Origin of the sequence: Exiguobacterium artemiae, assembly GCF_033342815.1 — a bacterium.
GTDB classification, from domain to species: domain Bacteria; phylum Bacillota; class Bacilli; order Exiguobacteriales; family Exiguobacteriaceae; genus Exiguobacterium_A; species Exiguobacterium_A artemiae_A.
Window position 1 is genome coordinate 1 of sequence record NZ_JAWPEN010000015.1, and the last position, 55612, is coordinate 55612.

General features: G+C 49.2%; 66 protein-coding genes (1 of these 66 cut by a window edge). 22 read left to right on the plus strand and 44 right to left on the minus strand.

Features of this window, described 5'->3' with window-relative positions:
- Window positions 1-153: 153 nt before the first annotated feature.
- Entirely contained in the window at window positions 154-1458 is a 1305-nt protein-coding gene (locus tag R7V76_RS12825; protein ID WP_318092931.1) for a hemolysin family protein, read from the minus strand.
- 338 nt (window positions 1459-1796) lie between these two features.
- Between R7V76_RS12825 and R7V76_RS12830 the strand changes: the two genes are divergently transcribed.
- From R7V76_RS12830 to R7V76_RS12840, 3 genes are all read left to right on the plus strand, one after another.
- Window positions 1797-2849, plus strand: coding sequence for a hypothetical protein (locus tag R7V76_RS12830; RefSeq protein WP_251139451.1), 1053 nt, complete (start codon window positions 1797-1799; stop codon window positions 2847-2849).
- A gap of 106 nt (window positions 2850-2955) precedes the next feature.
- The gene (locus R7V76_RS12835; protein ID WP_318092935.1) at window positions 2956-3534 is read left to right on the plus strand and encodes a TetR/AcrR family transcriptional regulator; all 579 of its coding nucleotides are present in this window, start codon (window positions 2956-2958) and stop codon (window positions 3532-3534) included.
- 32 nt (window positions 3535-3566) lie between these two features.
- The gene (locus R7V76_RS12840) at window positions 3567-4751 is read left to right on the plus strand and encodes an MFS transporter (RefSeq protein ID WP_318092937.1); all 1185 of its coding nucleotides are present in this window, start codon (window positions 3567-3569) and stop codon (window positions 4749-4751) included.
- 96 nt (window positions 4752-4847) lie between these two features.
- Here the strand turns inward: R7V76_RS12840 and R7V76_RS12845 are convergent, their stop codons facing one another.
- The 7 genes from R7V76_RS12845 to R7V76_RS12875 all read right to left on the minus strand — a co-directional run bounded on the left by R7V76_RS12845 (window position 4848) and on the right by R7V76_RS12875 (window position 8892).
- On the minus strand, window positions 4848-6092 hold the full coding sequence (locus tag R7V76_RS12845) for an MDR family MFS transporter (RefSeq protein ID WP_318092939.1): 1245 nt from the start codon (window positions 6090-6092) through the stop codon (window positions 4848-4850).
- Between the two features lie 340 nt (window positions 6093-6432).
- On the minus strand, window positions 6433-6909 hold the full coding sequence (locus R7V76_RS12850; RefSeq protein ID WP_318092941.1) for an HAD-IA family hydrolase: 477 nt from the start codon (window positions 6907-6909) through the stop codon (window positions 6433-6435).
- Window positions 6906-7037, minus strand: coding sequence for a hypothetical protein (locus R7V76_RS12855; protein ID WP_318092942.1), 132 nt, complete (start codon window positions 7035-7037; stop codon window positions 6906-6908). Before R7V76_RS12855 ends, R7V76_RS12850 begins: the two co-directional genes overlap by 4 nt.
- The gene (locus R7V76_RS12860) at window positions 7022-7240 is read right to left on the minus strand and encodes a hypothetical protein (RefSeq protein ID WP_318092944.1); all 219 of its coding nucleotides are present in this window, start codon (window positions 7238-7240) and stop codon (window positions 7022-7024) included. The genes R7V76_RS12855 and R7V76_RS12860 overlap by 16 nt, the downstream gene beginning before the upstream one ends.
- Window positions 7241-7291: 51 nt before the next feature.
- Entirely contained in the window at window positions 7292-7534 is a 243-nt protein-coding gene (locus R7V76_RS12865) for an NUDIX domain-containing protein (protein ID WP_318092946.1), read from the minus strand.
- A complete protein-coding gene (locus R7V76_RS12870) occupies window positions 7531-8700 on the minus strand; it encodes a flavin monoamine oxidase family protein (protein WP_369076254.1) in 1170 nt (389 codons plus the stop codon). The genes R7V76_RS12865 and R7V76_RS12870 overlap by 4 nt, the downstream gene beginning before the upstream one ends.
- 15 nt (window positions 8701-8715) lie before the next feature.
- Entirely contained in the window at window positions 8716-8892 is a 177-nt protein-coding gene (locus tag R7V76_RS12875; RefSeq protein WP_012370320.1) for a hypothetical protein, read from the minus strand.
- Window positions 8893-9110: 218 nt separating this feature from the next.
- Between R7V76_RS12875 and R7V76_RS12880 the strand changes: the two genes are divergently transcribed.
- Both R7V76_RS12880 and R7V76_RS12885 read left to right on the plus strand, forming a co-directional pair.
- The gene (locus R7V76_RS12880; protein ID WP_318092951.1) at window positions 9111-9317 is read left to right on the plus strand and encodes a helix-turn-helix transcriptional regulator; all 207 of its coding nucleotides are present in this window, start codon (window positions 9111-9113) and stop codon (window positions 9315-9317) included.
- Entirely contained in the window at window positions 9317-9793 is a 477-nt protein-coding gene (locus R7V76_RS12885) for a hypothetical protein (protein ID WP_318092953.1), read from the plus strand. Before R7V76_RS12880 ends, R7V76_RS12885 begins: the two co-directional genes overlap by 1 nt.
- Window positions 9794-9797: 4 nt before the next feature.
- Here the strand turns inward: R7V76_RS12885 and R7V76_RS12890 are convergent, their stop codons facing one another.
- The 12 genes from R7V76_RS12890 to R7V76_RS12945 form a co-directional block, all read right to left on the minus strand.
- A complete protein-coding gene (locus tag R7V76_RS12890) occupies window positions 9798-10217 on the minus strand; it encodes a GNAT family N-acetyltransferase (protein WP_318092955.1) in 420 nt (139 codons plus the stop codon).
- Between the two features lie 103 nt (window positions 10218-10320).
- Window positions 10321-10824: a YusW family protein gene (locus R7V76_RS12895; RefSeq protein ID WP_318092957.1), complete on the minus strand. Its 504-nt coding sequence runs from the start codon at window positions 10822-10824 to the stop codon at window positions 10321-10323.
- Window positions 10825-10910: 86 nt separating this feature from the next.
- Window positions 10911-11330 carry a universal stress protein gene (locus tag R7V76_RS12900; protein WP_318092959.1) on the minus strand — a complete coding sequence of 140 codons (420 nt, stop codon included), beginning with the start codon at window positions 11328-11330 and terminating at the stop codon, window positions 10911-10913.
- A gap of 17 nt (window positions 11331-11347) precedes the next feature.
- A complete protein-coding gene (locus R7V76_RS12905; RefSeq protein WP_318092961.1) occupies window positions 11348-12811 on the minus strand; it encodes a SulP family inorganic anion transporter in 1464 nt (487 codons plus the stop codon).
- A 198-nt stretch (window positions 12812-13009) separates the two neighbouring features.
- A complete protein-coding gene (locus R7V76_RS12910; protein ID WP_318092963.1) occupies window positions 13010-14671 on the minus strand; it encodes an FAD-dependent oxidoreductase in 1662 nt (553 codons plus the stop codon).
- A 19-nt stretch (window positions 14672-14690) separates the two neighbouring features.
- On the minus strand, window positions 14691-15995 hold the full coding sequence (locus tag R7V76_RS12915; RefSeq protein ID WP_318092965.1) for an arsenic transporter: 1305 nt from the start codon (window positions 15993-15995) through the stop codon (window positions 14691-14693).
- A gap of 32 nt (window positions 15996-16027) precedes the next feature.
- Window positions 16028-16306, minus strand: a complete 279-nt coding sequence (locus tag R7V76_RS12920) for an adhesin (RefSeq protein ID WP_318092966.1) — start codon at window positions 16304-16306, stop codon at window positions 16028-16030.
- Window positions 16307-16311: 5 nt separating this feature from the next.
- Window positions 16312-18069: an arsenical pump-driving ATPase gene (arsA, locus tag R7V76_RS12925; RefSeq protein ID WP_318092968.1), complete on the minus strand. Its 1758-nt coding sequence runs from the start codon at window positions 18067-18069 to the stop codon at window positions 16312-16314.
- A 13-nt stretch (window positions 18070-18082) separates the two neighbouring features.
- Window positions 18083-18442 (minus strand): arsenite efflux transporter metallochaperone ArsD, encoded by a 360-nt coding sequence (gene arsD, locus R7V76_RS12930; RefSeq protein ID WP_318092970.1) that lies wholly within the window; start codon window positions 18440-18442, stop codon window positions 18083-18085.
- Window positions 18443-18547: 105 nt separating this feature from the next.
- A complete protein-coding gene (locus R7V76_RS12935) occupies window positions 18548-18862 on the minus strand; it encodes an ArsR/SmtB family transcription factor (RefSeq protein ID WP_318092972.1) in 315 nt (104 codons plus the stop codon).
- Window positions 18863-18882: 20 nt separating this feature from the next.
- A complete protein-coding gene (arsC, locus tag R7V76_RS12940) occupies window positions 18883-19305 on the minus strand; it encodes an arsenate reductase (thioredoxin) (protein ID WP_318092974.1) in 423 nt (140 codons plus the stop codon).
- A gap of 64 nt (window positions 19306-19369) precedes the next feature.
- Window positions 19370-19852: a GNAT family N-acetyltransferase gene (locus R7V76_RS12945; RefSeq protein ID WP_318092976.1), complete on the minus strand. Its 483-nt coding sequence runs from the start codon at window positions 19850-19852 to the stop codon at window positions 19370-19372.
- Window positions 19853-19963: 111 nt separating this feature from the next.
- Here R7V76_RS12945 and R7V76_RS12950 point away from each other — a divergent pair, with 111 nt between their 5' ends.
- Both R7V76_RS12950 and R7V76_RS12955 read left to right on the plus strand, forming a co-directional pair.
- Entirely contained in the window at window positions 19964-20410 is a 447-nt protein-coding gene (locus R7V76_RS12950) for a MarR family winged helix-turn-helix transcriptional regulator (RefSeq protein ID WP_318092978.1), read from the plus strand.
- A gap of 33 nt (window positions 20411-20443) precedes the next feature.
- Entirely contained in the window at window positions 20444-21706 is a 1263-nt protein-coding gene (locus R7V76_RS12955) for an NAD(P)-binding domain-containing protein (protein ID WP_318092980.1), read from the plus strand.
- Between the two features lie 16 nt (window positions 21707-21722).
- On the opposite strand, the gene R7V76_RS12960 is transcribed toward R7V76_RS12955, so the two are convergent.
- The 5 genes from R7V76_RS12960 to R7V76_RS12980 all read right to left on the minus strand — a co-directional run bounded on the left by R7V76_RS12960 (window position 21723) and on the right by R7V76_RS12980 (window position 24620).
- Window positions 21723-22076 carry a hypothetical protein gene (locus tag R7V76_RS12960; protein ID WP_318092982.1) on the minus strand — a complete coding sequence of 118 codons (354 nt, stop codon included), beginning with the start codon at window positions 22074-22076 and terminating at the stop codon, window positions 21723-21725.
- Window positions 22077-22088: 12 nt separating this feature from the next.
- Window positions 22089-22526: a VOC family protein gene (locus tag R7V76_RS12965; RefSeq protein WP_318092984.1), complete on the minus strand. Its 438-nt coding sequence runs from the start codon at window positions 22524-22526 to the stop codon at window positions 22089-22091.
- On the minus strand, window positions 22523-23098 hold the full coding sequence (locus R7V76_RS12970) for a GNAT family N-acetyltransferase (RefSeq protein WP_318092985.1): 576 nt from the start codon (window positions 23096-23098) through the stop codon (window positions 22523-22525). The genes R7V76_RS12965 and R7V76_RS12970 overlap by 4 nt, the downstream gene beginning before the upstream one ends.
- A gap of 43 nt (window positions 23099-23141) precedes the next feature.
- The gene (locus tag R7V76_RS12975) at window positions 23142-23579 is read right to left on the minus strand and encodes a DUF1634 domain-containing protein (RefSeq protein ID WP_318092987.1); all 438 of its coding nucleotides are present in this window, start codon (window positions 23577-23579) and stop codon (window positions 23142-23144) included.
- A gap of 156 nt (window positions 23580-23735) precedes the next feature.
- On the minus strand, window positions 23736-24620 hold the full coding sequence (locus R7V76_RS12980) for a LysR family transcriptional regulator (RefSeq protein WP_318092988.1): 885 nt from the start codon (window positions 24618-24620) through the stop codon (window positions 23736-23738).
- A 131-nt stretch (window positions 24621-24751) separates the two neighbouring features.
- On the opposite strand from R7V76_RS12980, the gene R7V76_RS12985 reads away from it, so the two are divergent.
- On the plus strand, window positions 24752-25942 hold the full coding sequence (locus R7V76_RS12985) for an MFS transporter (protein ID WP_318092989.1): 1191 nt from the start codon (window positions 24752-24754) through the stop codon (window positions 25940-25942).
- Window positions 25943-26040: 98 nt separating this feature from the next.
- On the opposite strand, the gene R7V76_RS12990 is transcribed toward R7V76_RS12985, so the two are convergent.
- Window positions 26041-27747 carry a methyl-accepting chemotaxis protein gene (locus R7V76_RS12990; protein ID WP_318092991.1) on the minus strand — a complete coding sequence of 569 codons (1707 nt, stop codon included), beginning with the start codon at window positions 27745-27747 and terminating at the stop codon, window positions 26041-26043.
- Window positions 27748-27909: 162 nt separating this feature from the next.
- Here R7V76_RS12990 and R7V76_RS12995 point away from each other — a divergent pair, with 162 nt between their 5' ends.
- Window positions 27910-28962: a C45 family peptidase gene (locus tag R7V76_RS12995; protein ID WP_318092993.1), complete on the plus strand. Its 1053-nt coding sequence runs from the start codon at window positions 27910-27912 to the stop codon at window positions 28960-28962.
- A 55-nt stretch (window positions 28963-29017) separates the two neighbouring features.
- On the opposite strand, the gene R7V76_RS13000 is transcribed toward R7V76_RS12995, so the two are convergent.
- From R7V76_RS13000 to R7V76_RS13015, 4 genes are read right to left on the minus strand one after another with little or no spacing between them, the layout of a single operon-like run.
- Entirely contained in the window at window positions 29018-29491 is a 474-nt protein-coding gene (locus R7V76_RS13000) for a GNAT family N-acetyltransferase (protein WP_318092995.1), read from the minus strand.
- Window positions 29492-29509: 18 nt separating this feature from the next.
- Complete coding sequence (locus R7V76_RS13005) at window positions 29510-30091, minus strand: GNAT family N-acetyltransferase (protein ID WP_318092996.1); 582 nt, start codon at window positions 30089-30091, stop codon at window positions 29510-29512.
- A 51-nt stretch (window positions 30092-30142) separates the two neighbouring features.
- Window positions 30143-30895 (minus strand): VLRF1 family aeRF1-type release factor, encoded by a 753-nt coding sequence (locus R7V76_RS13010; RefSeq protein ID WP_318092997.1) that lies wholly within the window; start codon window positions 30893-30895, stop codon window positions 30143-30145.
- A gap of 15 nt (window positions 30896-30910) precedes the next feature.
- Window positions 30911-32080 carry a hypothetical protein gene (locus R7V76_RS13015; protein ID WP_318092998.1) on the minus strand — a complete coding sequence of 390 codons (1170 nt, stop codon included), beginning with the start codon at window positions 32078-32080 and terminating at the stop codon, window positions 30911-30913.
- Between the two features lie 349 nt (window positions 32081-32429).
- Between R7V76_RS13015 and R7V76_RS13020 the strand changes: the two genes are divergently transcribed.
- Window positions 32430-33572, plus strand: a complete 1143-nt coding sequence (locus R7V76_RS13020; protein WP_318093000.1) for an AI-2E family transporter — start codon at window positions 32430-32432, stop codon at window positions 33570-33572.
- Here the strand turns inward: R7V76_RS13020 and R7V76_RS13025 are convergent.
- Window positions 33522-34088, minus strand: coding sequence for a DedA family protein (locus R7V76_RS13025; RefSeq protein ID WP_318093002.1), 567 nt, complete (start codon window positions 34086-34088; stop codon window positions 33522-33524). The two genes, R7V76_RS13020 and R7V76_RS13025, sit on opposite strands and share 51 nt — an antisense overlap.
- Before the next feature lie 53 nt (window positions 34089-34141).
- Here R7V76_RS13025 and cls point away from each other — a divergent pair, with 53 nt between their 5' ends.
- Both cls and R7V76_RS13035 read left to right on the plus strand, forming a co-directional pair.
- Window positions 34142-35581: a cardiolipin synthase gene (gene cls, locus R7V76_RS13030; RefSeq protein ID WP_318093004.1), complete on the plus strand. Its 1440-nt coding sequence runs from the start codon at window positions 34142-34144 to the stop codon at window positions 35579-35581.
- A 195-nt stretch (window positions 35582-35776) separates the two neighbouring features.
- Window positions 35777-36376, plus strand: coding sequence for an HAD-IIIA family hydrolase (locus R7V76_RS13035; protein ID WP_318093006.1), 600 nt, complete (start codon window positions 35777-35779; stop codon window positions 36374-36376).
- Window positions 36377-36577: 201 nt separating this feature from the next.
- Here R7V76_RS13035 and R7V76_RS13040 read toward each other — a convergent pair whose 3' ends face one another.
- Window positions 36578-37030, minus strand: a complete 453-nt coding sequence (locus R7V76_RS13040) for an NUDIX domain-containing protein (protein WP_318093008.1) — start codon at window positions 37028-37030, stop codon at window positions 36578-36580.
- Window positions 37027-37611: a YdeI/OmpD-associated family protein gene (locus R7V76_RS13045; RefSeq protein ID WP_318093010.1), complete on the minus strand. Its 585-nt coding sequence runs from the start codon at window positions 37609-37611 to the stop codon at window positions 37027-37029. The genes R7V76_RS13040 and R7V76_RS13045 overlap by 4 nt, the downstream gene beginning before the upstream one ends.
- 172 nt (window positions 37612-37783) lie before the next feature.
- Here R7V76_RS13045 and R7V76_RS13050 point away from each other — a divergent pair, with 172 nt between their 5' ends.
- From R7V76_RS13050 to R7V76_RS13060, 3 genes are read left to right on the plus strand one after another with little or no spacing between them, the layout of a single operon-like run.
- Entirely contained in the window at window positions 37784-38788 is a 1005-nt protein-coding gene (locus R7V76_RS13050) for an ROK family transcriptional regulator (protein WP_318093012.1), read from the plus strand.
- Window positions 38788-39966 (plus strand): MFS transporter, encoded by a 1179-nt coding sequence (locus R7V76_RS13055; RefSeq protein ID WP_318093014.1) that lies wholly within the window; start codon window positions 38788-38790, stop codon window positions 39964-39966. Before R7V76_RS13050 ends, R7V76_RS13055 begins: the two co-directional genes overlap by 1 nt.
- 25 nt (window positions 39967-39991) lie before the next feature.
- Window positions 39992-40372, plus strand: a complete 381-nt coding sequence (locus R7V76_RS13060; RefSeq protein ID WP_318093016.1) for a VOC family protein — start codon at window positions 39992-39994, stop codon at window positions 40370-40372.
- A 91-nt stretch (window positions 40373-40463) separates the two neighbouring features.
- On the opposite strand, the gene R7V76_RS13065 is transcribed toward R7V76_RS13060, so the two are convergent.
- From R7V76_RS13065 to R7V76_RS13085, 5 genes are all read right to left on the minus strand, one after another.
- Window positions 40464-41315: a sensor domain-containing diguanylate cyclase gene (locus tag R7V76_RS13065; RefSeq protein ID WP_318093018.1), complete on the minus strand. Its 852-nt coding sequence runs from the start codon at window positions 41313-41315 to the stop codon at window positions 40464-40466.
- A 327-nt stretch (window positions 41316-41642) separates the two neighbouring features.
- Entirely contained in the window at window positions 41643-41819 is a 177-nt protein-coding gene (locus tag R7V76_RS13070; protein WP_318093020.1) for a hypothetical protein, read from the minus strand.
- Window positions 41820-42000: 181 nt separating this feature from the next.
- The gene (locus R7V76_RS13075; protein ID WP_318093022.1) at window positions 42001-42981 is read right to left on the minus strand and encodes a FecCD family ABC transporter permease; all 981 of its coding nucleotides are present in this window, start codon (window positions 42979-42981) and stop codon (window positions 42001-42003) included.
- Complete coding sequence (locus tag R7V76_RS13080) at window positions 42982-43974, minus strand: FecCD family ABC transporter permease (protein WP_318093024.1); 993 nt, start codon at window positions 43972-43974, stop codon at window positions 42982-42984.
- Window positions 43975-44029: 55 nt separating this feature from the next.
- On the minus strand, window positions 44030-44959 hold the full coding sequence (locus tag R7V76_RS13085; protein ID WP_318093025.1) for an ABC transporter substrate-binding protein: 930 nt from the start codon (window positions 44957-44959) through the stop codon (window positions 44030-44032).
- Between the two features lie 169 nt (window positions 44960-45128).
- On the opposite strand from R7V76_RS13085, the gene R7V76_RS13090 reads away from it, so the two are divergent.
- Together R7V76_RS13090 and R7V76_RS13095 are read left to right on the plus strand one after the other, a co-directional pair.
- Window positions 45129-45890 carry an arylamine N-acetyltransferase family protein gene (locus R7V76_RS13090; protein WP_318093027.1) on the plus strand — a complete coding sequence of 254 codons (762 nt, stop codon included), beginning with the start codon at window positions 45129-45131 and terminating at the stop codon, window positions 45888-45890.
- A 14-nt stretch (window positions 45891-45904) separates the two neighbouring features.
- Window positions 45905-46384, plus strand: a complete 480-nt coding sequence (locus tag R7V76_RS13095; protein WP_318093028.1) for an NUDIX hydrolase — start codon at window positions 45905-45907, stop codon at window positions 46382-46384.
- Window positions 46385-46448: 64 nt separating this feature from the next.
- Here the strand turns inward: R7V76_RS13095 and R7V76_RS13100 are convergent, their stop codons facing one another.
- From R7V76_RS13100 to R7V76_RS13115, 4 genes are all read right to left on the minus strand, one after another.
- On the minus strand, window positions 46449-47159 hold the full coding sequence (locus tag R7V76_RS13100; protein ID WP_318093030.1) for a DUF554 domain-containing protein: 711 nt from the start codon (window positions 47157-47159) through the stop codon (window positions 46449-46451).
- A gap of 51 nt (window positions 47160-47210) precedes the next feature.
- On the minus strand, window positions 47211-48128 hold the full coding sequence (locus R7V76_RS13105) for a DMT family transporter (RefSeq protein WP_318093031.1): 918 nt from the start codon (window positions 48126-48128) through the stop codon (window positions 47211-47213).
- A complete protein-coding gene (locus R7V76_RS13110) occupies window positions 48113-48781 on the minus strand; it encodes a GntR family transcriptional regulator (protein WP_318093033.1) in 669 nt (222 codons plus the stop codon). Before R7V76_RS13110 ends, R7V76_RS13105 begins: the two co-directional genes overlap by 16 nt.
- Window positions 48782-49123: 342 nt before the next feature.
- Window positions 49124-49672, minus strand: coding sequence for a GrpB family protein (locus R7V76_RS13115; protein WP_318093035.1), 549 nt, complete (start codon window positions 49670-49672; stop codon window positions 49124-49126).
- A gap of 273 nt (window positions 49673-49945) precedes the next feature.
- Here R7V76_RS13115 and R7V76_RS13120 point away from each other — a divergent pair, with 273 nt between their 5' ends.
- Genes R7V76_RS13120 through R7V76_RS13135 form a run of 4 tightly spaced genes read left to right on the plus strand, consistent with a single transcriptional unit; the run spans window position 49946 to window position 51490 of the window.
- Window positions 49946-50269 carry a PadR family transcriptional regulator gene (locus R7V76_RS13120; protein ID WP_318093037.1) on the plus strand — a complete coding sequence of 108 codons (324 nt, stop codon included), beginning with the start codon at window positions 49946-49948 and terminating at the stop codon, window positions 50267-50269.
- On the plus strand, window positions 50270-51031 hold the full coding sequence (locus R7V76_RS13125; RefSeq protein ID WP_318093039.1) for an HAAS domain-containing protein: 762 nt from the start codon (window positions 50270-50272) through the stop codon (window positions 51029-51031). It begins immediately after the preceding gene.
- A gap of 3 nt (window positions 51032-51034) precedes the next feature.
- Window positions 51035-51208: a hypothetical protein gene (locus R7V76_RS13130; RefSeq protein WP_318093040.1), complete on the plus strand. Its 174-nt coding sequence runs from the start codon at window positions 51035-51037 to the stop codon at window positions 51206-51208.
- Window positions 51209-51247: 39 nt separating this feature from the next.
- A complete protein-coding gene (locus R7V76_RS13135) occupies window positions 51248-51490 on the plus strand; it encodes a hypothetical protein (protein ID WP_318093042.1) in 243 nt (80 codons plus the stop codon).
- Window positions 51491-51561: 71 nt separating this feature from the next.
- On the opposite strand, the gene R7V76_RS13140 is transcribed toward R7V76_RS13135, so the two are convergent.
- Both R7V76_RS13140 and iscB read right to left on the minus strand, forming a co-directional pair.
- Window positions 51562-52797: an MDR family MFS transporter gene (locus R7V76_RS13140; RefSeq protein WP_318093044.1), complete on the minus strand. Its 1236-nt coding sequence runs from the start codon at window positions 52795-52797 to the stop codon at window positions 51562-51564.
- A gap of 33 nt (window positions 52798-52830) precedes the next feature.
- The gene (gene iscB / locus R7V76_RS13145) at window positions 52831-54087 is read right to left on the minus strand and encodes an RNA-guided endonuclease IscB (protein ID WP_318093046.1); all 1257 of its coding nucleotides are present in this window, start codon (window positions 54085-54087) and stop codon (window positions 52831-52833) included.
- Window positions 54088-54413: 326 nt separating this feature from the next.
- Between iscB and R7V76_RS13150 the strand changes: the two genes are divergently transcribed.
- Window positions 54414-55612: the 5' portion of an ABC transporter substrate-binding protein gene (locus R7V76_RS13150; protein ID WP_318093047.1), read on the plus strand. It continues 427 nt past the right edge of the window; only the first 1199 of its 1626 coding nucleotides appear in the window; the start codon lies at window positions 54414-54416; the stop codon falls past the right edge of the window.

The following is a 55612-nucleotide window of genomic DNA, read 5'->3' on the forward strand; positions in this document are numbered from 1 at the left end:
ATTTCACTTCGCTTGAATATACGTTTTTGCCCATGCAAAAACACCTCCGATGCTAGTACTTTTTAAAAGTGTACCACTCCGAAGGTGTTTTATATTGTCTCAAAATTTTAGGTTAGCCCAACCGCTTCTATCCGTGAGTGCTTGCTTTTTCCGTCAAGAGACCTGTTTCAAGACCAGTTTGACCTGCTGAATTTGATAATTTTCGACGTGCAACAGTTCAAGATCATACGTCTCCGTCTCAAGTCTTTCGCCGACTTGATAGTCCGTTCCCTGCGCTTGGATGAAACCGGCAATCGTATCGATTTCATCCGCGTCAGTAAACGTCAGGTTAAACCGTTCCTGTAAATCTGCCAGCAACACGGTTCCCGACAGATGGTATTCTGTCTTCGAAACCGCCTCGATGTCGACCTGTTCATCTTCATCGAATTCATCGCGGATTTCACCGACGATTTCTTCAAGCAAATCTTCCATCGCAATCATGCCGGCCGTCCCGCCGTACTCGTCGATGACGAGCGCGATATGGGAACGCGTCACCTTCATCTTCAGCAATGTTTCCTGGAGCGGCGTCATTTCGGACACGGCCGGAATGTCTTTCATATACTTCTTTAAGTCACGTTGTTGATCGTTCGCTTGATCCGTCAGAACTTCCTTGACGTTGACATACCCGATGATTTTATCTTTATCAAAATCCTCGATGACCGGGTAACGCGTGTATTGATTGTCCGTCATGATTTGTAAAACTTCGGCCCACGTCATGCTGAGCGACAGCGTCGTCACGTTCATCCGCGGCACCATGATATCCTTCGTCACCCGCTCGTCGAAGGCAAAGACGTTTTGCATCAACGCGAGTTCCGTCTGATTGATCTCACCACTCTTAAAGCTTTGCGACATGATGATCTTCAACTCTTCTTCCGAATGGGCCTGTTCATGACCGGCCGGCTGAACGCCGAACAGACGCAGGAAAACACGGGCTGAACCGTTCATGACCCAAATGAACGGATACATGATTTTACCGAACACATACAACGCTGGTGCAAGAAGCAACGTCATCCGTTCTGCATACTGGATCGCGAGCGTCTTCGGTGCAAGCTCTCCGATGACGACGTGCAGGAACGTCACCGACACAAAAGCGATTGTATAGGAGAGAACCGTCGACAGGGCCGCTGCGACGCCAAATTCATCAAAGACCGGTCCAAGCAGCTTTTCAACGGTCGGTTTCCCGAGCGCTCCGAGTCCCAGTGCCGTGATCGTGATTCCGAGCTGACAGGCGGACAAGTAGTAGTCGAGGTCACTGGCAACCTTTTTTGCCAGGACCGCTCCCTTGTTTCCTTCCTGAATCATCTGATCAAGCCGTGACATCCGGACCTTGACGACGGCAAACTCCGATCCGACGAAAAACGCCGTCAACACAATCAACAATACAAGCAACGCCAAATTCAATACCAACAATATGTCCAATTCTTTCCCCTGAATCAGGGGGTCACCTCCGAGTAAAATAATTTGAATCGAGAAATGATTCCACAATTTAAAACCGTACAGTGAAACGTTATAGTTTCTATCATAGCGGACAGATTTCTGAATATCAACTGTTTTGCCTATGGTAATGATTCAATTATTCAGAATAATCTGATTGCAGTTTCTAAAAGGAGTACTTTTGATACTAGGTTTCTTCCCATGGTTTAGCGGCTATATAAGAGCTATGCACATCAACATCTCAAGTTAAAACAGTTTAAGACAAAGCTTCTTGAAGTCAAATGATGTACGTAAAATTGTAAGTGGAGAGGTAGTGGATTATTATGGAAAAAACAAGAAAAGGTTTCTCGTCGTACTTGCGACCGGAAGCAGATGGAGCAGGTCGTAACATCTCGTGGAGTTCAATCATCGCGGGAGTCGTATCATTTTTTGCACTTTTAATTACATTCAGCTTGATCGGTTCAGCGATCGGATTCGGTGTCACGGACGTCACATCCAACAATCCGTTTGACGGTGTCGGAATCGGCTTAGCCATCTGGGCGATCCTGTCGTTGTTAATCTCATTGTTCGTCGCCGGTTTCGTTTCCGGTGTGACATCGTCACGTGCCGGACTCGTTCATGGTTTCCTCACATGGTCGACAAGCGTCATTCTCTTGTTCGCCTTGTTGACATTCACGACAATCAACACGTTCCAAACAGTGGGTTCAGTACTGGGTACAGTTGGTGGTGCAGCAGGTCAAGGTGTCGGCGCCATCGCCAGCACAACATCAGACGCTGTCTCAAAAGGATTCAGCTCAGTAACGGATAACGTCTCAAACGTTGATACAAAAGAACTTGAAGGAAATGTCGATGAAATTCTGAAAGATACAGACATTCCGGAATTACAACCGAACTACTTGCAAGGTCAGCTCGATGCCGTCAAAGATGACGCAACAGCAGCCGGTAAAGATGTCTTAACCAAACCGGAAGACTTCGATAAAATCGTCAGTGATCTTGGTGACAAATTGACAGCACGTTCAGAAAAAATCCAAAACTCAGTCGATGAAGATAAAATCGCTGAAGCCGTTGCTCAAAACACGGATCTCTCACAAGCAGAAGCCGATAAAGCAACGAAAAACATCGTTGACGGTTTAAACCAGGCAACAAGCGAAACAAGCAAACAGATCGAAAACGCAAAACAAACACTTGATGAAACATCAGCTGATCTCAAGAAAACAGTTGAAGATGTCCGTGTTCAAACAGAACAAGCGACACAAACAGCATCTAAAGTTTCAATCTGGGGCTTCGTCGCTCTCATCTTAACGATGATCGTGACATCAATCGCCGGCATCACAGGTTCACGTGTTGCATCACGCGGCCGTATCGCCAACAAATAATTGAATGAATGCAGCCGAAGGTCCCCGCGACCTTCGGCTTTTTTTGTTTGACAATCGCTTTGAATCTGTTAGGCTGTTAACTAACGACCGTTAGGAAGGTGACGAAATGAAAGCTTCATTATTATTACAGACGGCCCTGCGGCATTTTGCCCAACACGGCTACGAAGGCGCCTCCTTGCAGGAGATTGCCCAGGACGTCGGCATCAAGAAACCATCGATTTATGCCCACTACCGTGGAAAAGACGATTTATTTCTGACAGCGATGACACATGCGCTCGCGACACAGAAAATACATCTCGCCACGTACTTCATCTCGACCCGTCATCTTTCGCTCGAAGAGAGCCTGAAAGGTTTTTTTGACTGGTTTCTCGAGGAAAGCACCCAAAATGATCAGCTGAAGTTCATTTTACGGATTGCCTATTTTCCGCCCGTCAAACTCGAGCGGGAAGTCACGGATTTGATTAATCCGTTTTTCGATTCGATGCAACGCCACTTGACCCGTTTGTTGCGGGAACGCGACCGCCAAGAACAGATTTTATACTCGGATGATTACGAAAGTGCCGCCCTCGCCTACTTGACGGTGACGGAAGGCACGATGACCGAGTTCGTGTTCAATGGCGTCGCCGCATATGAACGGCGTTTCACCGCCGTTTGGCCGATTTTTTGGCGGGGACTTGTCCGCTGACGATTTAAACTACAGAAACAGAGGAATTCATCATGCAAAACAACAAACTAATTTTAGGCACACTGTTGCTCAATCTTTTCATCGCCTTTTTAGGGATTGGTCTTGTCATTCCCGTCACACCAACGATCATGAATGAACTGAACATTTCCGGTTCGACCGTCGGTTACATGGTCTCGGCATTCGCCTTTGCCCAGCTTGTATTATCGCCGCTTGCCGGCCGGGCCGTCGACAAGTACGGTCGGAAGCCGATGATTATCATCGGTCTGTTCGTCTTCAGCATGTCGGAAGTGTTATTTGGTCTCGGACAATCGGTCGAAGTCTTGTTTGCGTCACGGATCTTGGGTGGTGTCAGTGCCGCCTTCATCATGCCGGCCGTCACGGCGTTCATCGCTGATATTACGACAAACGAAACCCGTCCGAAAGCCCTCGGCTATATGTCGGCGGCGATTTCGACCGGTTTCATCATCGGACCGGGCATCGGCGGTTTCCTGGCCGACATCGGAACGCGTATGCCGTTTTTCTTTGCCGCCGCATTTGGTTTGACCGCGATGATCTTGTCCGTCTTTACGTTAAGCGAACCGGAACGGCATTATGAACAGACAACGATCCCCCAGCAAAAAACCGGTTTCCGGAAAGTCTTTTCACCACTCTACTTCATCGCTTTTATGGTGTTGCTGATTTCTTCTTTCGGACTCGCGTCGTTTGAGTCACTGTTCGCGCTGTTCGTCGACCGGAAGTTCGGCTTTACGGCGAAAGATATCGCGCTCGCGATTTCACTTGGGGCAATCGTCGGTGTCATCGTCCAGGTCGGTTTGTTTGAACGGCTGACACGCTGGTTCGGTGAGATCCGTCTCATCCGGTACAGCCTGATCGGTTCGACCCTGCTCGTCCTCGTCATGACCTATGTGACAAGTTACCTTGCAATTATTCTCGTAACGATGGTCGTCTTCGTCGGTTTCGACTTGATGCGTCCTGCCGTTACGACGTATTTATCGAAAATCGCCGGCAATGAACAAGGTTTCGTCGGCGGGATGAACTCGATGTTTACGAGTATCGGGAATATTCTCGGACCGATCATCGGCGGGATTCTGTTTGACGTCGATCTCAACTATCCGTTTTACTTTGCGACCGTCATGCTCGCCATCGGCATCGCTCTGACTTTCGTCTGGCGGGAACAACAGCCGGCTGATCTGACGACTGAAGAAAAAACGTCATGACCTTCAGAAATAGGAGAGGAAGAACTCACGTATTTATACATATGTGAGTTTTTTTGCCGGCATTTTTACCGATTGTCAGAGAGAGTCTCTCAATAATTATGATGTTTTGGAGTTGTCCTCCATCTTTAGTCGACGAGCAGTATCGTACAGACGGAATAACCAAAGGTATAATCCGACACCGATGAAGGAAAAGAACAGGATGACGCTAAAAATACTGATTGGCGACAGGATTCCTGACAAATAGACCGTCAACGGAGCAAGCGTTTTCCCAAGTGTATTCTGCAGACTGTCAGCTGCTAAGTACTGTCCTCTCGCCTGTTTAGGAGCATAATGACTCACGAAACTCTGCGTGACGGGAGTCCGAATAATTTCCCCCAGCGTAAAGATGACAGTACAGAAAAATAAATACAAGATATTACCGCTGATACCGACTAAAAACGTTCCGATCCCTGCAAACAAGGTAGATACAATAAACAGACGTTTTTCTGACCAATGCTTCAGCGCATTGGTCACCGGAAGAATCAAGAGCACAAACAAAAGACCGTTAAACCCGACCAACCATCCGAACAATGACTGGCTCGTCAGATGAATCGGGTCTTGCGTCCAAGATAACAGAGACTGCGTGGGTACCTGCTCAATCAAATAAACCGGCAAATAGAGATCAAGTTGCATGATCGGAAACAAGGAAAAAATTCCGGCAAGCACATACAGCATAAAAATCCGATCCTGAAAAATGATCCGATACCCGTTCCACCTTTTTTGAAAGGAATGTTTGAGGGAGGATGTCACATCCTCTTGTTTTTTTTCCAGGGGAACCGTTTCATACATCATGAAATACAGAGCCCATAAGTACAGCAAAAGAATACCGGCGCAAGTCCATAGTAAGGCTTGGCGATATTGAAAAAAGAAAACAGCTCCAATCACCGGACCAAGAACTGCTCCGATATTGTTCACAGTCGAAAACGTCGCAAATACTGAACGCAGTGCGTGCTCGGGAACAATGTCCGCTATCATGGCAGAACTAGCCGGACGATAAAATGCAGCTCCGATTCCAATCCCGATAAAAGCGATATAGTCGATCCAGTAGGAGGTGGAGGCTGCAAACAGCACGAACATACTCATTTGGAGGAACGTCCCAACGAGCATTACGGGACGTCTTCCCCAAGTGTCCGCAAGGTTCCCGCCGACTAAACTGCCGAGGATACTCAGCAGAGGAGGAAGGGTCATCAAAAGTCCTGCTTTCTGCAAACCTAACGTTTGACCGAAGTAGACGGTGATAAAGGGGAAATACATCCAAAATAATAAATTGAACAGACCCTCTCCGACTAATCTGACTTTCATGTTTGAATCCCAAGAAAATTTCTCCATAATATACGTCCCCTCATTTCAATTCATGCAGGAAGCCCTGCTTTTCCCGTGTAGATTTACTATAAGAAAACGACACAGAAAGAACTAGACTTATATTTCCACATGGATTATACTAATATTATGAAAAATAAGTAAGAAAAGCCCTGTTTGAATTGTGTTATAAAACGAACATAGGTTCTCAAATTATAATCTTTGACCGTCTTACATACTGTCTTCTCATATGCGTGACACGGATGTGTCATCTTCAGAATAAACATAAAAAACCGATAAAAGTTGGACGTAACCATCCAACTTTTATCGGTTTTTTTGAAGATCAATCAAATAATCTCTTTAGACCCTTCACGTTTGATACGATGTACGTCGCCACAGTTTGATTCGGTGGTATGTCCGCAATCAGGCAGGAGTCAATTCCAGCCTGCTGTCCCGATAGTACGTCAAGTTCGCGGTCACCAATCATAATTGTTTCAGCCGGTTCCATTTGATAGTGTTTCATCAGATACTGAATCGCGGCCGGATCCGGCTTTCGGGCAAATCCCCGCTCCGCCGTCACTACATCCCGGAAGACCCCGGTCAATCCGTTCGCCTGTAACAGTTTAAACGTCGATGCTCCGCGATGCGTCAGGATGTAGTTATGTCCGTCGTGTGTTTGAATGGAGCGGCAAAGTTGCGGTATTCCGGAAAACGGCAAAGCCGCTTTAAGTTCTGTTTGTGCTTTTTGTTCTTTAAACCGTGAAATCGTGTCCGCATCAAGGCCATACTTTTCATAGGCCGTTTTCGCCGAGATTTTCATCGCTTCCAAAATCGACTCAATCGCACATTCTGTCCCTGCCCGCGTAACATCTCCTGCAAGACAGTAGCCATGACCGGATAGGTATCAAACAGCGTCCCGTCAAAATCCCAGATTACATGCCGGTACATCGTGTCGCCTCCTGTCGGACGACCCAGTCCTGTATCCGGGTCAGTTTGTCCGTTTCCGGATTTTCCAAGTAGTCAAAGGCTTTTAAGACCAGCGGCGACGCGTTCGATGCATCGACGTCTGCCCGGCTGACCCAGGACGAACCGGTCGAGTCCTGCCCCTCAAACGTCTTTGGTACAGAGCGTTCCCCCTCTGCTTCTAACACGCGGAAAAACACACCGATATGATGCAGATGCGACGCCCGGTGCCAATTTGACTAAAGGAAAAATTCAAACGTTCCAAGCAACTGTTTGGAATGGACCGTCAGCCCGGTCTCCTCCTGGAATTCACGGTCCAGCGCATCCGGCAACGTCTCGAAATCTTCCAGACTCCCGCCCGGCAAATCGTACCGGTACGTGTACGGTCCGCCCTGCTTATGAATGACGAGCAGTTTTCCTTCATTATAATAGATGCCATATGTACCGAATGCCCGGTGAAACGTCGGTTCGTTTATATTCATGATTCATCCTCTCTCATATACGCAGTTAACCACCGCTCGACCGATTGCAAGGCCCCTTCCAAATGTCCGCCGAACGTCGGATCACTTTCCGTTCCAAGCAGCGTGACCTTGTCCTGCAACGCGCCTTCCAGTCGAATCAATCCATAGGTAGGAAAATCGGTTAACGGTTCAGCATCTGCTTTCGCTGCCGTCTCCGGTTCCTTTGCCCAGTCCTGATACAAAACAGCAACCGGATGACCGGCTTCCTGTCCGAATAAATGGATCAACTGTTCTACGACCTGCCGCTTTACTTCCGTTTCTCCAAGTGTTGCACGCTCCGTTGCCGTCAGGCGGAAAAATCCGAATAGGGCGCCGGGACCGGTCGGCGGTGACGCATCATGGATTTCCTGCAACACACCGGACCAGCTGATGGCGAAACCGGATCGACCGGTTTGCCGCCAAAACGGGGTATCGTACACGGCGACGACCTTCGCTTGCCCGGCCATCCAGGTCGGTGTTGTCCTCAGTTGATGCTGTACGGATTCCGCTAAAGCGGGATGCCATTGGATTTGTCCGCTGAGTCGCGGCGGGAGTGTCACGATGACGTGATCAAACGTTTGCCGGAATCGGCTCCCACTCTGCTCCATCGTCAGTTCGACCTGCTCGGTGACCTCAATCGCCGTCACACGGTGCGCCAGTTGAATCGTTCCAGGATGCAGCTGTTCCGCCAGCGCCTCCGTCACGCTATGCATTCCTTTTACCAGTCGGTGCGACAAAACCGTTTGCCCGTCCGGTAACCGGTGTTGTTCGACTTGCCCCGGTGACCGTTCGAGCATCATCGTCCCGTCTGTCGCCTGAACAAGAACCGGCAGTTGCAGACGCTCAATCAGCGTCGTCATCAACCGTTCTGTTTCCGGCCAATACCAGGTCGGTCCGAGATCAAACGCATAGAAATGATCTTTAAGCGTCAACGTTTTCGTCAAAACCCGGCCGCCGATTCGTTCACGTGCTTCAAAAATCGTGACCTCATCTCCCCTTTCCTGCAGACGCCAAGCAGTGTACAAGCCGGTCAGACCGGCACCGACGACAGCGATTCGTAGCATGTTCATCCCTTCTTTCATATGTTTCTTTCTAGTGTACCGAATATTTTTTTGGAACGCACAGAAAAACAGAGTGTCATCCAACACTCTGCTCGTTGTTGCTTAGGATGATTGCATATGTTGCCAGTCGTCTTCATCAAAGATCGACTGGACCCATTCGGTGGAAACATATAATGATTTGGCGATGGCTTCGTCGGATTTCCCGAGTTTACGCAGCAAATGGACGATTCGAATCCTTCGCTCGAGTTCACGCTCGTCAGGTAACAATTCCGGCATCATGTCGGCGCCTCCTTTCTCTCTTTAAGCCAACCGTCATCGTTTTGTCTAAGTTACCCGTTTATCGGTTGAATATTCCGATAACTTAATAGAAACGATGATTTTTGATAATCAGTCTAAAAAAAGTAACAGTTTTTTTACTCGTCTAATGTAAAGTCTACTTTACAAAATGTAAAACAGACTTTACAATCAAAGTATCAAATGATTAAAGGAGACGTGCGATGAAACTGATTAACCGGGTTAAATCGTTGCGCAGCAGCAACGGATGGACGCAGGAACAGTTTGCTCAGATGATCGGTGTCACACGCCAGACGGTGATTTCGCTTGAAAAAGGCAGCTATACCCCGTCCTTGTTACTGGCGATGCAGATTGCACGAGTGCTCGAGCGTCCTGTCGAATCGATTTTTTACTTGGAGGAGGAATCGTAATGAAACGTGTCATCATTCAGTCGTGTTTAAACATTTGTATGTATTTTTTGGCAGCTGTTTTCATTAGTTCTATTCACGATCAACTAACTGTTTTTCAAAATGATCCGGTCAAAGGAACCGGCTTCAATCTGACGTTGGACCTTTCCATTATTCTTCCTGTTATATTGGTCGCAATCGGTCTTTCAGTTACCGGCTACTGGATGCGAACAGATAAGAAAAGTTCTTTTTCCAAGTGGTCGTCGTCAACTACAGAGTTTTCTGATCAAGATGAACGGGAGGAAGTGATCACAGGAAAGGCAACACGCGCTGCTTATGTGACGTTTTTAATTACTTTACCTATTCTAATGATTTGCTTTTTATTTGATGTTCCGCTGATGTCGAGTTTTCCAAACTTTTCATTTTACGCCATTGCGCTCGTCTTAACAGCTGGAACGTTTTCCTATATGGCGGCCTGGGTCTATCATTACCAACGCTAAACACTCACAAATACTTGACGAAAAAGTACTGGGTCTGTCCTTCCGTCGGATGATCGGGCAGACGACCGTATTCCTCGAATCCGAGTTTTTCATAAAAGCCCGGCGCCTGAAAGCTGAACGTATCAAGCAAAATCTTACTGCAGGATTTTTCTTCGGCAATCGATTCGATTTTTTCCATCAGCTGTTTTCCGGTACCGCCGATTCGGTTTTCCGGGTCGACCCACAAAAAATGCACCTGCAGATGATTCCACACATAACTTGCCGTAACACCGCCGAGGAGTTGCTCGTCTTCATCCCATGCCAAAAAGCAATATGGTTCCGTTTCCGTAAAGAGCGTTGCCGGAACGTGTTGTCGGTTATAAGCAATCAGTTGCTCCCGGATCCATTGCCCGTCTTCCGTCGTACCACTTGTGATTTCCATCATCCAAAACCCCCGATTGAAATATTTTACACTCACATCTCATGATAACACGTCGATTTGAATACTTTGGCAAAAGAAAAAGAGGCGCCGCTTGGCACCTCTATTTTTACTTCTTGAATTCTTTTTCCGTTCCATCGGCAAACTCGATCTCGACTTCAAGGCGGGTCGCGTCCTTGATATCAAACACCTTCTCGACTTCGGCAATCGCGTCATCCTTTGACGTATCGGCATCCAGGTTCAGTTCGTCGAGCTTGGCATCGAGCGTCTTCATCGCTTCGTTGCCTTGCGCCTGCTCACCGTTCATCTTGTAATCGGCTTCCGTCCCGTCGTTGTCACGGTCATAACTGATGTCGACGGCGTCCATCATGTCCGAAGTATCCGCCTCAACTGACAGACTGACGAATCCGTAATCCTTGTCGGCATTGTCCGTCACCGTATCCTGATCCTGATTCATAGCCGTATCGTCCTTCATCGAGCTGTCATCTTTCAAGCCGGTATCATTTGTCGTCGTTGTTTCCTCGACTTTTTCCGTTTCCTGATTGTCCGAATTGCCGCATCCTGCGGCAAATAGGGCAAGACCAAGAACCGGTACCAAATATGTCTTCTTCATTAGAATGACCCCCTCTTTTTTGACTATCCCCTGGGTCAAGACACATAAATCGTTTTAATGTGCGATTTCAAAAAAAGATTCACCTGTCACTTCACAATCAAAACCGGGCATTTGACGCGTTTGGCAATCTTATGACTGACACTGCCGAGCATCATCTCCTGCAGACTGTTTAAGCCCCGGCTGCCGATAATCGTCAAATCAACCTGCTTGTTGTTGGCATGATCCACAATCGTCGGACCCGGCTCACCGCGAAGAATCGTCACGTAATAGGAGACATGCGCTGCTTCGAGCTTTTCTTCGACCGGTGCCAGTCTTTTTCTGCGGGCCACTTCAAGCCCTGCCGTTCCTTCCGTATGCAGGACATCGTCTTTAATTTTCCCGAAATCGGCGACGAAAACGACTTCCACTTGACTGTCCGGACTGAGCCGGGCAATCTTAATTGCTTCTTCCGTTGCCCGGACGGAATGGTCCGAGCCGTCGACGGCTAATAAGATATGTTGATACATAACTTTTCCTCCTTAACTCAATGTGTAGAAATTTTCGGGATCGGATCCTGATGAACCGCCAACCGATCAATCAGCTTCTTACTTTCCGGATTCAATCCGATCAGTTCGACTTTGTTTTGATTCGCCATCAAGCGGAGCATCACCTTGTCAATCGCTCCGACGGCCGAATCATCCCAAATTTGGGTGCTGCTGAAATCAATCCGAATCTGTTGGTTCGTCTCCTCATAATCAAATGAAGCGATGAAATGATCGACCGAAGCGAAGAACAACGGACCTTTGACGGTATACACCGTTTTTCCGGTCTCTATCTGTTGCTTGACCTTGATTTTCGAGACTTTGGCGACGAAGAACAGCGCACTTAACACGACGCCTGCCATGACGCCGATCGACAAATCATGTGTGGCAACGACAATGATGACTGTCGCAAGCATCACGAACGCATCTGCTTTTGGGGCTTTGCGGAGATACGTAAACGAGGACCAGTCAAATGTACCGATCGAGACCATGATCATGATTCCGACGAGAACCGGCATCGGAATCTGAACGACTAAGTTTCCGAGGACGATGATCAAAAACATCAGGAACAGTCCGGCAACCAGCGTCGACAGACGTCCGCGACCACCCGACTTGACGTTGATGACCGATTGACCGATCATCGCGCAACCCGCCATACCGCCAAAAAATCCGGTGATGAAGTTCGCAATACCCTGCCCGCGGGCTTCCTTGTTTTTTTCACTTTCCGTTCCCGTCATGTCGTCGACAATCGTCGCCGTCAGCAATGATTCAAGTAATCCGACAATCGCGAGTGCCAGTGAATACGGGAAAATAATTTGCAGTGTCTCGAAGTTCAACGGGACGTCCGGCAAGAAAAACGACGGTAACGATCGTTGAATCGTTCCGAGATCACCGACCGTCCGTAAATCGACGTTCAAATAAATCGCGGCAATCGTCAGCACAATGATCGCGATCAGCGGTGCCGGAATCGTTTTAAGAAAACGCGGCAACAGATAAACGATGGCCAGCGTAATGGCGACGAAGACATAGGTCATCGTTGAAATCCCGATGAAATGCGGGACTTGTGCCATAAAAATCAGAATCGCGAGTGCATTGACGAACCCGATCATGACGGCACGCGGAATGAATTTCATGACCCGTGCAATCTTGATGACCCCAAAGAGAATTTGAATGACTCCGGTTAAAATCGTTGCAGCAAGCAGATAATCGAGTCCGTGTTCCTTGACGAGCGGGACCATTAAAAGGGCCATCGCACCGGTTGCTGCTGAAATCATGCCCGGTCGTCCGCCGACAAAAGCGAGGATGACGGCGATACAAAACGAGGCGTACAATCCGACCATCGGATCGACACCGGCAATGATTGAAAAGGCAATCGCCTCCGGAATCAAAGCCAACGCGACAACGATTCCTGCCAACACATCACCTCTGATATTTGAGAACCATTGTTCCCGTACACTCATTTTCATTTATTTCTTCCACCTTTCTGTTGAGAACTGTTCCTTTCTCAACATCCTGTCCTGTTTTGAATATCCACAGTCTAGCACCATTAGTTTCAAAAAGGAACACTTTTGGTCTGATTTATTTTGAAATGATTCACCTAACCATACTAAAAAGGAGTTCATCCGAATCGATGAACTCCTTGTCTCGTCCCTTATTGATTTGCGTCAGTCCGCCAGACATTTCTTGCAGTGTTGGTAGTTTTTATTACCGCCGGATAAGTTACAGACATCCGTAAAGCCTAAGTTTTTGAGTACGTTTTGCGCCGCATTTCCGGTCACGCCTTTGTTGCAATAAACGATCGTCGGCAACGTCGGATCAAGTTCCTTCGCCCGTGTCCGCAATTCACCGAGCGGGATGTGAATCGCTCCGTCAACGTGATTTTTTTCGAACTGGGCTTTCGAGCGGGTATCGATGATTTGGAATGACTTGCCGTTTGCAACTTGTTCGATCAACTCATTTGGAGTCATCAAACGGGCTGTTTTTTTAATCGCATTATCAAGTGCCATCCCGGTATAAAGGACCGGATCCTTTGTCGTCGCAAACGGCGGCGCATAGGCAAGATCGAGGTGGAACAGATCTTCTGCTTTTGCTTTGAAGGTGATTGCGGTCGCGAGGACATCAATCCGTTTGTCGACCCCTTGCGGTCCAACAATCTGTGCCCCGAGGACACGTCCCGTTGCCCGATCAGCAATCGCTTTGATGACCATCTCTTTTCCGCCCATATATTCCGGACGATCCGGTTTGATGTTATGGAGGACTTCGATGTCGTAACCTGCGTCCCGCGCTTCTTTTTCCGTCAAACCGGTTTGTGCGACCGTCAGATCAAACGCTTTGAAAATACCGGTTCCAAGAATGCCGCGGTGTTCCGCTTCTTCCCCGGTGATGACCATCCCGGCAATCCGACCCATCTTGTTCGCGGTCGAGCCAAGCGGACGGTAAATCGCTTCTCCGGTAATGACAGAGAAACTTTCCGCGACGTCGCCGACAGCATACACATCGGTCAAGTTCGTCTGCATCTTCCGGTTAACGGCAATCGCACCCGTCTGACCCATCTCAATACCAATCTGTTTGGCGAGTTCGGTGTTCGGTTTAACTCCGACCGACAGGATGACGAGGTCTGTTGCAATCGATTTGCCGCTCTCGAGCGCAACTTCCGTGACGCGTGACTTCCCGTTGAATGCCGTCACTGATTCCCCGAGCAACAGGGAGACGCCTTTGTCTCTTAAATGATCCGCAACCCGTTCTGCCATGTCACGGTCAAGCGGCGGCATGACTTGCGGCAGACGTTCGACGAGTGTCACCTGAATTCCGCGGTATGTCAGTTGTTCTGCCATCTCAAGACCGATGAAACCGCCGCCGACGATTGTCGCCGTTTTCGGATCATGGGCGTCGATATACGAGCGGATCGCATCGGCATTGCGGACGTTCCGGACCGTAAAGACGTTGTCGTGATCAACACCCGGGAATGGCGGAACGATGCTTGACGCTCCGGTCGCAAGCACCAGCGTATCGTACGTATCCGTCAAACGCTCACCGGTCGCCAGATTAATGATGGTCGCCGTTTTCGTTGTGTGATCAATCGATTCGACTTCGTGCCGGGTGTGGATGTCGATGTTATACCTTTTTTTGAAGAATGCCGCATCGCGCGGTGTCAACTCATCGATGTCGGCAATTTCACCGCCGACGAAGTACGGAATCCCGCAACCGGAATACGAGATGTCCTGGTCACGGTCGTAGATTGTAATTTGTAAGTCTTCACTGTTCCGGCGTGCTTTCGCACCGACTGATGTTCCGGCGGCGACTGAACCGATGATCAACAATTTCATATAAGTTTCCTCCTAAAAATCAATAAAGTAACAAGCTGATGTATAACCCGAGTAACGTAATGGTCAGTGTCGGAATCGTCAGAATCGTTCCGATCTTAAAGTATTGTCCCCAGCCGATTTTGACACCTTTTGAGCGCAAAACGTGCAACCAGAGCAAGGTCGCCAGACTGCCGATTGGTGTAATCTTCGGACCTAAATCGGATCCGATGACGTTGGCATAAATCAACGCTTCCCGAATGATGCCGGTCGTTTGACTGAGATCAATTGCCAGCGCATCAATCATCACGGTCGGCATATTGTTCATGACCGATGACAGGATGGCGGCGAGGAAGCCCATGCCGAACGTCGCAGCGGCCAGATTTGTCGCAAAACCGTCAATGACATCGGCGAGAACTTGCGTCAATCCGGCATTTTGCAGACCATAAACGACGATATACATTCCGAGTGAAAAGAAGACGATCGCCCACGGTGCGCCGGCGATGACTTTTTTTGTTGGTACACTTGGTGACCGACGTGCCATCAAGAGGAAGAACAGGGCGATGACGCCGGCCACCAAACTGACCGGAATCCCGATGAGGTCACTCGTGAAGTAACCGACGACAAGCAACACAAGCACAAGCCACGATAATTTGAACATCCGCTGATCCTTGATTGCCGTGTTTGGCGCGACGAGTTGCGTCACATCATAGGTCTTCGGAATACTTTTGCGGAAATACAAATACAACACAAGCAGACTGCCGATGACGGAAAAGACGTTGACGAACACCATTCGTGACGCATATTCCGTAAAGCCGATGTCAAAGAAGTCGGCTGAGACGATATTAACGAGGTTCGAGACGACAAACGGCAGACTCGCCGTATCGGCAATGAAGCCGGAAGCAAAGACATACGCCAAAACGACATAGTCCGGTAATTTTAAGTAACGGACGATGGCGAGGACAATCGGCGTTAAAATCAACGCTGCGCCGTCGTTCGCGAATAACGCTGACACGAGTGCGCCGAGTAACGTCAGATAGACAAACAGTTTGACACCGCCGCCGCGGGCAATCCGGGCCATATGCAACGCTGCCCACTCGAAGAAGCCGATTTCGTCCAAAATCAACGAAATGATGATCAGGGCGATAAAGGTAAACGTCGCGTTCCAGATGATGCCCCAGACTGTCGAGACATCATCCAGATTCACGACGCCGGTCAGTAAGGCAATCAGTGCCATCCCCATCGCGGAGTAGCCGATACCGAGGCCCTTTGGTTGTTTAATGATTAAAAATAACGTGATCAGAAAAATCCCGATCGCAAGTAGATGTGTGCCGGTCAATGCGTTCACTTCATTTCTGTATTAAATTTCGAATTTTCTCTTTAACAGTTGGATGCACCGAGGAGGACGATTTGTGGCCCCTGGTCCGTCTCTTCCAAAGCGAGCGTGATGTCATGACTGACATCCGCTAAATTTCCGTCAATCGCAAGCGCCAATCCGTCATAGTCTTTGACTTGATCACCGGTTTCGCCAGCCCCGAATCCGAGTCCAAAGCTCGGTCCGCAACAGCCTTGTCCGGCTTGATAGAGGCGAATGCCGGGTGCTTGTTCGTGTTTCACTTGTTCTTTCAGATACGTGACTGCTTCAGGTGTGATTTGCATAAAATTCATCCTTTCGAAAGTGCGAGTAGGTGATGATATCCGGAAACCGGTTCGGGTTGCCAGGCAACGACAGCCATCTGTTGGCTCAACCGGTCGACTTCTTCCAACCAAGGACGTTCTGCTTCCGCTTTGTGGCCGAGAATCGGATCACGGGTCGCTGTCGCGGCAAACGATTGATTGACGATCCAGGCCATCGGCTCAATCCCGGCACGCCGTAAATCTTCCTGCAGGCGGTCCGCTTCAAAGACGGGTGTCGCCTCCGCCAGTGTCGTAATGATGACATGCGTCCGGCTTGCGTCACGCAGCTGCGGTAATAATGATTTAACCGCTTCCGGAACGTCACCGGTCGCCCGTTCCATTTCCTGATGGTAACTTTCTGTCGCGTCGAGTAACAATAACGTATGACCCGTCGGTGCCGTATCGATGACGACGTATCGGTCGTTTGCCCGGGCAACCGTATCGGCAAAGGCGCGGAAGACGGCGATTTCTTCCGTACAAGGTGATTTTAAGTCTTCTGCTAACAAGGCGTGGGCTTCCTCCGTCAGTTCACCCGCCGCTGCGTAGACTTGGTCCGTATAACGTTCGATTTCAATTTTTGGATCAATCCGGCTGATTTCAAGATGCGGGTTTTCGTTCGTCTCAATCGTCAGTTCGAGGTGCGCCGCCGGGTCCGTCGTTGTCAAAACGACTTCATGTCCCCGCTCCGTCAAAGCAATCGCAATCATCGAGGCCATCGTCGTTTTTCCGACTCCGCCTTTCCCCATTGTCATGATGACACCTGGCCCTGCTGCATCCAGTTGATCGATTAAACGGGATAACGGCGGAACGTCGAGTTGCTCCCGCTCCATCGAGTCCGCTGGATGCTCCGCTTCCGTCAACCAGTTGCGGAGCTGGTCGACCCCAATCAAACTTGTTGGCGCATACGGCAAACTGAACAACGGCACTTCTCGTAAAAAAACATCCGGTAACGTCGCAAGCGCCTCCTGCTGACGATGCAGGAACGCTTGATAATAGGTGTCCTGGCTGATTGTCACCGGCAACATCCCATTGACAATCAAACGGGCATTTTGAATCCCGAGCGCACGCAGTTCTTGATAGGCGTGCGCTGCTTCAGTTAACGTCGAGGATTCCGCCCGGGCGACCAAGATCAAGGTCGTCTCCGCCGGGTCAGCCAACAGCTCCGTCGCTTGTTCATATTGTGTTTTTTTCTCCGTCAGTCCTGCCAGCGGACCGAGGCAGGACGTGCCGGTTGTGTTCTCATCGAGATAGACATTCCAGGCATTCGGCAGACTAAGCAGCCGTAATGTGTGTCCCGTCGGTGCCGTATCGAAAATGATGTGATCATACGTTTGTTTGGCGTCAGGCGCTGCCAACAACCCGGTAAATTGATCAAAAGCGGCGATTTCGACAGTACAGGCACCGGACAATTGTTCTTCCATCGACCGGACAGCCGGATCCGGCAGAATCCCCCGATACGGTCCGACGACTGCTTCCTTATAATCTGCTGCCGCTTGTTCCGGGTCAAAGTTTGCGACGAACAGGCGCTCGACCCCGGGAACAGCGGCCGGTTCTTCTGTCAGCTCCATCTTAAAGACATCCTGAAGATTGCTCGCCGGATCCGTCGAAACAAGTAACACCTGTTTCCCGAGGTCCGCCAGTTTAATCGCGAGAAGTGATGCCGTTGACGTCTTGCCAACGCCGCCTTTTCCAGTCAAAAACAAGTAACGGGTCAATTGTAAGCCATCCAGAGTTAACGGTTCCATCTTCGTCACGTCCTTATTTTAGAGTCAAGCGAACTTTCGGTTTTTGACCATCAACGACCGCAAAACTTTTTTCTTCCAGGCCTGTCAACTCCGCAATCTCCGCATTCGACAAGTAGCCGCGGCGACGGACGATTACACCGTCCACAAGTGTAATCGGTAACATGTCGACACCGTCCGTGATTGCCTCCTTGATTAATGAATTCGAAACGAATGCAGCCGGCTCATTCGCTAAATTAAACCGTTCGATCGGGTAGCCTTGTTGTTTCAAAGCATGGACGATCGTTGCCATCCGGGTCAGTTCCGGATCAATTGAAGGTCCACATAAACCGGTTGGGCAACACATCGCCGGATCATAAATCTCAATTTTCTTCATCTTCAATCAGCTCCTCTTCTTTATATAACCATTTAGTTATATATAATATAACCTTATCGTTATATGGAATGCAAGGGAAACTGTCCCCCATTGCCAAATAACCTCTCAGCAACTTTTGTTCGGAATCGTCGGTAATTCCATTGCGTTCAAAATCGTCAGCAGTAACTCATGCTGCGGGTGGTCCGGATTGATTCGAAAATGAATCCATTGCCGTTCACGCCGCTCCAGGATGATTTGCGACTGGCGTAATAATTTCAAGTGACGGCTGACGGCGGGTTGTGAAATATCGAACATCTCGACAAAATCACAGACGCAGTGTTCCCGGACGTGTAATCGCCGTAAAATTTCAAGGCGTGTTCCATCGCTGAGCAGTTTTAAGAACTGACTCATCTCGTCAACACGGTTCGTTGTCTCGATCATAGGTAGTCCTCCTTTCAATTTCAGTTACTTGTCTCTTCTTTGGCAAATCGTTGAATCCGTTCGCCGATTTGATCGCGGACCCGTTGGAAAACAGCCCATTGTTCGGATTCCGTCCCTGTTGCGCGTGCCGGATCATCAAATCCCCAATGTTCTTGTCGGACATGCGGAGGAATAACCGGACAATTATCACGTGCATCTCCGCACAAGGTGACAACGATGGTCGCCCGCTTCAAGAGATCCGGATCAATCAAATCGGACGTCTGCCCGGAAATGTCAATGTTTTGTTCCTGCATCGCCCGGACAGCTTTTGGATTTAAGCCATGTTGTTCGATTCCGGCCGAATGGACGTCCCAGTCCGGCAAATAGTGTTTCGCGAAGCCTTCCGCGATTTGGCTCCGGCATGAGTTTCCTGTACAAAGAAAATAAATTACTGGTCGTGTCATGATTAGCCCCCTCTGCTCTTTATATAACGATTGTATTATATAACGTATGGGTTATTCAATAGATTTAATCAATCTTTTGACTTCTTCTTTCTAACAATAATGTGTCTCGCCATCGAGCACCGTGCTTGGCGATTTTTTCGCGTTTTCCGACAATCGTGAATCCCGCTTGCTGTTGCATGGTCAGACTGGCTATGTTTTCCGGGAAGATGTGTGACTGCAGTGTCCAAATCCCGTTATTTTCAGCAAATTGAATCATATGTTGTAATAACAAACTCCCGTATCCCTTACCGCGCTCCGCCCGATCGACATAAAGACTCAGCTCTCTTACCCCCTTGTAGACGGGTCTTTCTGAAACGAACGTCATTTTGACCCAGCCCACGACGACGGTCTGTTCCTCGATCACGAACACGTCTGCTTTTTTCATCTGATGCCACCACTTCAGTTCATCAATTTCCGTTTCAAAAGTCGCATTCCCTTCTTCCACCCCTTGCAGATAAATATCGAAGAGCCGTTGCCGATCACCTGTATCTATTTTCCGGATCATCATTTCAAAACCTCCTCACGTGTTAGTAACTAGTTAAAAACAATTACTTGCAAATTGCAAGTTAAACCTTTATAACTAAGGTAATCAATCATAAGACAAAAGGAGAGGTTGCCCATGCAAGAATCCCGTGAAATTTTTCAAACGTTCACCCGTCGTTTTGGACTCCTGAATAAAAACTGTTGTTCTGTTCTGGATCAGGAGGTTTCGCTCGTCCAAAGCCATATTTTATTTGAAATTTCGAAGCATCCCGGATCAGCGATGCAGGAAATCGCCGACTTATTAGGTATGGACATCACGACGTTTAGTCGCCAAATCCAGACATTAATCAAACGGGAACTTGTTTTAAAATCCCCATCTTCCGAGGACCGCCGGATTCAATTACTTTTTTTAACTCCACTCGGCCAACAACTCACAGATGGAATCGATGCAGAAATGAACGGTCATCTCGAGGATATCTTTAAAAAGATGACTCCGTTTGAGAAAACTGCAGTCTTACAATCCATCACCTTGTTAAACGATGCCATGCTCAACAGTGATTCATGCTGCAAAACGATTTTTTAAAGGTTGTAAAATACAAATAAAGGAGCGTTTTTAATGAAAGTTCCATCTTTTTCTCATCCGATTTTCATCATCGGTGCCGGTCCGATCGGACTCGCTGCTGCTGCACACCTGTCTGAGCAAGGTCTTCCTTTTTCCCTTCTTGAAGCCGGTTCCGATATCGGAACGCATATTCAGACATGGTCGCATGTGAAGATGTTTTCAAATTGGGAATACAACATCGATCCTGTCGCTGCGGCCCAATTACGTCAGAGCGGGTGGGAGCATCCGGCAGTCGAGGCTTTTCCAACGGGTCATGATTTGCTGGAATACTATTTGCGCCCGCTCGCCGCCTTGCCGACTATTTCAGAAAATTTGTATCTAGCGCATCAGGTCATCTCGATTTCGCGTCAAGGAATCGATAAAATGACGACAACGAATCGGGAGCTGTCTCCGTTCGAAGTCATCGTTCAAACGCCAACGGGGCGACGCCGTTTTCTAGCCGCTGCTGTTTTAGACGCGACAGGTGTATGGGGACAACCTAACTCCATGTATAGTGCGGGGCATCCGCACGATCCGCTCATCGAACGCGTCACGCATACGATACCGAACTTCCAACAAGAAACAAATCGATACGCTAATCAGCGAATCGCAATCGTCGGCAGTGGACATTCCGCTCTGACGGCATTAATGAGTGCGGTGGCATTAAAAAAAGACTATCCAAAGACGGACATCCACTGGATTATCCGTAAAACAGACGTAGTCGAAGCGTTTGGCGGGGAAGCGAATGATCAGTTGGCTGAGCGGGGGCAACTGGGATCAACGGCACGTTCGTTAGTCGAGTCTGGTCTCGTCACTGTTCATTCCGGGTTTAAAGTCGCGGAAACCTCATCGACAAACGAGGACATTCTACTGCTCAGTACCGATCACCGACAGCTCACTGTACAGGAAGTCATCGTTTTGACCGGAAGCCGCCCTGACTTTTCATTTCTTCGCGAAATCCGGTTGGACGTGGACTCCGTTACCGAAAGTACCCGACAACTTGCTCCGTTGATTGATCCGAATCTGCATAGTTGTGGAACGGTGCGACCGCACGGCGAAGCTGAGTTAAGACAACCGGAGAAAAACTTCTACATCATTGGTTCCAAGAGTTATGGACGCGCGCCTACCTTTCTTTTAACGACCGGTTATGAACAAATCCGCTCGATCGTTGCGCATTTGACAGGAGATACGATAAGCGCAAAACAGATTCGGTTGAAGTTGCCGGAAACAGGTGTCTGTCGGGTTTCTACAACCGAAACATCATCCAGTTGTTGTTAGGATCCGTCTTACATTCTCAATTGGATACAACAGATGATTTCGGCACAACGAAGGGAGGTGGATTTGGTCCACCTCCCTTTTTAAATTTTAAAAATGACCGTATGTACAAGACGTTAACGGTTTTTTTATTCGTTTTTCTGGCATGAACAAAGTAAACGATCAAAAAATAAGCAAATAACGCCGAAAAATAAAAGGTGATGAATTTGTTCATTTCATCGGTACTCAGCCAAATTGCTTCATTGTAGATCCATTGTCCTGACGGCGTGATGACGACCGGATGTGTTGCGAGCGTTAAGCCGATCAACACAAACAAACAGACGCCGAGATCGTTTAACCAGACTTGGGTGCTGCCGTTCGGATTACGAAACATCCTTTCCCTCCTTTACCTTCGGCTTGTTTCGGCCATTTCCAACAGGATTCCTTCAGGTCCCCGGACATAACAGAGCCGATATGTTTCTCCAAACGGTTCAACCGGATGAATGATGGTATATCCCTGCCGTTCTATATGCCGAATCATTTCGTCAAGCGACTCGACATTAAGACAAAGATGCCGGAGTCCCGGTGAAGAAACTTCGTTAGGTGCCGGACGGGAATCAACCGGCGAATGATAGTGAACGAGTTCCAGCCAGGTTTCTCCATTCGGAATACCAAGTGCGACACACGATGTTTTCGCGTTACGCAAACCGGTTACCCGATCAAGTTGCGGGCCGGACGTCTCCCATTCCGCTTTTACAACAAACCCCAAACCGACAAAAAAATCTTTCGCTTTAGCGAGGTCCAAGACATTGATGCTGACATGGTCCATCCGGTTGATGTTCATATCCGGTTTTCCTGTTTACGTTGTTGTCGGCTCACCTGATAGGTCGGTTTTAATAATGAGAAGATTCGACCGTCATGCGACGTTCCGTCTTGGAACAGATAACCGCGTAAAATTCCTTCTTCTTCAAATCCGATTCGCTTCAACAGTTGGATCGAGGCTGTGTTTTCAAGGAACGTCACCGCTCCCATCCGGTACAATCCGAGCGTCTCGAACGCATATGCCAAGAATTCCTCAATTGCTTCCGCCGCATAGCCGCGCCGCCAGTGTGCCGGATCGAGTTCAAAGCCGATCTCCGCCTTTTTACTGTACAGGCTGAGATGATTCAGTCCGATGGTTCCGATGAACGTTCCGCTGTCACGAATGACCATCCCCCAGCGGATGCCTTGCCGGCTGTCGAACGTTTGTTTAAACGATTTGATGATATGCAGAGCATCCTCTTGTGCACGAAGCGGATCCATGCCGTAAAAACGTGTGACGTCCTCATTCGACAAGATGTGGAAAATGGCTGGCGCGTACTCGGAAGTTACCTCAACGAGCTGTAAACGTGTTGTGTCTAAAGTGGGAAAAGTCATTGATATTCCTCCAGTATCGTAAATAGTTGTGCTTCGATCCTCCTTACTTTAAATGTTTGAATTCGGACAGGTCATTAGTACTTGAAAAACCACTCAGTTCAACATTCCCTTGATCATTGAGTGAATACTCGTATTTAGCATCCGGTTCATTTTGAAAGACAACGGTTATAACATAGGGATTGACATGCTGATATCCTTCTTTTTGAAAGGGTACGGTCGAAATGGTCCACTTTTCGCCTGGAAACTCCTTCGCAAGATACGGTTTGACGGCTGTCACGTTTTCCTGAATCTGCGCCTTGATGTCTTCCTCATCCGGCTGGCTCATTAAAAAACTACCGAACATCAGACAGAGTACTCCTGCAGTCATCAAAGCCAGCATCCGTTTTTTTCCCGTCTTCACAAAACCGAACACGACAATCGGTAGCAGAATCAAACCGAATATCCCGTAAAGAATCCATTCAATGATTTCGTGTGGTCCCATATCCGTAACCTCCGTTTCTCTATCAATACTTATTACCGCTCCCTTTTCAAAATCCCTGCTTTTTCCATAAAAAACAGGCATCCTTTTTGGATACCTGTTTGACATCATCCTGTTTTGATCAAATGGATGATTTGTTTTGAAAGAATCAGAGTTTCATCATGTTTCCAGTTTGTTTGGTTTAAAGAGCGTGAGCGCTGTTTGGATAAAAATATCCGTCGCCTTTGAAGTATCTTTTTTATTACACACGGCCATTTGAATATTTCGAAATGTCTTCGGTGTGAGCTCACGCATAACGACCTGATCGGGTAACGTCCCGATGCTTTGTTTCGTCGTAATGGTCACCCCTAATCCTTCCTGGACCATACTTATTCCCGTCTCGAGCTGTTCCATTTCAAATCTGACTTTTGGAATCAGGTCATGTTCTTCGAATAGACTGTAGATGTGCTTTTCGACACCATCCTTGCCCATCAAAATAGATTGTTCTTTTAAATCAAGGATACTGACAGTTTCCTGAGTAGCCAATGGATGATTTGCTGGTAAAAGGACAATCAGTTGATCCACTGCAAGGGCAATCGTATCGAATTCTTGATCCGTCAAAGTGATGATTCCCACATCCACGCATTCTGTCCGTAGCCATTTTTTAATCTGATCGATTGTACCTTCCCACAGCTTAATCTCGAGTCCCGGATACTGTTCCTCCATCGTCCGAATGATCTTAGGCAAAAAACGTGTATAAGCGGTCCGGTAAACACCTACATGAACCTTCCCGATTTCTAATCCGCGTTCAGCCGCTACCAATTCATCTATCTTATGAAACTCACTGACGATTTTCCGAAGGATCACTAGGACCTGTTCGCCGACTTCCGTAAAAAACAACCCGTTCTTTTTATCTCGCTTAATCAGCTTGGTTCCTAGCTGTGCTTCAACCGAAGCGACAGTCCGACTGACCGCTGGTTGTGTCATATGCACGTGTTCTCCTGCTTTGGTAAAGCTTCCTGTCTCAGCAATCTGGATAATCAATTCAATTTGTGATCTGTTCATAACGTTTTTGGTATGCCCCCTATGACAAATATGCATTTTATTAATAAGTATAGCTACTGTACTATGAGTGAGTATTTCAAGCAAACAGAGATTTGCAAATACAGAAGTCTTAAACCGAGGTGTCGAGTATCATGTCAAACATATGGAAAATTTATTTGTTAGCAGCAATCAGTTTTTTGAATGGCACATCTGAATATGTCATTGCCGGTATTTTAGATAAAATCGCGGACACCAATTATATTTCCGTTTCTTCCGCCGGACAACTCATTACAGTCTTTTCAATTGCTTTCGGAGCGGGAACTCCTTTCCTGATCGCGATAACCGCACGATGGGAACGAAAGAAACTGCTCGTCTATGCGTTGACGGTCTTTTCCATCGTCAATGTGGGGATTGCCTTCTTATCAGGATACGATATGCTGATGGGCGCACGAATCCTTTCCGCTCTTTGTGCAGGGGTCATTCAAGTCACGTTGTTGACGCTTGCTGCCGTCTTGGCAGCCCCCGGAAAACAAGGAGGAGCGATTGCCACGGTCGTCATGGGGAATAGTACAGCTTTAGTCGCCGGCGTTCCGATTGGACGAGTCGTCGCTTCACATTACGAATGGAATACCATTTTCGTAGGTCTTGGTCTGATTGGATTACTGCTTGCCGGATTGGCGCTAGTCATGATTCCACAAACCAAGGCCGAAGAACCTGTGCCGTTGCGTGAACAATTTAAATTCTTCATGCAACCGCGAATCTCCGCTTATCTGCTCATCACGTTCCTTTGGCTAGGTTCGTATTCCGTCGTATTCACGTACATCTCTCCGTATTTCCTGGATGTCTTTCAAATGAGTAACCAGGGAGTAACGACGGCGCTGTTCCTATTCGGAATAGCAAGTGCCATCGGTTCTAAATTAGGCGGATTCGGAACCGACAAATGGGGATCGTTCCGTACGTTGGCTGGAAGCATGTTGCTTCATGCACTGGTCTTATTCCTGTTCCCGTTTATCGGACAATCAGCTTCCCTGTTCTACGTTTTACTAGTCTTTTGGGCACTGGCAGCCTGGTCTTCCGGAACGCCGATTCAATTCCGGCTCATTACGCTTGCGCCTTCAGCAGCAAGTATTGTGTTAAGTCTGCACAGCGCGTTCGGACAAATCGGGATGGCAGCAGGTGCCGGTGTTGGCGGAATTGCTGTCAAAAACAGCTTGTTGCATTACTTGCCATGGATCGGTGCTTTTACGCTCGCAGTTTCAGTCGTCGTCATTCTCATCGACAACAAGCTGTCGAAGTCGGTAGAGACGCGGCAAACAGCAGAACCATTCTATGCAGAGAAGTGAGTTTGACTCTTCTTTTAAAAAAACAAACGGTCTGAATTCTGTCGAAAAGAATTCAGACCGTTTGTTTTTTGTTTTTTAGTCAGATGAACAGATACGACTTACACTTGAAAACGGATTGATAAGCGTTTTAAGTCCTCTGCCATCGTCGCCAGTGATTGCGATGCGGATGAGATTTCTTCCATCGAAGCCATCTGTTCTTCCGTCGAAGCCGAGATGTTTTCCGTTCCGGCGGCTGTACTTTCCGTCACCGATTGAATCTCCCGCATGATGGCCGCAATCTGTTCGCTGCCGGCCGCCATTTCCTGAACCGCGCCGGACACTTCTTCGACTTGTCCTGTCACGTCGCTGATTGAACGTTCAATTGCCTCGAACGAAGCACTCGCTTCGCCGGCGACTTGAATACCATTTGTCATTTCCGTCGTCACCTTTTCCATCGAAACGACGGATTGTTCCGTCTCCCGCTGAATGACTTGAATCAGACCCTCGATTTGTTTCGCGGCGAGAGCGGATTGCTCAGCAAGCGTCTTGACTTCCGCTGCAACAACGGCGAATCCGCGTCCTTGTTCACCGGCACGGGCCGCTTCAATCGCTGCATTCAGCGCCAACAGATTAGTTTGCGCCGCAATGCCGGTGATGGAATCGGTAATTTGTCCGATTTCCTGTGACCGGTTGCCGAGTCCGACAATAACTTGACCAAGTTCCGTAAAGTCCGTGTTGATCCGTTCCATCTGTTGACCCAGCTGTTGGACGACTCGACCGCCATGGGTGACTTTGTCCATCGCGTTGCCTGTCGCGTCAGTCATCTGTTGGGCATTCCCGGCGACCTGACTGACACCGGACGTTAAGTCCTGGACGGTCCGTGATGCACCCGAAACTTGGTTTAACTGTTGACTGGCCCCGCTTGCGATTTCTTCCATCGTCACGGCGACCATTTCCGTTGCTTTTGTCGTCGCTTCCGCATTCGTGCTCAATTCATCCGACGCTGTCGCAACATGTTTCGACGTATCCGTCATTTCGATGATGACATGGTGGAGTTGCTCCGTCATCGTGTTGAATGATGTCGTCAATTGACCGAGTTCGTCTTTTGAGACGTAATCACCGCGGACCGTTAAGTCACCGTCACCCGACTGCTTCATCCAGCCTTGGAGTGAGCGAATCGGTTGTGTAATCAGACGCGTGATGTAGAGTGCGAGACCCGCGAATAACAATAACGCGAGGAGGAAAATTCCGAGCATGATATAAAAGGCCGTCTGCTTTTCCTGCTGGTTCAATGCATTGATGTCTTTGGATTGCTTTGTCATCGACATCATCAAGCTTTTCGCTGTATCGGCCACTTCATCCCGTGTTTTCTCAAGACTTTCCGAATAGACGCGGTAGCCTTCTTCTTTATCACCCTGTGTGATCAGATCCTGAATCGTACTCAAGCCGTTATCGTATCCAAGGACACTGTCCTTTAAATTCTCGACTTGTTTTTCTGATTGTTTCGTCGGTACAGACGTGCGTTCGAATTTGTTGAGGGAAGAACGGATTTGTGCTTGCCGTTGATCGATTTGCGCCCCCAGTTCTTCGACCCGGGCCGGATCTTTCGTCAACATCATCTCGACGAGGAACGAATCAAGTGCCCGCGTATCAATCCGGATTTGCGCCACTTCCTGGACCGGAATCAAATTTTCCTGGTACATCGCCTGCGAGGCGTTCGACATCTGATTTAAAAAATAGAGTCCTGCACTGGCTAATAAAATCATCGCGACAATGGCTGTCGCAATCAACAACTGAATCTTTTTACGTACCGATAAATTTTTCATTATGTAGACCCCTCCCGTCTGTTTATCGGTCAATTCCATAAATGATTCAGTCTTTTTTTCATTTTTCATTTTCCGGATGTGTTGCACCGAGCCGTGGATTACGACAGTGTGCGCCAGATTCGATATAATCAGAATCATACAGAAACAAAAGGAGTGAACGCTGTGCAGTCTGTCTCAAACGAAATTACGCAGTTCCGTGGCACGCACTATGAGTTCGGCCGCGAACAGGGCCGTTACGTCAAACGCAACGAACTGCTTCATAACCGCGAAGATAACTGGAAAATCCGGGTTCCCCGTTTCCAGGTCGATCCGGTCGAAACAAAAGAGATGTTTCTCCGCTATGCGCCATATATTTGGGATGAGTTACTCGGTTTACAGGACGAACTCGAATTATCGCTCGCCGATACATTACTTCATTTTGGCCATTACCGCGTCGAAGGACCAAACAGTGGCTGTTCGATCATGACGGGTGATAATTTTCTCGTCCGCAATTATGATTATCATCCGATGACGTATGACGGACGTTTCTCCGTCTTTCAACCGACGGACGGTGGTTCCGCGATCATCGGCCCGGCGTCCCGCGTTACCGGACGAATGGACGGGATGAACGAACATGGTCTCGCGATGGGCTACAACTTTATCAACCGGCGTCGTCCGGGCGACGGCTTCGTCAGTTTCATGATCGGGCGAATCATCCTCGAGACATGTACGTCGGTCGAAGACGCGATCTCACTTGTCAAAGAGATGCCGCACCGCGGATCCTTCAGTTATGTCGTTCATGACCGGTCGAACCGCTCATTTGTCATCGAGGCGACAGCCCGCGACATCGAAGTCCGGGAGACGAATCTCTGTACGAATCATTTTGATTTGCTGCAACACGAAAACCGGTTCCACCTCGACGATTCGAAACGCCGGATGATGGAACTGAAGACGCACCAGCATTTGATCCAGGATGCAGAATCAGCCTTCCGTCTGTTGAACGACTCCGATAAAGGGGTGTTCTCTGACCTGTACAGTCACTGGGCCGGTACGATCCATACATCAGCCTATTTCCCATCCGACATGAAAGTCTGGTTCGCCCTCGGTGGCGATCAGGAACCGGTTGAATTCGACTTTAAAGACTGGCTGGCCGGGAACGACTTTACGTCAAGCCATATCCATGGCGAACTGGAAACCGATATTCAATTCGCCAATACCCTTCAGACGTGGCGCTGAACACAGTAAAACACCTCTGGTGGTCCGGAAAACGGATCACAGAGGTGTTTCTTTGTCAGTTCAAGGTTTTCGTCATATGTAAATCTGTCGTCAGGAATCCCGTCGTTTCATAGAGGTGAATCGCCCGCGTGTTATGCGCAAAGACATGTAATTTGATTTTTTTTATGTTCATCCGCCGGGCGACCTGCTCAAGTACTTCCATCGCTTGCCGTCCATACCCTTTCCCTTGATGACCCGCTTCGATTTTAAAATCAAAGATAAAGGCGGTTCGTCCGTGCGTCGTTTCGCTTACTTGAAACCAGATCATACCGACGGGTGGCTGTTCTGCGTCATCCAAAATCGAAAACAGGTAATGCTGTTTCGTCTGAATCCCGTCCGGCAATAGTTGCCCGTACTCCGCTGTCGAGCGGTCAACGGCCTCCACCTCTGCCCATGTTCCGGCCTTGACCTTTTCCTGCGCGTACTCTTGGATGGCTTCCGGTAAGTATGCAGCATAGGCCGCTTCTGTCATTTTTATGAATTGAATCATTCCATGGCACCTCCTGCTTTAATTCACTTGCTGATTTTGTACGGTTGATACGTGCATACCGGACCAGTCTTTTGCAAGCATCGCGTAAACGGCAATATCATGATACGCCCCGTACAAGATCTCTCCGTCACGTAAAATCCCTTCTTGCTGAAAACCTAAACGCTCCGGTATCTTCCGGCTTCGGGTATTATTGACCGCGCATTCGATGATGACTCGGTTCAAGTCGAGCGTCGTAAAACAATAGTTGGTGATGAAAGCAACGACGGTCGTCATCAATCCTTTGCCGCGACCGTTCCCGGTTAAGTAATACCCGATCGAGGTTTGGCGTAACTTCTGATTGATTTCGTGTAAGGCGATTGTCCCGACAAGTTCGCCCTCAAAATAAATTCCGCAGGCAAATCCATTGCCGTTCGCATAATCCGTTAACCACATCGGAATAATCTCGTCCCGGTACCCATCCGGTCCAGTCGTACCGTCGACCCAACCGAGCCATTCCCGTAAGTGTTCCCGGTTCGCGTCAATCAACCTATACAGCGGATCGGCGTCCTGGCGTTCGATTAATTTTAAACTCAATTGATCGGTAATATGGTGCATGAACATCTATCTTCACTCCTTATGTAACGTCTAAAGTTATACTTTAGACGTCGACGCTCAAAATACCTGCTTGAGAATCTGTTGTTGGCTCGATTGCGACAAATTTTTATGAATGACCTGTTTGGGTTTAGTCGTTAACGCCTGATCGAGGAAGTTCGCTTGCGACCGTTCGCCGATGACAATGATTTGCTCCCAACCGAGCGAACGGTTCAGTTTTTCGACTTCTCCCGACAGTTCCCGGTAAAAGCGTTCCGCCTGTTTTTCGACCCGGTCCCGGAAATCATCCGTCTGATTACTGCTCGAAGCGCCACTCCGGCTGCTCCGTCCCTGATAACGGCGCCATTGTCCGGTATCAAGATCCAGTTCGTAGTCGTGTGTCTCCTCGACTTCTCCAAGCCGGACGTCAAGAACGGTTGCCGAATCGAGATGCGTCAGCACGATACCCGTCCGTGGAAACTGTTGATCGAGGACTTCCAGTTGATTGAGATTCGGTTTGGTATAATAACTGATTTCATCCGTCACATCGAGTTGCAGGAAATAGACTTCCTGCAAGGAATCATCGCTTGAGACAAAGGCAACGATACTGCGCAGCAAACTCGTACGCTGATTGTTGATCGCCTGCTCGAGTTTCGAAAAGACGGCTTCGACGGCTTGTTGATCTTCCTGTTCCGTCAAGAGACGTTTCTTTTCATTCCTCAGAATCGTCTCCCACTGGTTCCGTTTATCCGGAGCCGTACTGAGATACACCGACAACACGTGTGTCGAACCATCAAATCCTTTCAAGCGTTTGATATCTTCTCCTAGACCCATCTGAATAACCTCCTGTTAGTAGATGAATGACGCTAAAATACCGGTGATGAAGACGGATGTGATCGTGACCGTCGAAAATCCGGCAACGACCATTTTCGGTAAAATCTCATCTTCAATAATCTGGACCTCGTCTTCCGTCTCCCCGATATTTTTAGCCGCCTCCTGACTGAGAATCAATGTACCCGGAAAACCATATAGTGACGTCAAACCGATTGCGATCGCCATCGAATAGGAATATCCGAGGAACTTCCCGGCAAGCATCGCAAACAACACGATTCCAAGCACACCGAGGATAAAAGCAATCAGCAGCGGCACAAACAGTTCGACGAGATCCGCAAATGAAGTCGTTGCGAGGGGTCCAAAGATGATCAACAGAATCGCAAGCATCATCAACCCGTAGGCATCGATTCCGTTTAAGACGTTTGGCTTCAACACACCGGTCGCCCGCAAGGCAATCCCGAGCAATAAAGCGATGACAAATGTATTGAGCCAGCCGTTCGTCAAACTGCTGAGGAACGACGAGACGATGACGACGACACCGACGACGAACAACGTTCCAGCCGTCGTCTGGAACGGTTCCGGTAAAATCGTCTGTTTCTCGGATGCTTTTTCCGGATCAAGGGTGGCTTTTTTCGTGATGCTGCCATCACGGACCCCGTCCCGGATCCGTAACGCTTCCTTGCGCAGGATGACCGATGTCAGCGGAAAACCGATCAATCCTTGTAAGGCGGCAATCAAGACCGGAAAGACGGCAACTGAAATCAATCCGGCGTTCAGTGCCTGTTCCTGAACGATGATGACGGAAATTGTTCCGCCGCTGACCGCGGCAATCGCGCTGAGGACATAGTTCGTATCAAGAAACAGCCGTCCGATCGTAAAGAGCAACACACTGATCCCGATGACGGCTGAGACCCCGATCAAAAACGTTTTCCACTGCCGTTTGAATTCATCGAGGCTGATGAGTGTCCCAAGGTGAACGATGATCATCCCGACGACCGTTTGCCCAAGTGGTAATAAGGACGACGTCGGTAGGAGGTCTTCCGGAAACAGATTGGTTTTAAAGCCGATTAAAAAAATAATCGAAGCGACAAATAAGGAAGATAATAAGGCCTTTGTTTTTTTCGAGATATAATCACTAACCGTCCAGATGAGCATGATAATTGTAAAGGCGATGATCGGTTGCATACAGGTTCCTCCCTTTTAGACGACAGGTTGTAGCAAAAACCGGGACCATGAACATCGGTAATAGGACGAACAATGTTATTAAGCTGACGATGAAGGAAAAGGAAAATATAATGGGGGAAAGTGACTACTGTCGCTGCGAAGAATCATGAATTGATTAGGAATGACTGCAGAGAAGACAGCGATGATCATACGAAAAATGGTTAGAGGTTAATCTATGATTACCCCTTTTTTGTCTCAGTTAACGAATAGGATTGAAATAAGAATCTATTTTTCGGAATTTTCAAACTATATTCACAAGTTTCAGGGAAAGGATACAGCATATGGTTCATTTTCGAGGGAGGAGATACTCTTGTCCGGATTGATTTCCAATCGTTCCTTTCGTATCGGTCTGTTCATCCTACTCGTTCTCGGCATCATTTATATGGCGCGACAGGTCGACTTTCTTTTTTATCCGTTGTTTGTTCTGTTTACAACGATCTTCACTCCGTTCATCGTCGCCGGTATTCTGTTTTATCTATCCGTCGGTTTCGTCGATTCACTGGAACGTCGGTTGCGCTCGCGCAAGCTGGCTATTTTCATCGTCCTCGTCTTATTACTAATCATCGTCACGGTATTTCTGTTGACCTTATTTCCGCTCATCACGAAACAACTGTTTGCCTTCATCCATGCGGTTCCTGGGTTCGCTGAACGGCTCTACCGCCAGTCCTTGTCCCTCTACGCCAAGTACGGGGCATCGATTCCATCGCTCGACAATCAGTTTTCAACCGTCGACGGCTCAATGAAAAGTGCGACCACCCTTCTCGGAAACGTCTTTTCTTCAATCGCCGGTTCCCTCGTTTGGCTGATCCGGCTGATTGCGTCGACCGTCTTTACGTTATTCATCGCCGTTTTTTTATACGTCTTCATGCTGGTTGACGGAAAGAAATTGCCGAACGCGCTCGTTCAGTTCATTCCGATCAGTTACCGAAACGAAGCCCTCTTGATTCTAAAAGACATGAACGGGACGATTCGCTCGTACGTCCGGGCACAGCTGATTGTCTGTTCCTTCGTCGGCACTCTTGCGACACTCGTTCTTTGGTGGCTCGATGTCCCTTACTTCCTGCCGCTTGGTCTGTTCATCTTCGCGACAAACATCATTCCGTACCTCGGGCCGTTTCTCGGTGCCGCACCGGCTGTACTGATCGGTTTTTTAGATGAACCGATTAAAGGATTATACGTCGTCATCGGTATCACGATCGTCCAGCAGCTCGATGCCAATGTAATCTCACCGCTTGTCCAAGGAAAATCCCTGAAGGTCCATCCGATTACGATTACGGTCGTACTGCTTGTCGCCGGTCAACTGGCAGGGATTCTCGGGATGTTGCTGGCCGTTCCGTTTTACGCCGTCGCAAAAGTCACGGTCCTTAACATCATTAAACTGGCCCGACTCCGCAAGACCGCGTTACGGACGGACAAACCAGTTCCGGATCGTGTCCCGGAAAACCCAACCTAATACACCGGTCAGAATCAGCAGCCCGGGTAACAAAATCACACCGCCATGGGTTGCCCACCACACGGAAAAACGGTTCAGCAGACCGTAGGCGCCGAGACGGTTGACGAGAATCGTCCAAAGTAAACTGTAAACACCGGTTCCGGCAAGCGTCACGAGCACATACGGACGGAACGGATAGGCAAGTAAACCCGCCATGTAGTGAATCGGACGCCGGACGCCCGGCAGGAAAAACGACATCGCGATAGCAACCGTTCCTTTTTCCTGTAAGATGGCTTCCGCCTTCGCCAGATGTTTATTCGTCAACGCCTTTTGAAAGAGAGGGAGTTCCCGAAAGAATCGCGGAATGCCGTAAAACAGATTAAAACAGACGAAACTGGCCGACCAGACCAGCAGAAAAATCACGACGGGGGTCTGATCCTGCCGGAGCCAACTGCTGATTTGGCGGATCACCAACAAATCATCCGAAATCGGGATGAATAAAATACTCGAGATGAACCGGATCCATTCCGAAACCATATGTTTTCCCTCCCGTCGAAGTCATTCTTTCTGAAAACGAGGTGTTCGTATTGATGGACTATACCCTAATCTTGACGATTTTGCTCTACGTCGTGTTACTTGCTAACGTCGCTGCGGCGATTGCCATCCTGTTTTTTGAGCGGCGTGACATCAGTGCGACCTGGGCTTGGCTGATGATTCTGTTTTTCCTGCCTATCATCGGCTTTTTGATTTACTTACTGTTCGGTCGGTCCTTAAAGCAGGACTCCTTTTATCACATTCCGGAAGATCGCCGGATTACACGCGAACAACAACTGACGCTCCAATCCAATGATCCGGTCGCCCCGGAAGCACCGCTTCATCCATACCGGAAGTTGATTCAGGCGAACCGGACGGCAGGTGCGCTGTTGACGGAAGCAACAGACATCCGGACGCTGTTCGACGGTCATCAAAAATTCGATACGTTACTCGCTGACATACAGAGTGCGCAGGTCGAAATCAACATCCAGTACTTCATCTTAAAACGTGATCCGCTCGGTGACCGGTTATTGACCGCTTTATTTGAACAGGCCAAACGCGGTGTCAAAGTCCGGATTCTTTACGACGCAGTCGGCTCCTGGAAGCTGAAAGCGAAGGATTTTGCGGCGTTCAAACAAGACGGTGGTGAAGTCCGGTCGTTTTTCCCGTCGCCGCTCGGCATCTTCAATCTGCGGATCAACAACCGTAATCACCGGAAACTCTGCACGATTGACCGGCAAATCGGCTACATCGGCGGTTTTAACGTCGGCTCGGAATACCTCGGAGAAGACGAACAGTTCGGCTACTGGCGTGATACCCATCTTCGGGTTCTCGGCCCCGTCGTCGAGGAACTCGAATTTCACTTTGAACAGGACTGGGATGCTGCGAGCAAAGAGCGGACCGATTGGTCGACGGCACCGATTCCACCGCACACCGCGGCGACGGATCATGTACCGGTTCAAATCGTGACGTCCGGACCGACGTCCGAGACGGAGTACTTGAAAAACATGCTGATTCAGATGATTCACTCCGCGGAAAAATCGGTTTACATCCAGTCGCCCTACTTCATTCCGGACGCCAGTTTCATGGATGCCTGTCAGATTGCGCTTGCTTCCGGCGTCTCGCTCAAAATCATGATTCCGAACCAGCCGGATCATCCGTTTGTCTACTGGGCGACGTACGCGGCGGTCGGTGAACTGATTCAACACGGGGCGGAAGTTTACACGTACGAGATCGGCTTCATGCATGCGAAGACGATCGTCGTCGACGGAAAAATCGCCTCCGTCGGGACAACGAACATCGATGCGCGAAGCTTCCGGTTAAACTTCGAGATGAATGCGATAATCTATGATCCGGCGATTGCCGAGGAACTCGAGCTGCTCTTTTTGTCGGACGTCGCCGACAGTGCCTTATTGACCCGGGAAAAATACGCCGCCCGTCCACGGATGATTCGCTTTAAGGAAAGTATTTCGCGACTGTTGTCACCGATTTTATGATGTTTTATAATAAATGTAAAAAAAGGTATAATTATGGATATATAATTTGAAGTGATAAACAAACAGAATCTCATTCATTAATAAACTCATTTATCACTAAACATACTCATTTTGAATCATTTTGAGTATGTTTAGCGTTTTTGACTATATTTAATGCATTCATTTTCCGGATAAACATGTTCATTTGCTGTAAAAATGAACATATTTACTACTATCAAGTTTCGGTACTTTCATTTTTTAAACAAGGGAGGTAGACAGATGAAGATAAAACAGATAGAGGCTGTTTTTCTCGATCGTGATGGCACCATCGGGGGCGGCTCGACAATCCACTATCCGGGGGAATTTAAACTTTTTCTATACACGGCTTCAACACTCGATCGTTTAAAGCGAGATCAGATCAAAGTATTTTCGTTTACGAATCAACCCGGTATTTCAAAAGGATTGGCTACGGTCCGTGACTTTCAGCACGAATTAACCGGGTTTGGTTTTGATGATGTGTACATATGCCCTCACAGTCCTCATGCAGACTGTCTGTGCCGTAAGCCTGCCATCGGTATGTTACGCGAAGCACAGCAGATGCATCATTTGAATCTAAAAAACTGTGTCGTCATCGGCGACCGATGGACAGATATGCTTGCAGCAGCTGAAGCAGGTTGTATCAAAATCTTAGTGCGGACAGGTGCAGGCGAAGCATCACTGCACGATCATCAGCAAGAAATAAAAAATCTTTCGATTGATTACGTTGCTCGGGATTTGTCAGATGCCGTCCACTGGTTGTATGAGCAGCATACATGAGTCGTCTGTTGTCTTTCGTAAGAAACTATTCTTTCTAAAAAGAAGGCGTACCATGACAAGTCCAAGGCACTCACTTTCCGCCGGTGCCGTCGTCCTCGACGCAGAACAAAACATTCGACTTATTAAAGTACCTCGACGAGGGTGGTAGTTTCCCGGCGATATCATTGAATTAGGCGAAACCATTGAAGACGGCATCACCTTTTAATCAGTCGTCAATCCTTTACCTACTCCCCACGCCTGATGTGTATAAAACAATTCATTCACTGATTGAAGCGGCTGCCAGACTAGACGATGATCCGGTTCACGGGAAACTTGAATCTGCTTTAGCAATCGTATCTCAAAAAAGGATGCATCATTCAGAATCGCTTCTCCGCTTGGTGCCAGTAGATACTGCTCGGCTCGACCAATCGGTGCCTCAATTCGAATCGTAAACCCGGTCTCTTCGAGCAGCTCTCTATGGAGTGCTTGCTCCGGCGTTTCTCCTCTTTCGATTCCACCACCCGGTAAAAGAAGATTTTTCAGTTTGGTCTCGACGGTTAAGAATGTCTGCTTTCGTTGATCGTAAACAATACCATAAACACTTTGCTTGTACTGGTATGACCGTCCTTTCAGTTTCATGCCGAAACTCAGTTTCTCCTGTTCCGAATCCATCATCGGTCATCTCCTTGATAATCTCCCGTCAATTTCCCTCCGTCGTCATAGCGACCGAACAGTCGCCGTTGCGCCGTATAGGCCAAAAACTTGGTCAGACGTTTTTCGTACTCCGGGCTGTCTTGCTTGCAGGCCTGGATATAACTGATCCGGACACGGATGTAGAGCTCCGGCAACGTCCGGAAAAATTGATAGGTGTCCGGATCTTTCTTCAGTTCCGTGATGATGGCGTGATCAATTTCAAACGGTACCGTCAAGTTAGGTGTCACCTTTATCCCTTGTTCCCGCATCTTTCCGAGTGCCATCAGTCGGCGAACCCGTTCTTTATTCAGTTCGGTCCAGTGACTGTTTGTCCGACGCGGTGTAAATCGCTGAAGCAGCCGGTCCCCGTCCTTCTTTTTAATCCCATCAATCCAACCAAAACAAAGAGCTTCTTCGACGGTTTCGGTGTAATCCAACTGATATTTTTCTGCATCTTTTTTATCAAATACGAGCCAAACTTCGGTCTCTGTTTGATAATGATTTTCCAGCCAACTCCGCCATTCCTTGATTGTTTCAACCTCTAACCGTGAAGTGCTGTCCATAATCCGTCACACCGCCTTTTTCATTCTCCTGTACCTTGTTCGACATTTTCGCAATACCCCCTCCTTAAAAAGCGAGTTCCTCTGAATTTTGGGTTGCACTCTCATTCAAGACTTGCTACACTCAATCCGAACACTTATTAAAATATTTTAAAAAGTAAAAAGGAGGTCCCTGATGGCTGGTATGAACATGGACTTATTAATCCGCTTGCGGCAAGCCCTCTTATTCGAACGGCTTCAGACGATCCCGGAATTGAGCCGGACGCTTTCGACGAGTTTCCCGACAATCAAAAAACACTTGGACCTTTTAATCGCACATGGTGAGGTCGACGAAGAGGATTCGGATGTATCGAGCGGTGGACGTCCGGCTAAACGCTATCGTCCCCGGGCCGATCACACTCACGGACTGGCGCTCTATCTCGAACTCGACGCCATCGGTTACCGGATCTTCGACGCTGTCGGTACGTTGCTGACGAACGGAACGGAAGCCGTTCCCCGCAAGCAACCGCACGTTCCGGCTCTCGTCCGCCTGATTCACCGGTTGCTTGCGCAAGATCCGCACATCACATTTTTAAGTGTCGGGGTGGCGGCGTCGGTCGAAAACGGTCAAGTCTTTTTTGCACCGGATTACCCGTCTTTGCAACAGGTCGATCTGAAACAGACGCTCGAATCCGAGTTCCACTTACCGGTCGTCGTCGAAAACGACATGAATGCAGCTGTCATAGGCTTTCACGAAGCCTATCAGCAACGGCAACAGTCCTTGATTTACTTGTACTTAGGAAAAAACGGACCCGGTTCCGGGATTCTAATCAACGGACAACTCGTCCGTGGCAGCAGTCACTTCGCCGGTGAGATTTCACTTGTCCCGCAGTATGACAAGGCAACGTTCGGACAACGGATCGCCGAGCGAAGTGACGTCTTGAACGCAGACACGATTGATGCGATCAGCCGGTTGACGACGACATTTGCCGCGACACTCAATCCGCACTTGTTGATTTTTAACGGCGCGGAAGTAACAGCGTCAGATTTGCAACAGATCCGGACGACAACAGCCCGGTATATTCCGGAAGCACATATTCCTAAGCTCGTCCGAAGTGACTGGGAGACAGATTATTTAACCGGCTTGACGCGTCTCGGATTACAGCTTCAGACAGAACAACCGATAAAGGGGACATCATAATGAGTGGAGTCTGGTTACTCAGCATCATCTATCTTGCATTCATCAGTTTAGGATTACCGGATTCGTTACTCGGCGTCGCCTGGCCCGTCATGCGGACAGAGTTCGGGGCTGATCTGGAAGTCGCCGGTTGGCTGTTCATGACGATTGCCGGCGGAACGATCATCTCGAGTCTGTTCAGCGGCAAAATTCTCAACCGGTTCGAAACAAGTCATATCACCGCCTTCTGTGCTGCTGTCACGGCTGGCAGCCTGATTGGATTTTATTTTGCCCCTTCGTTGCTCTGGCTGTTCCTGCTTGCGATTCCGCTTGGTCTCGGTGCCGGAGTCGTCGACGCGGCACTCAATCATTTTGTCGCGACCCGTTATAAAGCGCATCATATGAACTGGCTGCACTGCTTTTGGGGTGTCGGTGCAACGACCGGTCCGTTGATCATGGCAGCGATGATGAGCGAATCGGGCGACTGGCGCAGCGGCTACCTGACCGTCGCCCTGGTCCAGTTCGGTCTTGCCTTGCTGCTCGTCCTGAGCGTTCCACTTTGGAAACAGGCACCGGTCGCTGCCGCAGCACCGCCTGAAGATCTGTCCTTACACGGAACACAGGCAAAGCGGTTGACCGGTCTCCCGTTTGCGCTCGCCTCGTTTGTTCTCTATTGCGGTGCTGAAGCCCTGATCGGTTTATGGGGCAGCAGTTATCTCGTCCAGGTCAAATCCTTTTCCGTCGAGACGGCGGCCACCTGGATTTCCGTCTATTACGGCAGCATCACCGTCGGCCGGTTTTTGAGCGGTTTTTTATCACTCCGGATGACGAACCGCCAGTTGATCCGGTTGGGTCAAGGGACGGCCCTGCTCGGCAGTCTGCTGTTCTTCCTGCCGCTCGACGGTTTGATGCTGACCGGATTTATCCTGATCGGACTTGGACTTGCGCCGATCTATCCGGCCATGTTACACGAGACGCCGGTCCGGTTCGGCCAGGATGCGGCGAAACGCTTGATGGGGGTTCAAATGGCGTTCGCCTACAGCGGCAGTACGTTCCTGCCACCGTTGTTCGGTGTTCTCGCCTCGTTCCTGACGTTACAGCTGTTTCCGGTGACAGGCTTCCTAATGATTTTGTTCCTGTTGCTCTGTTCCGAACGGCTCAATCGTGTCCTTGCGAAACGGGCGCTGTCCCGCGCTTCCTAAATCATTCAAAAAGGAGTCTGCTCTCATGAAGATTGAACATATCGCCGTTTGGGTCAAGGATCTCGAACGGATGAAACACTTTTACGAAACGTATTTCGAGGCGCAGGCCAATGCGTTGTACCATAATCCGCTCAAAGGATTTTCGTCCTACTTTCTCCACTTTAAATCAGGTGCCCGGCTCGAATTGATGCACCGGACGGATATCGATCATGAGGCACCGCGCGAACGGTTCGGTTACGCCCACATCGCCTTTTCGCTCGGCAGCCGGTTCGCTGTCGATCAGCTGACGGCACGGCTCGAGGAGGACGGCTATACTCGGCTCGACGGTCCGCGTCTGACAGGCGACGGCTACTATGAAAGCGTCTTTCTTGATCCGGAAGGACTGACGATCGAACTGACCGTCTGACACTAATTCAAAAACACCATGCTGTTTCGTACGCTTCCGGTCAAGGAGACGTCGAACTTCATGGTGTTTTCTTTTGCATGTGTCCGGCCAATCATTCTGTAAACAGTTTGTACCTGTTTTTCCCCGATGATTTTGCTTCGTATAACGCGACATCCGCTTGACGCAGCAAAGTTTTCAGACTGGTGTCAGCGTCTTTGTAGGCAACGATTCCGATGCTGGTCGACAGTTCATATGTGTCCCATGTACTCAACCGGACAAGAATTTCATCTGCTTGATCGATCAATGCTTGCTGAGAGTCAAAATGCGTAAACCGAATGACGAATTCGTCTCCGCCCAAGCGAACGGCATAGGCTTCTTTTTGTCCTGCAATCAATGTCTTCAACCGTCTTGCGACCTCCTGCAGGACAGCGTCCCCGGCATCGTGTCCGTACACATCGTTGACGTTCTTGAAGCCATCCAAATCAAGGAAGAACAAGGTGCCTTCCGTCTGCGGATGCTGGTCGAATTGATGCGTCAAATACCGTCGATTGTACAGATCCGTCAACATGTCACGCCAGGCAAACCGCTCGAGTTCCAGATAATACGAAAACAGACGGACGATCCGTTGCAGTAACTCGATACTCTTGCTCTCGAACAGACTGACTTCATCATTGATGGCGCACAACGTACCGAACTTTTCTCCGTTCGCAAGTGAAATCGGAATCCCTAAATAGGACTGAACATTCGCCCCTTCCAGTACTTCCCTCATCCCGTCGAGACCGCGGTCTTTTGTGACATCTTCGTATATAAGCGGTTGTTTCGTTTGAAAATCGATGCGTTGGCAGAGCGAATAATTCAAATCAATGACCATTCCTTCTGTGACCGGCATCCGGGTCTGCTCTTCGGACAGTTTAATGATCAATTGCTCGGTCTCATTGATGGCTGATAATTGAACTACCTCCACCTACGCTTCGCTAAGAGGTGGAGGATTCCTGAGTTATCCGACCGATTGGTCGGAAATTTATCAGGCTAACCCCGTCGTCCCGACGGTTGTAAGTCTATCTTGTCCGTTTCTTTTGCGCGGATGCCTACTCTGCTTGGTTTTCGCTACTTCGGTCATCCGCAAGGTGAACGTTGAAGATTTTACGTGACAGACGAACTTCCTGTCACAACCCCATATCTTCAGTTTTCAAAGAACGCGACAGTTAATTTATTCCTGATTTTAATTATTTTTAAACCAAGAGTGTCGGACAATTGACGTGTCGCAAGACACGCCTTGTCCGAAGGCGATTCATCTCCCACTTTCACTTGGGCTTCGCCCTAGACGTTTAGAAGTGGGAGTATTCTCGCCTGATTTTGATAAATAAAACAGTTGTTCGGGCAGAATCTCTTTTGCAAGATCCAGTAAATCATCTGCCAAATCATCAAATTTCGTGTACATTTTCAGTTCTTCAAAGTGTATGCTCATTCAGCACCTCGACACGTCATAGTTTTTAAACACTTCGTCTGAGTTTTATATATAGCACCTGCTAATCTATTTCATTTTACCATATATCGGATATTGATTCGCCGTTCAACTCAAAAAACACCGCCTTGTCGCACATTCTCTCAACAGAGAACCGGTTACAAGGCAGTGTGTTTGGTCGCATTCAAGCGCGGTTTTTCCGCAACAGATACAAGAAGTACGGTACACCGATGATCGCTGTGATCAATCCGGCCGGAATTTCAAGCGGCGGATGAATCCCGCGCCCGATCGCATCAGCGACGACCAAAAGTCCACCGCCGACAAGGACGGCCATCGGAATCAACAGGTGGTGCCGGTGACCGATCAAACGTCGGGCCATGTGCGGGGCAACGAGTCCGAGGAACCCGATTGATCCGACCATCGCGACGGCGACAGCGGCGAGAACAACAGCAAGCGTAAGAAAGACATACCGGGTCCGTTTCATCCGTAACCCGAGACCGATCGCCGCGTCTTCACTGAGTGACAGAATATCGAGTTGCCGATGTCCGGACCAGATGGCGAGTCCGAGAATCAGAAAGACCGGCGCCAGGACATACACTTCCGTCCAGCCTTTGCCGAACAGACTGCCGGCAAGCCAGACGAGTGAGTCGTTCGTCTGGAGCGGAAACTTGATCAACAGATATTCCGTTCCTGACGCACAAATCGCACTGACGGCGATACCGAGTAACGCAAACGAACTGTGTTGCAGTTTTCCATGATCGGCAAGTAACATCAGGGCAATCATCACGAGTGCCGCTCCGCCCATCGCCGCAAGCGGCGTCAAAACGAGCGGACCGTCCGGAAGTAACGCAATCGTCAAAACGGCAAACAAGGCCGCTCCGTTCGTCACACCGATGACGTCCGGCGAGACGAGCGGATTCCGGATGATCGCCTGCAGCAAGACACCGGACAAGGCAAAACAAGCGCCGGCGAGCAAGGCGAGAATCATCCGCGGCAACCGGTAGTTCCAGACGATGAAGGCACTTCCGTCTCCCTGCAGGGCAGTCATGACTTCACCCGGTTTCAAGTAGACGGAACCAACACCAAGCAACAAGAAACTGAGGATAGCGACGAGAAGCATTGCGATGACGAGACCGGACCATGGCGCGAGACGAAGTCTGTTCATTTACGCCACCCCTTTCGTCTGGCGTTTCGCCAAGTATAAAAAGAACGGGGCTCCGAGTAACGCCGTCACGATGCCGACCGGCGATTCATACGGATAGGCAATGAAGCGGGCGAGCACGTCGGCAGTTGTCAGCAACAGCCCGCCGCATAACGCGGACACCGGCAGAACATACCGGTAATCCTCCCCGACCAGACGCCGGACGATGTGCGGGACCATCAGACCGATGAAGCCGATTGCCCCGGCGACGGCAACCGTCACACCGGCGAGCAACACAACGGCAACCGCTGCAAAGATCCGGATCCGGGTGATGTTCTGTCCCAGTCCGACAGCTACGTCCTGACCAAGTTGAAAAATCGCCAGCGACTTCGCCAGACTGAAGGCGAGAAGCAAGCCGATGATCGACCACGGCAGGATCAGACGGACTTCGATCCAACCGCTGTCACTGATCGATCCCGACAGCCAGTACAACACATTCGTGATCCGGTCATTAAACAGAATCAATCCTTTCGTCAGCGACGTCAGCAACAGATGAATCGCCATCCCGACAAGCGCCAGTTTCAGACTGGTCATTCCGCGGACGGACGCAAATGAAAACACGAGCAACCCGCCGATCATTGCACCAAAGAAAGCGAAGTACACGAGATTGGCCGTCCCGAGCGCCGGGAACAGCAATAACGCGAGAACCACGAACAACGAGGCTCCGGCGTTGACACCAAATACCTGCGGCGAGGCGAGCGGATTCCGGGTGACGGCCTGCATCAATGCTCCGGCGACGGCTAAGTTTGCTCCGAGTATCAGTCCCAGTACTAATCGTGGTAATCGAAGTGTCGTCAGAACCAGTGTTTCTTTTGACAGATCACCGGATGACCATTCCCGGATGGCTTCGAGCGGCCGAATCGTCGTCACGCCGAGAAACAGACTGAGATAGGAGCCGAGTCCAATCATTACAATAAGTAGAACGAACAAACGGATCAATCGTGTTTTCCGAATCATCAACGGGTCCCCCTTTCATCAACAAAAGCCAGATTGCTCTGGCTCGTGTCGTCATTTATGGTTTTTTCGGATACAGCAGTTGAATCGCTTCGTCGACGATTTGTTCCGCTGCGTCCAGTCCACGGTAACGGGTCCACAAGTCACGATTGACTTCGTAGACTTCACCTTTTTTCACAGCCGTGATTTGATTCCAGAGCGGATTCTTTTTCCACTCGTTGAGCAGTTTCGGATCGGCTTCCGCCATGAAGATGACATCGGGATCCCATTTGACGATCTGCTCCAGTGTAATCGTCACGGTTGGTTCCGCTGTTTTCGTGATAGCATTGTCGATGCCGAGTTTTTCAAGCAGTTCCCCGTCAAACGATGTCTCTCCGTGTGCCGTCAATGAATCGGACCGGAAGACACCGACCATGATTTTGCGTTGATCGTCCGCATCGACTTTTTGTTTGGCTGCTGCGAGACGTTTGTCATGCAGCTTCAGACGTTTGTCCATCTTGTCCGTTTGACCGACGGCTTCTGCAATGCTCTTAAATGATGCAAGGTTTTCCTGATAGGTCGCATTCCGGCTTTTTAAGATGATCGTCGGTGCGATTTGTTGCAGTTGTTTGTAAATCCCTTTGTGCCGGTTAAAGTCCCCGATGATCAAGTCCGGTTTCAGCGAGCTGATCACTTCGAGATTCGGTTGCTGGCGTGTCCCGACTTCCGTAAAGGAAATCTTCTTACCAAGCAGCCCCGATACATCATCCTTGTTTTCCTGTGCAATGCCGACCGGTTCAATGCCCAGTTCGTCGAGCGCGTCGACGAACGAGAACTCAAGGGCCACGATCCGTTTCGGATTGTCCGGTACGTTCGTTGTTCCTGCTTCATGCGTGACAGCGTGCGTTTTTTTCGTCGTCTCTTCTTTCGCTTGTCCGGCACATGCCGCAAGCATCAGACAACTCATTACCAAAAGCGCTAATGCGCCGGTCATTCGTTTTCGTAACATGAGGAGCCTCCTTCTTCATCCGGAATGAGAATCATTCTTAATTAATCCTGTTTCAGCATAACAAAGTTCATCACGAAACAAAAGACCAAATCTTATTTTCAGATAACATGCATCCTGTCATGAACGGGAATATGCGATAATGGAATCATCGATTAAAGGAGGAATTGTCTTGTCTACATTTATGAAAGACGTAGCCGGCCGGATCCATTATCCGCTCGGTCATACGTTAACCTTTGCCGATTTACCCGCGCTGCTTGAAGCCTTTGCCTATCACCTGCCGTTTGATAATGCATCGGTTCTCGAAAAAGAGTCGGTTCCGTTTGACCAGAACCGATTACGACAGACCTTCATCGAACGTCAGGCGGGCGGTGTCTGCTATGATCTCAACCATTTGCTGTACGAAGTGTTACGAATCAAAGGGTTTGACGTCGCCCTTCTCAAGGCGACCGTCTTCGATCAGGAAAATGACGTCTGGTCCGCGACCGGTCCGACCCACGTCGCCGTCCTGCTGTCGCACCAGGAGCAGACCTATCTCGTCGATACGGGATTCGGTGTCAATCTCGCCTTACGCCCGATTCCCTTGACCGGCGAAACCGTCACATCACCGAGCGGCAGCTACCGGATTGCCCCAAATGGCGCCGGTTATCAGCTGGAGATGTTACGGACCGGTCAGGACGATGAGTTTGTCATCGGGTACCATTTCTACACGCAACAGACGATCGAACCGGCTGCTCTATCCGACATGGAACGAATCATCCAGGAACATCCGGCTTCCCCGTTCAACAAACGCAGTCTGCTCGCCATCCGCAAGGCCGATGGACACCGTATTCTGACACGACAGGCGTTGACGACCTGGACCGACGGCAAGAAAACGATTCAACCAGTCACATCCGACGACCAGTACGCAGCCTTTAAACACGACTTCTTTTAAGGAGGTGAGGAGACTTGTATCGTTATACACTCTGTTTGATTCGCAAGAACGATCAGTGGTTGCTGCTGAACCGGCAAAAACAACCGGCGATGGGGATGTGGAACGGGGTCGGCGGTAAAATCGAAGCCGGTGAGTCACCGGCGGAATCCGTCATCCGGGAAACGTTCGAAGAAACCGGTCTGACTCTGACCGATGTCCAGTTTTCGGGGACGATTCTCCTGCAGGCGGACGAGACGGTCGGGATGTATCTGTTCCTTGCCGAACTTCCGCCTGATCAGCGCCTCGTAACACCGCTCGCGACCCGCGAAGGCATTCTCGACTGGAAACAGCTCGACTGGATCCTTCATCCGGACAATACCGGTGTCATCAGTAATCTAAAAGCCTACCTGCCGCACGTCTTGAAACAGACGACACCACAGCTCCATACGTTTCACTATGACGGGCACCGGCTGCTTGAGCACCATATTTCTGAATTGAAACAAATTCTCCACTAAAAAAAGACATCCGTTTGCCTGCTGCTGACCGAAATCAACAGCACAAACGGATGTCTTTTAGGTTTCAGTTAAATCCAAGCAGTTCCAAACCGGTCACGATCAATCCGACCATCACGATACCGGGCAGGAGATTCGCGACCCGGATTTTGGTGATGCCGGCTAGATTCAAGCCGATCGCTAAAATCATCACACCGCCGGTCGCCGTCATCTCAACGATGAATTGCTGGAGGATGGCGTCCGGAACAAATTGCGTGATCGCCACTGCGCTGAGAGCAATTGCTCCTTGATAAACAAGGACCGGAATCGCCGAAAAGATGACGCCGATGCCGAGGGTCGAGCTGAGGACAAGTGCCGTGAAGCCGTCAATCAGTCCTTTTGTATAGAGGACGTCATGGTCCTGACGTAAGCCGCCGTCAAGCGCCCCGAGTACACCCATTGCTCCGATGACGAAAATCAACGTCGCTGTGACGAATCCTTCTGCGATATTCGATGGATGCCCCCGCCCGATTTTTAGTTCAAGCCATTCTCCGACCCGGTTGAGCTTTTCATCAATCCGTAACCATTCACCGATTGCCCCGCCTAAGACGAGACTGCCGATGACGATCAGGAAGTTCTCACTCTTCAGCCCCATCTGAACACCAAGCACGACGACAGCGAGTCCGATTGCCTGGACAACCGTTTCTTTCGTCCGTTCGGGAATTTTATGAAACAGCAGACCGAGTAATGTACCGATGATGATTAATCCTGTATTGACAAGTGTGCCGGTTAAGACCATCCTGTATCCTCTTTTCTAAGTAATTATAATCACATATGGTATTTGAAATAATTATATTTCTGGTATTTCTTTTGACTGGGCCTGCTTTAAACTGTGGATCGTCATCCCGAGCATGACAAGCAGCATCCCGAACAACGCGAGACCGGTCGGAAAAACAGCGTGTAAAAACAGCATCTCCCCGAGGACAGTGAACAGGATTTCAAACGACTGTGTCGCTTCGACGGCTGCGAGACGGACCGGTTCCGTCCGGACGAGTGTCGTCGCGTAAAAGAACAGTGATGTCGCAATGACACCGGAGAATAAGGCGACCAGCCCCGACTGACCGACTTGTCCCGCCGATGGTAAGCCGACCTGTATGTAGGCGATCGCGGATAACACGAGCCAAAACGGCAGACTGGCCACCGTCATCCCGAGAATCCGGTCAAAGACATCGAGTTCGTCCCCGTACCGTTCCATCATCTTCCGGTTGCCGAGCGGATACGCGATCGCGGCACAGATGACCGGAAGGACACCGAGTAGCAACGCCGAAACGGACACCCCTTCTGCGACCGACAATTGCATCAGGCAGACACCCGCGACGATTAACAGCGAATAACGGAGCGATGCCCACGGAATCGTCTGTTTGAACAGCGGTGCCAGCAGCGGTCCGGCGAGAATTGTCACCTGCCAGGTTCCGGCAATCAGCCAGCCCGGTGAATAATCGGCGGCGAGGCAAATCCCGCTGTAAAAAATCCCGAAGCCGATCGTGCCGTAGGTCAGCCAAAAGCGCGGAGCATCCCGGAGTGCCGACCAGACACGACCAAGTCGGCGCCTGCAAGCGACAATCACGACCAACAGCGGCAACATCAGATAAAACCGTAAGGCGGCGCTGTAGATCCAGTGTCCCCCGCTCCCTTGCATCGATTGATTCAGGATGAAGGTGACGGCAAAAAACATCGCCGCCAAAATCCCGATTATAATGGGTCGCATGGCGTGTCCTCCTCCAGGGAAGCGATCAGATGGCGCCCAAGACCGTTCCAGTTGAGTTCCGTTGCACGGACAAGGTCTTCGATCCTGCCGTTTTGACAGGCTTCGATAATCGTCTGATGATCCGTGACCGAGTCATGCCCGTGACGGCTGAACTGGGCATACTCGAGCCGGCGGATCATCGGCGTCAAGCGGTTTAATGTGTCTGCCAGTTGACCGTTTTGACTCCGTTCGAGAAACAGCCCGTGAAAGGCGTCATCGAGTTGCAACGCTGACGCGGCATCCCCGCGGTTGATTGCTTCCTGAAACGTTTGATTGAGTTCGATTAAACGGGTGATATCCGCTTCCGGTAAAGGAAACGCGAGACGTGCCGCGAGCGCATGCAATGTCGCGACGATCGGAAACGTCTGCCTTGCCTGCGTCGCGTCAAGCATCGTCACATTCGTCCGTGATCCCCGTTTTGCAACGACGAGTCCCTCCTCCTCCAGTTTTTTCAATGCTTCGCGGACCGGTGTCCGGCTGACGCCAAACATTTCCGCAAGTTGCTGATCGTTCAGTTTTTGACCCGGTGCCAAGGTCAAGGTGATGATTTGCTGTTGCAGTCGTTGATACACTTCTTCACTTAGGGAAGTTCGTTGAATCGGTTGAGTTTTCATAAAACTAATATATTACATATCAATTGTGACTGTATAGTTTTTTTCCTCAAAAAAATAAAGCAACCAAAATCGGTTGCTTTATTTTGCTGACAACTCCTCATTTTCGCTTCCATAAAAATTGATTGATTCTAGCCAAACGGTACAACTTTCGGTCCCTTCTATCGAACAGAGCGGCATCGCCCTGTTCCATTCCTGATACCGCGGTTCTTTATCGTTTTTTAATCGAATCACATTGTGATAATACACAAAAGTGTTGAGTCACATGATAATATTTGCTCGCAGACAAAGTTTGCTCACACGGTATAAGAATTTAAGTATTAATTTGTTAAAGCATCAGTATCATTAATCCGTTAATACTCGATTAATAAAATCACTTTTCCCCTGCGTATAGCGTTCTCGATCATCCCTATATTCTTTCGCCAATTTTCTTTTGATTTCTCCGTATTCTTTTATGAGAGAGGGATCAGCTCTTAGCTTATCGCGAAACTTTATTTGTTCTTCCCAACGTACCTCGTTTACTTGAATGAGTTGTAAATGAGCTACTCGCTTATCCTTCTCTACTTGTACAAAAAACCTTCTCCAATCCTGACCATCCAATTCAGGTGGCACATAGTTCCAATTATTCGAAACAAGCGTGTCGATAATTTCATTGATTTTTTCGAACGATATGACACGTACCATCATATCGATAATAGGTTTGGCCGATAAACCCGGAACGGCGGTACTACCTATATGCTCTACCTCTTTGACATCAAATTGTGAAAGAATGTTAGACAGTTTTATTTTCTCCTGCAAACCTCTCTGCTCCCATTGTGAACTTGAAGCTTGTATTTCAACTGTTTCGTAAGCCCAGGCTGGAATAGATGAAGATTCATGATTTTTACCGTTCATGATTTCACTCCCTCTTCTTGATATTTAACATGTTGTTTATAGGAGAACAATTAAGTTCTTCGTTGCCGGACAACAACAGCAACTGAAATAGTAATCATATGTTTCTCCGTACGAATTCCTTCCCCAGAATTCGGCTGATCTTTCCTTACTTTTACATGTTATTTACCGCGTTTCCGATTAAAATAATCATAATTATCCTTCGCTACCTTGCTTTACAAGATAGTACAATATATACTTACCTTGTAATACATGTTAGTGAAACGAGGGCTGAATATGTCATCGACGCAAATGTTAAAAGGGATTCTCGACGGCTGTCTCCTCGCTCTGATTGCAGAGGAGGAACTGTACGGTTATGAACTGGCGACCAAGCTCGCCGCATACGGATTTTCCGACATCAGCGAAGGGACGATTTATCCGCTACTGATGCGGATGCAAAAACTCGGCTGGATTGAAGCGACGCAACGTCTCTCCCCGAGCGGACCAAAACGGAAGTATTATACCGTGACGCCGGACGGCCGTATGGAACTGGCCGCTTTTACGGCACGGTGGCGGCAATTATCGGCAAGTGTCCATCATATATTAAAGGAGGAGTCTTAAATGCAGACCTTATCTCCCGCGTCCGTTCGATTTTTGGCGGACTTAAAACTCTATTTGCTGGCGTCCGGCAAAAATGAACAGGCGACGCAGGACATCGTGACGGAACTCGAGAATCACTTACAAGAAGCAGAAGCCGACGGCAAGTCGACCATCGCGATTACCGGAGCCAGTCCGGCCGACTACATGAAATCCATCGCTTCGGAAATGACGACGGATTACCGTGAATCGGTTGCCGTCCTCTTGCAGATCATCGCCGGCGTGTTCAGTTATTTACTGTTTCAAGACCTTCTCGACGGACCGCTCGCGTACAGTCTTTATTTTCTAATCGGCTTCATCGTGTTGATCAGTCTCTTTCTGATTGCGCTGAGCCGATTGTTTCGGTACAGCGCCACGCATCCCGACTCGAAACGGTCATTCATCTGGTTCGGTCTTTACGGCAGTCTGACATTCCTCTTGCTGATTGGACTGTTTTTCACGGATTCGCTCGTCTCTTCGCCGATGATTCGTTTCTCCTGGTGGAGCAGCTGGCTGATTGGTCTGTTTGCCTTTTTATTCACCGTCTACACGGCTTACCGGGCAAAAACTTGGATTTTACCGATTGGTCTGCTTGCGTACCTGTTGCCGCAAGTCGTGATCCGGTACGGATTTGACGGCTCGCCACTACTCGCTGTACTGGTCGCTTATCTCTTTGCCACCGTCACGATGACCGGTCTGTTTTTTTATGAAACCAACTTCAAAAAATCGGAAACTATGGAGGATTAACCGATGTCTCACACGCTATTATTTGTTGTCATCCTTCTGTCGCTCGTGATTTGGTTGACACTCTCAAAAGAAGTCTCGAAATCCTCAAAAGAAATCAACCGTCCCAAAATGCTGACCTTGTTGAGCGCCGGCTGTCTGTCGACGCTGATTTTGGTTCTCGCACTGGTTCAACGATAACCACCATGTTCCTCCAATCAAACGGTAAGGAGACATTTCATGAACTTCAAAATATTTCTTCTCAGCTTCATCCTGATTTACCTGTTGCTCAGTCTTCCCGCCTTTTTCGGAATCGGGTATGTAATCGACTGGGTACCGGAAGCGACGCTTGGTCAGAAGTTCAACGGTTATGTGATCGAAGGACTGGGAAACCAGTTTTTGCTGAAAAGCTTATGCGCTGCGATCGCAAGTATCGTCCTGGGTCTCCTGCTGTCTAACCGTAAAGCAGGAACACGTATGTGATGGCACAAAAAGACGTCCCGCTCTGTTGGAGCAGGACGTCTTTTGCTGTATTTCTTCATTAGGTCAGTCACTCAGGAAGCCTGTTGTTTCTCGACGACTTTTTCTTTCCGGAATAAACCGAGGTAGACCAGTCCAAGGCCGAGACAGACAATCAGTCCGATGTAGACACTCATCATGAACGGCGCGAGGATCGCTCCGAGAATGATCGTCGAGCGGGACAACAGATCGGCACCGGCATGTGACGTTCCGGCAAAGGCCGAGTAAGCACCGCGTTGGTCGGCCGGCATCATATTGGCTTTTTCCGCGTTCAGCGTCGGGGAATAGAGCAGCTCCCCGATTGTCGCGATGAAGATGAAGGTCAAGAGCAGCGTCAGCGAATTGGCACTCGTCACCGTCGTATAGCCGATGATGTAGAGGACCAGTCCGCCGACCAGCGCCTGTTTGTTCGTAAAGCGATTTGAAAACCGTTGGATAAAGAACGTCAAACAGACGACAAGAATCGTATTTTCAATGTTGATCAAACTGAGCATTCGGACGCCGTTGACGGTCAGGTCACCGATCGTCACCGTGTCGAATTCATCCGCTAAACGAACGGCGACGTAACTGCCGATCGAAAACTCCGCTGCGAGGATACACATCGAACCGAAGACGACTTTGACGAACGGCCGGTCACGCCAGGCGATCTGATAACTTTTTCCGAGATCGACGAAGACAGTCCGGAGCGGCTGTTTCTGCCAGACGTGTTTCGATTCATCGAGCAACAAGTGGTAAGCGACCGGCAACAGCAGCGACGTACACGTCAGAAGACTGAATAAGAACAACCGGTTGCTGACGTAAAGCCAGCCGCCGAGCGCCGTTCCGAGGGCAATCGACAGATTGATCAGCCAGTAGTCGATCGCATACACCGCGCGCCGGTTTTCCGGTGTCGTCGCATCGATGATGATCGCACTCATCGCCGGCCGGCCGATATTGCTTGTCACCGTGAAGACGGCATAGGCAATCGTGAACAGTAACATCTGCTCCATGGCGAGAGAAATCGTCATTGTCAAAAACATCAAGCCGGTCGCTGTCGTCGACAGGACAAGCAACCGTTTCCGCGGGAAGCGGTCGGCGAGGTAGCCGCCGATCAGACCAATCAGAAAACTGAGTATCACTGTCCCGATCAAAAAGATTCCGGCAAACACTTTGTTGTAGGCTTGGACGAACAGCAATGCCATGAACGGCATGATCGCAAACGATATCGTCCGGTTGATAAACGATGTGACCAATCTTACTTTAATTGGTCGAGGCATTTCTTTCCATTTCATTTTTTATAGATCGGCGGAAATCCCCGACTTTAGTCAGGGGTGAGACCGACCTTCACCTCCTTCTGGTTGGATATCAACGAGCCAAGTCTTCGCTTTCTCGAGCAATATCAGTTTCTTATAAGAAGCAGATTTATGAATGCTGAAGCCTGCTAGCGTTCTGAGGTCGAAGTAGCCGTTCTTGCGTCTTCCGAAAACGAAACACGTTTGCTCCTCGTATTGCACCTTGTCGAACAGTTGATAGCCGTGGACAAGGCGCTCCGCTTTGTTCGCCTTTCTCTTACCCTTTTTACCGACGGTCATCTTATGCAGTTGACGGTTGTTCGCGCGTACCTGTCGGAAAAGATACGACACCTTTGGTTCTTCCGCTAATGGATTACCGCTGATACAACGTGCGTCGACAGCATGACGCTTCTCGAGTCCATTTTGAATGCGTCTGTTCTTCGTGAGGAACCCATAGGTAAGTTTGACGTAAGGATACGTTTCTTTAACAGCGTTGTAGATGAACCAACGCATGACTGTCATCTGCGAGGCATCACGGAAAGAACGTGATTTCCGTTGGAAAAGATGCTCTAAGTTTTCCTTGTGAATCTTTTTGTGGCACGTCTCACAGAGTGTGATGAGATTGTCTGGTGCATCACCACCGGTGCGACGGCTTTCGATATGATGGACGTTCAAGATTTTGTCCTTCGATTTTCCTTTGCAGTGCTGACACATGTGCTTGTCGCGGAAGAAGACATACTCCCGGACGTTCCAAAAGCCAAGTTGGTCTCCCTTCTGATACAGATCACCCGATATGTCAGGGCTCTTGATTTTTTGGATGTCGAACTGAGCGACTTCTATCGTTAGATGTTTGATCGGCAACAGACGATGAATCATCCGGATGAGTTTCAGATGGGAATCGACTTTATGCTGAACGGATGGCGCAAGCCATCCGTTAGGTTTCTTACGATTAAGAAAACGCGCTTGACGGTAGCGTGTCTTTCGACTTCTTCTTGCGCTTCGCATGGCACGTCGTGTCGCCAACAAGTCTTGGATGTCGGTACGCAGTTGAACTTGTCCTTCGAGCAAGACCTTCGTGGATGTTGTCGCTGAGAAACCAATCTGTTTCGTTCCGGCGTCCACCCCGAGGGAGATCGGTTGTTTATAACCACTTGACCCGTAGAGTAGTTGAATGGTGAATGGTGTTCGCTTGACTATTTTTGCTTTCTTCTCATCTAAAAGACGACGAGCTTTTCTTGGTTTACATGGCATTAAAGGTTCACCATGTTTATTGAGTACGAAAACGAGCATATCGTTTTCCTCCTTCGAGTTTGTTGTTCTTCGTCAATGTTGGAAAGGCTTTTTCCATCTGCAACACCGCCCCGACCTAACAGGACTTTTAATAACAGACGACAGGGCAAACGGCTAGAACGGGCACCGAGAGGTGTCATGACCCAACCAACGTAGTTCGTTAGAACCTAGACTAGTCAATTTCAAGCTGTATAAGCCCGTCACTTTAGTGATAGGTAATTGACATTGTCACCTTCCATTCTCTACCTGTATGATAAACAAGACACAGCAACTAAAAAATGGACATCGTTAAGAAAAGATGTCCCCTTTTAGAACGGAGGAATGAGATGGACGCGTATCTGTTCACGTTATGGAAAACCTGCCGGGAAGGTTCCTATTCGATTGCCGAACTGGCCGACACAATCCATTTAAGCCCCAAACAAACAAAACGGTATTTAACACGTTGGCAGGAAGACGGTTGGCTCGCGTATACGAGCGGCCGGGGCCGCGGTCATTTGACACAACTTGTCTGGCTCCGTCATGTCGAACGCGAATATGCGAAACAGATGCTCGAACGGATTGAACGCGAGTCGGTCGACGCGGTGACGGAAGAACTGAGCTGGGACTGGTCACCGGCGCAGACGGGACGGTTCATGCGAAAGCTTGAGCAAAAGTTCGGCTATACGCAGGAGTCGTCCGATGCCCTGCTGATTCCACGCCGGCGTCCTTTTTTGACGACCGATCCGCTCGACGCCGCCGACATTCACAGTGCCCACCTCGTCCAGAACGTCTTCAGCCGGTTGTTTGCGATTGACGCGGACGGCAAACTGCAAGGTGAACTGGCGCACCATTATGCCTGGAACGGTCCCGTCCTGTCGCTCTATTTACGAAAGGATGTCCGCTTCCATGACGGATCACTGCTGACGAGCAAGGATGTCACGAAAAGTCTCCGGAAACTGGTCGCTTATCCGGCGTATGCCCGGTCGTACCGGCATGTCGAGCACATCCAATCCAACGGACCGTACCAGGTCGATATCACGTTAGATCAACGCCGCCATTCGCTGCTTCCGAAACTGGCGACGATCCATACGAGCATCGGGAAAGACAACGTCGGGACAGGACCGTTCCAGCTGACGCAAAACGATCCGAAAAAGACGATTCTGTCGGCATTTCCGAGTTATTACGGCATCCGCGCCCTGCTTGACCGGATCGAGTTCATTCAAATGCCGGATGCCTATGACCCCGTCTACCGGACATCACGGTCAGATTCCGGTGAGACGGATACGATTTCGACCCAATCCGGTTTTGGACTCGTCTTTTTGAATCCGCGTCCCGGCGGCCCGTTCGAACGGCCGGAAGCACGGCACTATATACATCGGTTGATTGCCACAATCCGCCCAACGGTTCAAACGGTCAGTGAACGATCCTATCCGAACGACCGCGGGTTTCTGGAACAGTTCAGTTCCGTCCACCCGCTCCCGGATGGTCCTGCCGTTTTGTTTACGCAGCCGCTCCGGATCAAGCTGACCGACTTCACGGACAAGGT

What these genes read in the sequence shown, in the direction of transcription:
- R7V76_RS12830 (WP_251139451.1), top strand. Translation starts at nt 1,797, where the DNA reads ATGGAAAAAACAAGAAAAGGTTTCTCGTCGTACTTGCGACCGGAAGCA.
- R7V76_RS12835 (WP_318092935.1), top strand. Translation starts at nt 2,956, where the DNA reads ATGAAAGCTTCATTATTATTACAGACGGCCCTGCGGCATTTTGCCCAA.
- R7V76_RS12840 (WP_318092937.1), top strand. Translation starts at nt 3,567, where the DNA reads ATGCAAAACAACAAACTAATTTTAGGCACACTGTTGCTCAATCTTTTC.
- R7V76_RS12845 (WP_318092939.1), bottom strand. Translation starts at nt 6,092, where the DNA reads ATGAAAGTCAGATTAGTCGGAGAGGGTCTGTTCAATTTATTATTTTGG.
- R7V76_RS12850 (WP_318092941.1), bottom strand. Translation starts at nt 6,909, where the DNA reads ATGAAAATCTCGGCGAAAACGGCCTATGAAAAGTATGGCCTTGATGCG.
- R7V76_RS12855 (WP_318092942.1), bottom strand. Translation starts at nt 7,037, where the DNA reads ATGTACCGGCATGTAATCTGGGATTTTGACGGGACGCTGTTTGATACC.
- R7V76_RS12865 (WP_318092946.1), bottom strand. Translation starts at nt 7,534, where the DNA reads ATGAATATAAACGAACCGACGTTTCACCGGGCATTCGGTACATATGGC.
- R7V76_RS12875 (WP_012370320.1), bottom strand. Translation starts at nt 8,892, where the DNA reads ATGATGCCGGAATTGTTACCTGACGAGCGTGAACTCGAGCGAAGGATT.
- R7V76_RS12880 (WP_318092951.1), top strand. Translation starts at nt 9,111, where the DNA reads ATGAAACTGATTAACCGGGTTAAATCGTTGCGCAGCAGCAACGGATGG.
- R7V76_RS12885 (WP_318092953.1), top strand. Translation starts at nt 9,317, where the DNA reads ATGAAACGTGTCATCATTCAGTCGTGTTTAAACATTTGTATGTATTTT.
- R7V76_RS12890 (WP_318092955.1), bottom strand. Translation starts at nt 10,217, where the DNA reads ATGATGGAAATCACAAGTGGTACGACGGAAGACGGGCAATGGATCCGG.
- R7V76_RS12895 (WP_318092957.1), bottom strand. Translation starts at nt 10,824, where the DNA reads ATGAAGAAGACATATTTGGTACCGGTTCTTGGTCTTGCCCTATTTGCC.
- R7V76_RS12900 (WP_318092959.1), bottom strand. Translation starts at nt 11,330, where the DNA reads ATGTATCAACATATCTTATTAGCCGTCGACGGCTCGGACCATTCCGTC.
- R7V76_RS12905 (WP_318092961.1), bottom strand. Translation starts at nt 12,811, where the DNA reads ATGAAAATGAGTGTACGGGAACAATGGTTCTCAAATATCAGAGGTGAT.
- R7V76_RS12910 (WP_318092963.1), bottom strand. Translation starts at nt 14,671, where the DNA reads ATGAAATTGTTGATCATCGGTTCAGTCGCCGCCGGAACATCAGTCGGT.
- R7V76_RS12920 (WP_318092966.1), bottom strand. Translation starts at nt 16,306, where the DNA reads ATGCAAATCACACCTGAAGCAGTCACGTATCTGAAAGAACAAGTGAAA.
- arsA (WP_318092968.1), bottom strand. Translation starts at nt 18,069, where the DNA reads ATGGAACCGTTAACTCTGGATGGCTTACAATTGACCCGTTACTTGTTT.
- arsD (WP_318092970.1), bottom strand. Translation starts at nt 18,442, where the DNA reads ATGAAGAAAATTGAGATTTATGATCCGGCGATGTGTTGCCCAACCGGT.
- R7V76_RS12935 (WP_318092972.1), bottom strand. Translation starts at nt 18,862, where the DNA reads ATGATCGAGACAACGAACCGTGTTGACGAGATGAGTCAGTTCTTAAAA.
- arsC (WP_318092974.1), bottom strand. Translation starts at nt 19,305, where the DNA reads ATGACACGACCAGTAATTTATTTTCTTTGTACAGGAAACTCATGCCGG.
- R7V76_RS12945 (WP_318092976.1), bottom strand. Translation starts at nt 19,852, where the DNA reads ATGATGATCCGGAAAATAGATACAGGTGATCGGCAACGGCTCTTCGAT.
- R7V76_RS12950 (WP_318092978.1), top strand. Translation starts at nt 19,964, where the DNA reads ATGCAAGAATCCCGTGAAATTTTTCAAACGTTCACCCGTCGTTTTGGA.
- R7V76_RS12955 (WP_318092980.1), top strand. Translation starts at nt 20,444, where the DNA reads ATGAAAGTTCCATCTTTTTCTCATCCGATTTTCATCATCGGTGCCGGT.
- R7V76_RS12960 (WP_318092982.1), bottom strand. Translation starts at nt 22,076, where the DNA reads ATGTTTCGTAATCCGAACGGCAGCACCCAAGTCTGGTTAAACGATCTC.
- R7V76_RS12965 (WP_318092984.1), bottom strand. Translation starts at nt 22,526, where the DNA reads ATGAACATCAACCGGATGGACCATGTCAGCATCAATGTCTTGGACCTC.
- R7V76_RS12970 (WP_318092985.1), bottom strand. Translation starts at nt 23,098, where the DNA reads ATGACTTTTCCCACTTTAGACACAACACGTTTACAGCTCGTTGAGGTA.
- R7V76_RS12975 (WP_318092987.1), bottom strand. Translation starts at nt 23,579, where the DNA reads ATGGGACCACACGAAATCATTGAATGGATTCTTTACGGGATATTCGGT.
- R7V76_RS12980 (WP_318092988.1), bottom strand. Translation starts at nt 24,620, where the DNA reads ATGAACAGATCACAAATTGAATTGATTATCCAGATTGCTGAGACAGGA.
- R7V76_RS12985 (WP_318092989.1), top strand. Translation starts at nt 24,752, where the DNA reads ATGTCAAACATATGGAAAATTTATTTGTTAGCAGCAATCAGTTTTTTG.
- R7V76_RS12990 (WP_318092991.1), bottom strand. Translation starts at nt 27,747, where the DNA reads ATGAAAAATTTATCGGTACGTAAAAAGATTCAGTTGTTGATTGCGACA.
- R7V76_RS13000 (WP_318092995.1), bottom strand. Translation starts at nt 29,491, where the DNA reads ATGATTCAATTCATAAAAATGACAGAAGCGGCCTATGCTGCATACTTA.
- R7V76_RS13005 (WP_318092996.1), bottom strand. Translation starts at nt 30,091, where the DNA reads ATGTTCATGCACCATATTACCGATCAATTGAGTTTAAAATTAATCGAA.
- R7V76_RS13010 (WP_318092997.1), bottom strand. Translation starts at nt 30,895, where the DNA reads ATGGGTCTAGGAGAAGATATCAAACGCTTGAAAGGATTTGATGGTTCG.
- R7V76_RS13015 (WP_318092998.1), bottom strand. Translation starts at nt 32,080, where the DNA reads ATGCAACCGATCATCGCCTTTACAATTATCATGCTCATCTGGACGGTT.
- R7V76_RS13025 (WP_318093002.1), bottom strand. Translation starts at nt 34,088, where the DNA reads ATGGTTTCGGAATGGATCCGGTTCATCTCGAGTATTTTATTCATCCCG.
- cls (WP_318093004.1), top strand. Translation starts at nt 34,142, where the DNA reads ATGGACTATACCCTAATCTTGACGATTTTGCTCTACGTCGTGTTACTT.
- R7V76_RS13035 (WP_318093006.1), top strand. Translation starts at nt 35,777, where the DNA reads ATGAACATATTTACTACTATCAAGTTTCGGTACTTTCATTTTTTAAAC.
- R7V76_RS13040 (WP_318093008.1), bottom strand. Translation starts at nt 37,030, where the DNA reads ATGATGGATTCGGAACAGGAGAAACTGAGTTTCGGCATGAAACTGAAA.
- R7V76_RS13045 (WP_318093010.1), bottom strand. Translation starts at nt 37,611, where the DNA reads ATGGACAGCACTTCACGGTTAGAGGTTGAAACAATCAAGGAATGGCGG.
- R7V76_RS13050 (WP_318093012.1), top strand. Translation starts at nt 37,784, where the DNA reads ATGGCTGGTATGAACATGGACTTATTAATCCGCTTGCGGCAAGCCCTC.
- R7V76_RS13055 (WP_318093014.1), top strand. Translation starts at nt 38,788, where the DNA reads ATGAGTGGAGTCTGGTTACTCAGCATCATCTATCTTGCATTCATCAGT.
- R7V76_RS13060 (WP_318093016.1), top strand. Translation starts at nt 39,992, where the DNA reads ATGAAGATTGAACATATCGCCGTTTGGGTCAAGGATCTCGAACGGATG.
- R7V76_RS13070 (WP_318093020.1), bottom strand. Translation starts at nt 41,819, where the DNA reads ATGAGCATACACTTTGAAGAACTGAAAATGTACACGAAATTTGATGAT.
- R7V76_RS13075 (WP_318093022.1), bottom strand. Translation starts at nt 42,981, where the DNA reads ATGAACAGACTTCGTCTCGCGCCATGGTCCGGTCTCGTCATCGCAATG.
- R7V76_RS13080 (WP_318093024.1), bottom strand. Translation starts at nt 43,974, where the DNA reads ATGATTCGGAAAACACGATTGATCCGTTTGTTCGTTCTACTTATTGTA.
- R7V76_RS13085 (WP_318093025.1), bottom strand. Translation starts at nt 44,959, where the DNA reads ATGTTACGAAAACGAATGACCGGCGCATTAGCGCTTTTGGTAATGAGT.
- R7V76_RS13100 (WP_318093030.1), bottom strand. Translation starts at nt 47,159, where the DNA reads ATGGTCTTAACCGGCACACTTGTCAATACAGGATTAATCATCATCGGT.
- R7V76_RS13105 (WP_318093031.1), bottom strand. Translation starts at nt 48,128, where the DNA reads ATGCGACCCATTATAATCGGGATTTTGGCGGCGATGTTTTTTGCCGTC.
- R7V76_RS13110 (WP_318093033.1), bottom strand. Translation starts at nt 48,781, where the DNA reads ATGAAAACTCAACCGATTCAACGAACTTCCCTAAGTGAAGAAGTGTAT.
- R7V76_RS13115 (WP_318093035.1), bottom strand. Translation starts at nt 49,672, where the DNA reads ATGAACGGTAAAAATCATGAATCTTCATCTATTCCAGCCTGGGCTTAC.
- R7V76_RS13120 (WP_318093037.1), top strand. Translation starts at nt 49,946, where the DNA reads ATGTCATCGACGCAAATGTTAAAAGGGATTCTCGACGGCTGTCTCCTC.
- R7V76_RS13125 (WP_318093039.1), top strand. Translation starts at nt 50,270, where the DNA reads ATGCAGACCTTATCTCCCGCGTCCGTTCGATTTTTGGCGGACTTAAAA.
- R7V76_RS13130 (WP_318093040.1), top strand. Translation starts at nt 51,035, where the DNA reads ATGTCTCACACGCTATTATTTGTTGTCATCCTTCTGTCGCTCGTGATT.
- R7V76_RS13135 (WP_318093042.1), top strand. Translation starts at nt 51,248, where the DNA reads ATGAACTTCAAAATATTTCTTCTCAGCTTCATCCTGATTTACCTGTTG.
- R7V76_RS13140 (WP_318093044.1), bottom strand. Translation starts at nt 52,797, where the DNA reads ATGAAATGGAAAGAAATGCCTCGACCAATTAAAGTAAGATTGGTCACA.
- iscB (WP_318093046.1), bottom strand. Translation starts at nt 54,087, where the DNA reads ATGCTCGTTTTCGTACTCAATAAACATGGTGAACCTTTAATGCCATGT.